The organism is Synergistaceae bacterium (genome assembly GCA_012521675.1).
Taxonomy (GTDB): Bacteria; Synergistota; Synergistia; order Synergistales; family Aminobacteriaceae; genus JAAYLU01.
Genome location: JAAYLU010000066.1, coordinates 1 through 57,468 on the forward strand (window position 1 = coordinate 1; position 57,468 = coordinate 57,468).

Genomic DNA, 57,468 nt, shown 5'->3' on the forward strand with positions numbered 1-57,468 from the left:
GTCGCGGGTTCGAATCCTGCCGGGCGCGCCAAAAGGAAAAATGTGGACTGTTAGCTCAGTTGGCAGAGCAGCTGACTCTTAATCAGCGGGTCGTGGGTTCGAATCCCTCACAGTCCACCATTTTCTTCTCATTACAAGTGCATTGCATCGCACGAAATGCATCAAAGGCTCGTCTTGAGGCGAGCCTTTTTTGTTTTCTCCATTTTCGGCTGAAATGGTACAATGCATTTGTACAGAGACACCGGAGACCATTTTTGGGAGGTAATCGCATGAAGAAGATTTTTTTCACGAGCATGGCTCTGCTTGCTCTGCTTGCCAGCCCTCTCTTCGCCGTGGACATCGATGGCAGCAGTGACTCGCCCTTGCTACGGAGGTTCGAAGGGTCCTTCATCGTTCAGCACTCGGCCCAGGAGTTCGACGAAACTGTAGTTCCGCTTGGGGAGACTGTCCGAAAGGACGACAACTATGTCTTCACTGATTATCAAAGGGTCGAGGGCAGGACGACACGAATAATGTATATCACCCCTCCCGGGACCAGCTCCCTCGCGGTGTTCAGAAACTACGAGGAGGAGCTGAAAGAGAGGGGGTACACTATTCTCTTCAAAGGAGCGAGGGAAGAGCTCGGCCCCCACGACTCCTTCGCCGAGCTGCTCTACGGAAGGGACAGGCATTACCCCGTCCCCGGTCAAGAGTCGACAAAGAAGCAACGCTTTCTCTCCGCGCGCCTAGGCAGGGACGAGGGCGACGTCTACGTGACAGTCTGTTCGTTCGAGAACCACTTCTGGGACATCGCCGGGACGAAGATGGAAAAGGGCAGGACCTACTGCAGGGTCGACGTGGTGGAGACAAAGCCGATGCAGGTCAAAATGGTCGTGGTCAAGGCGGAGGAGATCGCACGCGAGCTGGAGTCGTCCGGAAGGATTGCGCTCTACGGAATCTTCTTCGACACGGACAAGACGGATATAAAGCCCGAATCCAAGCCTGCTCTTGAGGAAATGGCCAAGATGCTGAAGAGCTCCCCCGGGCTTCGGGTGCTGATAGTGGGGCACACGGATAGCACGGGGGACATAGAGTACAACATGGGCCTCTCCAAGAGAAGGGCGGAGTCGGTGGTCAAATACCTCAAGGAGCACTACGGCTTCGCTGGCTCCAGGCTCATCCCCGCCGGTGTCGGCATGTTGGCGCCCGTCGCGACGAACAGGACCGAGGAGGGGCGGGCTAAAAACCGCAGGGTCGAGCTGGTGGAGCTGCAGTGACAGAGGGCGTGGGTGGACGGATTTTGAGGAAACTATATTACGCCTTGCTGCTGTCCCTTATGATGATGCCTGTTGCTCATGCCGCGTATGCGACAGCTGTCGAAGGGGGTCCTTCCCTGGCAATGGGGCCGGGCGTCGCCGAGAAGCTCGAGGCTCTGGGCGCTGAGTTCACACTTGACTGGGGACTTTACCAGGACACCTGAGCCGAGGAGGCCTCCGCTCTCGTCGAGAGCGGAAAGCCAAGCTCTGCCGACGGCTATCTTCTTCTTCTCGATGACAGCGGACGTATCAGAATCCATGTCTCGAGAAACATGACTTTCATCGACGACACAGTGCTGATAGAGCACACGGTTCACCGGGGGCGCGACATCTTCATCTGCCGGTCGGTCGAGCCTTACGAGTAAGACGGACTTCACAAAGAGGCTGCGAAGTGGTATCATTCCTCATCGTCCGGCGCGAGAGTGGTGGAACGGCAGACACGCTGGACTTAGGATCCAGTGCTTTCGGGCATGGGGGTTCGAGTCCCCCCTCTCGCACCATTTTTATCCCTCGCCGTACCGGGACACAGTGCCCTCTTTGCGCGGGTAGGGCTTTGGAATGAAGTCGACGGCCTTGTAGCCGATCGCGACGGCGTAGCAGGGTTTATATCCCTCCGGGATGCGTAGTGATGCGGTCTCCGCCTCGTCCTCGAAAAGATACCGGGCGAGTCCGATCCAGCATGTGCCAATGTCGAGCGACTCCGCCGCGAGGAGCATGTTCTGGATCGCTGCGGAACAGTCCACGACGGAGGAGAGAGGCCCGTCGGCGCGGTGTACGCCGGAGACTATAATCACGGTGGGAGCGCCGTGGAAGAGGTGGTAGCCCCTCTTCATCGACAGGTCTCTCACCCAGTCGATCGGCGACTTGGTCATCTTGTCCACGGCGAACTCGCTCATCCGGTCAATCTTCTCCCTGTCCTGGATGATGAGGAAGTGCCAGGGTTGAGTGTTGTGTCCGCTGGGCGCCCAGAGAGCGGCCTCGATTATCGCGTTCAGCTCGTCGTCCGCAATCTGCTCTTGCTTGAAGCGCCTCACGCTGCGTCGGTTTTTTATAGTCTGCAGAACCAAGTTTATTGGAATTACCCCCTTAATATAAATGTTCCTATTCGCGACTATATGATAAAATACCGCGAAACTAGGAAAAAGGCTACTGCACTTTTTTACTTTTTCACTCTCTGCGGCAGTTTCTTCTGCAGAAAGGAGCACGACACAATGAAAAACAGGACCATGAAAGTCATTTGCATTCTTATGTTGCTCGCACTTTTCTACCCGAACACCAACCAGGCCTCGGCGGCGCCCTTCGGCAACAGCCGCGAGTACCACGCAATGGAGAACTGTAGATCTGCTAAAGACCAGTTGAAAAGAACCCGGGCTATCGAGAGCTACCTCAAGAGAGTCAACCCCAAGATTTCCTCCGCTAACGCCTCCCTGTACGCAGGACTGATCGAAAAACACTCCCAGCATTACAAAGTGGATCCCTTCCTCGTCACATCCATCATGGCAAAAGAGTCGACCTTCAAGGCCAATGCCGTGAGCAAGGGCAATTATGGCCTAATGCAGATCAATTGGAAGGCCAACGGTCCGTGGATAAAAAAGACCTTCCCCGTAAAGGACACCAAACAGCTTTTGGTACCGGACAATAATGTACGCATCGGTGTATGCATCATCGCGTCGAAGATCAAGTCCTCCGGTGGGGACGTGGACAAGGGACTGGACAGGTACAGAGGAAGATCTCTCTCGTCATACAGAAACGGCGTGATGAAGCACTACTCGGCCCTGTACACTCTCTTCGCCCGACTCTAATACGATCCCATGCATTTCAAGCTGGCCGCTGTCGTACTTGCCGCCGGATACTCGAGCCGCATGGGCTTTTTCAAGCCTCTCTCCAGGCTGAAGGGAGTCACGGCCCTTCAGAGGGTGATCATGTCGCTGTTTGAAGCGGGCGTAGAGGATGTACTGGTCGTAACGGGGCACAGGGGCGAGGACGTGGGGCGACTCGCCGCGAGCTGCGGCGCCGAGACAGTGCACAACCCCCTATTCGACCGGGGCATGTTCACCTCGGTGCAGGCGGGCGTCGCGGCCATGCCGGAGGATGCCGGGGCATTCTTCCTCCTGCCGGCGGACATTCCGGCGGTGCGTCCGGCCACTCTTATAAGCATGGCGAACATTGCTTCGCCCGACAGGGTCGTTCACCCGGCCTTCAGGGGGAGACGCGGTCATCCCCCCTTGATCGGCACCTCGCTGATCCCCTTGATTCTGAATCACACCGGGGAGGGAGGGCTTCGCGCCGTCTGGGAGTCGCGGGCCATCACGAACGTGGAGCTGCCCGTGTCCGACCAGGGAGTGCTGATGGACATGGACACAAGGAAGGATTTCGAGCTGATCCTCGTTCGCCTGGAGACTAATTCAACAACCCCTTCGAGAGACGAAAGACTCGCCCTCTGGGAGATGGCGGAGACACCGGAACGGGTCCGTCGTCACTGCGATAGGGTGGCGTCCACCTGTCTCGCGATCGGCATGGCATTAAAGCGAAGAGGAGTCGAGGTGGACCTGCCTCTTCTGAGGGGAGCGGCTCTCTTTCACGATGTCTGCCGACACCGGGAGGACCATGTTCGCAGGGGAGAGGAGTTTCTGAGGACCAACGGTTTTCCGAAAATGGCGGCCGTGGCGGCGTGTCACAAGGACCTGCCATCACGGGCTCCTGTAGAGGCCGCTATCCTTCACCTATCGGACAAGCTCGTCAAGGACACGGGGATAGTCACTCTCGCCGAAAGGAAGAAGCAGATGCGAGCGGCATATGGCACCGACGCGGACGCTTGGGCTTCGATCGGCAGACGCTACGCCGCCGCAAGAAGGACGGCCCGGATGGTGGAAAAAAAGACTGGGTGTCCCCTCTCTGATATTCTTGATCATTTAACCTGAAACCCCTCTGGACAGTTTACATTGAATGTTATAAGGTTAACCGAGGAATTTCGTTCCCATGGAACGAATTACGAATGGGATCATACCGAAAAAGGGGGAGAAAAATGAGTACGGTTCAATGGTTTTTTCCGGATACTTTAGAGGAGGCCCTCGCGTATCTCGGAAGAGAGGGTGTGGCGCCTCACGGCGGAGGGACCAATCTGGTCAAAAGCGGCATTTCCTCCCTCAAAGGAGTGGTTGATCTCTCAAGGCTGGAGCTCGACTTCATGAAGATCGACAAGGGAGTTCTCGAAGCGGGCGCGACCCTGACCTTTTCCGGGGTCGCGGATAATCTGGCCAACCTCTATCCAGATTGCCTCCTGGGAAAGGCGCTTGGAACATCCGCCTCGACCCCGCTGAGAAACAGGATCACACTAGGCGGCTCTGCGGCTCTATTCCCCCTGTGGTCGGACCTGATAGGCCCCATGTCGGTTCTTCAAGGGAGCGTTTGCGTAGCCGGGGAGAACGAGGGCAAATACGCCTTCGACACGTGGCTCGCAAACGGCGCCCTCCTGCAGGGCAGCCTGATCACATCGCTTCTCTTTCCGGACCCGGTCGACTGGCTCTCGTACTTCTACAGGGAGATCAGGGTCGGGTTCGATTACCCCGCTTTCACCGTATCCATCCTGGCCAGGAAGAACGGCGACAGGGTGGACGAGGTGCGCATAGCTGTCTCAGGCGGACTTGATAGGGTGCGGCGTCTCTCCGAGCTCGAGGAGAAACTCTCAGGCGCGGATCTGTCGGAGCTGGACAGACTCGACGTCAGGAGGATGGCGACCGTAGAGTTCGGCAAGAAGCCGTCGGGTTCGCCGCAATACCTGTCCGATATGGCCGCGCTGCAGGTCGAACGGGGATTGAAGAGGATACTCGCCGAGGAGGTGAAGTCCAGATGAACGGATCTTTCGTTGTGAACGGCCGTAGGGTCGAATGGTCCTTCGAGCCGCAGGACACCCTGCTGGACGTGTTGCGTGCGAACGGGCATCCGGAGGTGCACAGGGGATGTGACGAGGGGTCCTGCGGGGCCTGCTCGGTGCTGCTCGACGGCAAGCTTGTGAACTCCTGCCAGGTGTTCGCCGCGTCGGCGATCGACAAGGAGGTTCTGACCGTCGCGGGCATAGGGACGATTCACGAGCCTCACCCGCTGCAGGCGGCCTTCGTCGAGACTACCGCCGTACAGTGCGGGTTCTGCACCCCTGGCATGATCCTGGCGTCCCTCGCGCTTCTCCGCAAGAACCCAAACCCGTCGGAGGAGGACATCCGCTCCGCGCTGGACGGGAACTATTGCAGGTGCACGGGGTACGTCAAGATCATCGAGGCGGTCAAACTCGCTTCAAGGAGGATGAGCGCTCATGACTGATCTGAACATAGTTGGAAAATCCGTAGAGAAGGTCGATTCACTATCACTCGCTTGCGGCACGGCTCGTTACGCCTCGGACTGCGAGCTTCGCGACCCCCTCTTCCTGGCCTTCGCCCTATCCGCCGTGCCCCATGCCGAGATTCTCTCCATAGATGATTCGCAGGCTCGGGCCGTGGACGGGGTAGTGGACGTCTTCCACTCCTTCAACACCGAGTCGCCCCTCTTCTCGACGGCCGGGCAGGGACATCCGGAACCCTCCCCCTACGACACTCGCCTCTTCAACAAGAGGGTGAGGTACAACGGTGAGATAGTCGCGGCGGTGCTGGCGGAAAGCCTCAGGGCGGCCCGAGCGGGAGCGAGGGCGATGAAGCTGGATTACTCGCCTCTTCCGACTCTGTTCGACCCGGAGAGGTCGATGGACGCCGATTCGCCGAAGCTCCACGATGGAGCGGATGCCTACGCCCCACTCCCCGTGCCCTACAGGCCGGAGGAGAACGTGGCGGGCGAGGTGCTCTTCTCCTACGGCGATCTTGAAAAAGGCTTCACCGAGGCCGACCTGACAGTGGAGGAGACCTTCAGGACGCAGCAGGCATCTCACTGTGCGCTGGAGTTGCACAACGCATCCGCATACTTCGATGAAAAGGGAAGGCTGGTGATAGTCGTATCCACCCAGGTACCCTTCCACTCCAGGCGAATTGTATCCAATGCGACGGGGATTCCTCTTCATATGATAAGGGTGATCAAGCCTCGGATCGGCGGTGGCTTCGGAGGCAAGCAGGAGGTCCTGGTAGAGCTCTACACGGCTCTCGCGGCCTGGAAGCACAAGAGGAGCGTCAGGGCGGAGATGACCCGCCCGCAGGTGTTCACCTCGGCCCGCACCCGCCACCCGATGAGGGTGAGGATAAAGACCGGTGTGAAAAAGGACGGGACCATCACGTCGATGGACATGAACGACCTGATGGACAGCGGCGCGTACGGCGCCCACGCCCTCACGGTGCTCTCCAACGCGGCCTCCAAGGTACTGCCCCTGTTCAACAAGATCGAGAACCTGAATTTCACCGGGAGGTCCGTCTACACGAACCTGCCTGTCGGGGGCGCGTACCGAGGATACGGTGCGACCCAGGGATATTTTCCCTTCAACCAGCACATCGACGAGCTGGCCCGCAGAATAGATATGGACTTCCTCGACTTCGCCAAGATGCATCACATAAGAGAGGGAGAGACCTCGGCGGTCTTCGAGGCGATAGGCGAGGGAACCGAGGGAGTGAAGCAGGTAGTTAGGTCGTGCAAGCTGAGCGAGTGCATAGACATAGGCGCCAAGGAGATCAAGTGGCACGAGCTCCGCGGCAAGAGGATCAAGGACGGCCCGCTGGTGAAGGGAATCGGGGCGGCGGTTGCCATGCAGGCCTCGGGGATCCCCCAGGTCGACATGGCCAGCGCATCCATGAAGATGAACGACGACGGCTCGTTCAACCTGATGGTCGGGGCTACGGACATAGGCACCGGGTCCGACACGATACTCTCCCAGATCGCGGCCGAGGCTCTGAACGTCCCGCTCGAGATGATCATAGTCCTGTCGTCCGATACGGACCTGACCCCCTTCGACGTCGGAGCGTACGCCTCGTCCACGACATACGTGTCGGGCCGTGCGGTTCTCTCGTGCGCGGAGAAGATCCGCGACCAGATCCTCTCGGTCGCGTCGGCGATGACGGGCGCGCCCATCGAGCAGCTCTCGCTGGGGGAGAGCAAGGTCGTGAACAGGACGACCGACGAGGAGACCTCCTTCTCGCAGATCGCCTGCTTCGCCCTCTACACCAAGGACCAGTTCCAGATACAGGCGTCCGCCTCCTTCACCGGAATCGAGTCGCCCCCTCCGTTCATGGCACAGTTCGCCGAGGTGGACGTGGACACGGAGACGGGCAGGGTGAAGGTGGTCAAGTTCGTCTCGGTGGGTGACTGCGGACAGGCGGTGAACCCGAAGCTCGCCGAGGGGCAGGTGGAGGGAGCGACGATCAACGGCATCAGCTTCGCCCTCGCCGAGCAGTACATCTTTAACCAGAAGGGCAAGATGACCAACGACTCCTTCTGGGACTACAAGATATACGGCACTCTCGACATGCCAGAGATGGTGACGGTGCTGGTGGACTCGGACGAGCCCACCGGACCCTACGGCGCGAAGTCCATATCGGAGATAGGCATCAACGGCCCCGCGCCTGCGATAGCCAACGCGATCTACGACGCTATAGGGGTGCGCCTGTACGACATGCCCTTCACCCCGGAGAAGGTGTTGAAGGCGATCCGCTCGCGTGCCTAGAGGCAGAGTGGAAGGACATCGATGGCCGCCGGAGACGAACGTCTCCGGCGGTTTTGAAGGAAAATGAGGAAACGGAGGTGCGGAGATGAGCGACATCATGAGGATGATTCCCTTCGGGAGCCTGATGGACTGGATGCTCGCGGAACACGAGCGGGAGGGGTCCATCCTTGGAATTAGGAAGGAGAAGTTCTATAAAAACGACTCCGGCAGGAGCATTGTCGTCTGCGGGGAGGAGATAGCGTCGCCGATAGGACCCGCCGCCGGGCCGAACTCGCAGCTGGCGCAGAACATCATAGCCGCCTACCTCGCGGGGGCACGCTTCATAGAGCTCAAGACGGTCCAGATCATGGACGGGGAGGAGCTCCGAAAAGCCGTCGCAAAGCCGTGCATCAACGCCTGCGACGAGGGGTACAACGTGGAGTGGTCAACAGAGCTGACCGTGCAGGAGGCCTTCGGGGAGTATGTCAAGGCCTGGTTCGCGATGCAGGTCCTCGCCGTTGAGCTGGGCATAAGCCCCAAGCGAGACTTCGCCTTCAACATGAGCGTCGGATACGACCTGAAGGGCATTCAGTCCCCGAAGATCGACTCGTTCATAGAGGGGTTGAAGGACGCCTCGTCCACGGACGCATGGAGGGAGTGCAAGGGTTGGCTGTCGGAGAACCTCGACAGATTCAAACGATTCAAGGCCGCCGAACTCGATGCGATAGAGAGCCGCCTGTGCGACTCGATCACCCTGTCCACCCTGCATGGCTGCCCGCCGGACGAGATCGAGCGCATCTCTCGCTACCTTATGAACGAGAAGGGGCTCAACGTGTTCGTCAAGTGCAACCCGACCCTGCTGGGGTATGAGACGGCGCGAGACCTGCTGGACAGGACGGGCTACGGATACATGGACTTCACCGACCACCACTTCAAGCACGACCTCCAGTACGGTGACGGGGTCGAGATGCTGAAGCGGCTGCAGGAGTACGCCGGGGAGCTGGGGCGCGAGTTCGGGGTGAAGCTGACCAACACCTTCCCCGTCAACATCAAGAACGACGAGCTGCCGGGCGAGGAGATGTACATGTCCGGGCGCTCGCTCTTTCCACTCACCGTCACCCTGGCTACCAGGCTTAGCAGGGAGTTCGACGGATCTTTGCAGATATCCTACTCCGGCGGCGCGGATTTCTTCAATATAGAGTCGCTGATCAGGACCGGTATCCAGCCGATAAGCATGGCGACGACAATACTTAAACCCGGCGGCTACGAGCGGCTGAAGCAGATAGCCGACAGGGTGGAGCCGCTGCTGGACGGGCCGTTCAGGGGAGTCAACGTGGATGCGCTTGACGAACTGGCGAAGAGCGCCCTCGAGAACCCGTTCCACAAGAAGGAGGCGCGCCCGGTCGGCTCTAGGAAGACCGACTCGCGTCTGCCCCTCTTCGACTGCGCCAAGGCCCCCTGCCAGGACGGAGGCTGCCCGATCAACCAGCAGGTGCCTGTCTACCTCAGGCTGGTCGACGAGGGAAGATACGACGAGGCCTTCGAGACAATAGCGATAGACAACAGCTCCCCGGCGGTAACGGGGACGATCTGCGACCACCAGTGCCAGCACGTCTGCGTCAGGCTGGACTACGAGCACCCGCTCGAGATACGCGAGATGAAGAAGGTTGCGGTGCTGAAAGCCCAGGACTCCTACACTTCGAAGATGAAGCCGGCGGAGCTTAAGACCAAGAAGAGGGCTGCGATCATCGGAGCGGGCCCGACTGGAGTCGGCACTGCGATATTCCTCCGGAGGAACGGGATGGAGGCGCACGTATTCGAGAAGCGAGCGGAGCCCTACGGCATCGTCAAGTACGCCATCCCCGACTTCCGCATCGGCTCGGAGATGATCTCGCGCGACTACGACATGGCCGTCAAGGCGGGGGTCGAGTTCGAGTTCGGCGAAGAGAGGTCGGCCGACGAGCTCAGGAAGGCTTACGACTATGTCGTGATAGCCACGGGCGCGTGGGGCCCCGGAGTCTGCCCGGTGAAGGAGGGTGGCGACAAGGTGCTCGACGCTCTCGCCTTCCTGCAGGAGCACAAGGAGAGAGGCGGAAAGGTCGACCTGGGCGAGACGGTCGCGATCATCGGAGGCGGAGACGTCGCGATGGACTGTGCCAGGGCGGCCCGCAGGACGCCGGGAGTGAAGCGCGCGATCATAGTCTACAGGCGGACCAGGGCATTCATGCCGGCCGAGCCGGAGGAGATAAGGCTGACCCTCGAGGACGGGGTAGAACTGATTGAGCTGCTCGCCCCCGTGAACTACGACGGCTCGGAGCTTGTATGCGAGAGGATGAGGCTCGGAGAGAAGGACGAATCCGGTCGCAGAGGAGTGGTCGGCATAGGTGAGATGGTCTCGGTCAAGGCCGACTCGGTGATAGGAGCGACAGGCGCCACGGTGGACCAGTCGCCCTTCAAGGCCGCGGGCATCGCCCTCGACCCGAAGGGCAGACCTGTGCTGAACGAGGAGAACGAGAGCTCCGTCGCCAATATCTACGTCGCGGGCGACTGCAAGGCGGGCCCCGCCACGGTGGTGAAGGGGATCGCCGACGCCAAGACGGTGGCGAAGAGCATCCTGGGCAAGGAGGGGATCTCCCCGGACTTCGCAGTGACTGAGCTTCTGAGGGACCTGCCCTCGATCTACAGAAAAAAGGGAGTGCTGAAGGAGGCCGTCAAGGAACACACGGACGGCTCTCGCTGCCTCGACTGCGGCGAGATCTGCGAGATCTGCTGCGACGTCTGTCCCAACAGGGCCAACGTGCTCATAGTGGTGGACGGCAAGCACCAGATACTACACCTGGACGGAATGTGCAACGAGTGTGGAAACTGCGGGATTTTCTGTCCGCACACGGGCGACCCGTACAGGGACAAGGTTACCCTCTTTTGGACGGAGGAGGACTTCGAAGACAGCGAAAACACAGGATTCTACAGGGTCGAGGGCGACCTCTACAAAGTGCGCAGGGAGGACGGATCGACCCTCTCCTGGCGGCGAGGCGATCCTGGAGTCTCTGGCGAGATGACGGGGATGCTGAACGAGATCCTCGACCGCTATCCCTATTACGTGTTGAACCTTTAGGAGGTGTGCATCATGCTTCTGATAGGAAACGGAAAGGTTATCACTCGGGACGACGAGAACAGGGTCATCGATAACGGGGCCGTCCTCGTGGACGGCGCCCATATCAAGGCAGTCGGAGAGACGGATGAGCTGAGGAAGGCCAACCCGGGCGCCGAGTTCAAGGACGCCGGGGGCAGGCTGGTGATGCCGGGCCTCATCAACGTCCACATGCACTACTACAGCACCTTCGCCAGGGGTATGGCACTCGACAGCCCACCCGCCAAGAACTTCGTCGACGTGCTGGAGGGGCTCTGGTGGAGGCTGGACAAGTGCCTGACGCTGGAGGACGTCTACTACAGCGTGATGGGACCGGGAATCGACCAGGTCAAGTGCGGAGTGACATCCGTCATAGACCACCACGCCAGTCCGTTCGCGGTGCGGGGAAGCCTTGCGAAGATCGCGGAGGCCTCAGCCGAGCTGGGACTGAGGAGCAACCTGTGCTACGAGGTCTCCGACCGGGACGGAGAGCAGAGCAGGGTGGACGGGATCACTGAGAACATAGAGTTCATCAAGTACTGCGCCGAGAAGAAGGACGACATGATCAAGGGGCTGTTCGGCTTCCACGCTTCGATGACAGTGTCCGACAAGACCCTGGAGGAGAGCGCAAAGCTCATGGAGGGGCTGGATTCGGGCTACCACGTGCACATCGCCGAAGGGATCGAGGACCTGGAGGACAGCAGGGGCAAGTACGGCATGGGGGTCGTGGAGCGCTGGCACAAGCACGGGATGTTGCATCCTAAGAGCTTGGGCATACACTGCATCCACATCTCGGAGAAGGAGATGGATCTGCTCAAGGAGTCCGGAGTCGCCGTGGTGCACAACCCGGAATCCAACATGGGCAACGCCGTCGGCCTGTCACCGGTGCTCAAGATGATGGAGAAGGGGGTCATGGTCGGACTGGGGACTGACGGCTACACGGCCGACATGTTCGAGTCGTACAAGGTCGCAAACTGCCTGCACAAGCACGGCGCGGGCATTCCGAGCGCCGCGTGGGTCGAGCCGCCGACGATGTTCTTCGAGAACAACAGGACGATAATGAACCGCCACATCGACGGAGAGGTGGGCGTGCTAAAACCGGGCGCATACGCGGACATCGTAATAGTCGACTACAACCCTCCCACTCCGTTGAACGGAGGGAACGTCAACGGACACCTGCTGTTCGGCGTCTGCGGAAGGCACGTGGACACGACGATAGTAAACGGCAAGGTGCTGATGGACGAGAGGAAGCTCCTCCACATCGACGAGGAGAGGATTATGGCCGAGAGCAGGGCCCTGGCCCGGAAGCTCTGGCAGAGGATCTAAGCAACGACCGACGCCAGGGGCCCGACGGCCCCCGGCGTCCCTTTCACCGTTCATTCTTTCTGTTTTTAAGGAGGCACATGCCAATGATCGAGAGGCTCAACGTGGTCGGCACCTGTGTTCCAAGACACGATGCCCTTGCCAAAGTAACCGGTGGTGCCCGTTACGTGGCCGATCTTCCCTGTGAAGGGGCGTGGGTGGGGGGTGCCCTCTGGAGCGAGACCCCGCGCGCGAAGCTTAAGGGCGTAGTCCGGCGGAGAGGCTTCGACTGGTCGAGAGTGACCGTCGTCACAGCCGCCGACCTGCCCGGCCCGAACGAAGTGCACATGGTGAAGGACGACTTTCCGGTGCTCGCGGACAGGGAGGTCGCCTACATCGGTCAGGCCATAGCCCTTGTCGCGGCGCCGGACGAAAAGACCCTGAAGGAGGCGCTTGCGTCACTGGAGCCGGAGTTGGAGGAACTCCCCCCCGTGCTGACGGTGGACGAGTCTCTCTCGCGCAAGGCCGTCATCTGGGGGGAGGACAATATCCAGGCCGAATACCTGGTGGAGCACGGCGATATCGAGGCAGCGTTCGCTGAATCGGACATGATCGTGGAGGAGACCTACAGCACGCACCACCAGGAACACCTATATCTTGAGACCAACGGAATGCTGGCCAGGCCGCGGGAGGGCGGGGGGGTGGAGGTCGAGGGTTCGCTGCAGTGCCCCTACTATGTCGCACGCGCCCTGGCTCATTCTCTCTCCCTCCCGCTGGACATGATCGTTATGAGGCAGACGGAGACTGGAGGGGCGTTCGGTGGCAAGGAGGACTATCCGTCTGTGATAGCGGTCCAAACGGCCCTGATGGCGCTGAAAAGCGGCAAGCCGGTCCGATTCGTCCTCGAGCGAGGGGAGGACATAGAGGTCACCACCAAGAGGCATCCGTCGATTATCCGCCACCGGACTGGGGTCGCAAAGGACGGGACGATCCTGGCCGCCGAAATGGACATAATCTTCGATGGTGGCGCCTTCTCGACGATGAGCCCGGTGGTGCTCTCAAGGGGGGTCCTGCACGCGTGGAGCGTTTACAAACTGCCGAACGCAAGGATAAGGGGCAGGGCCCTGGCCACGAACACAGCCCCCAACGGCGCGTTCAGGGGCTTCGGAGCACCGCAGACCATCTTCGCGATGGAGCGCCAGGTGGACCTGATCGCCCGCCGCCTTGGCATCTCACCGGTCGAGGTCAGGAGAAAAAACCTGGTCAAGGCCGGCGACACCCTGCCCTGCGGCCAAGTGCTGCGCTCCGCGCATGCCGAGCTCGTTCTGGACAGGGCGCTGGAGCTCTCGAGATATGAAAAGAAGCACGGCAAAAAGGAAAACGACGGGAGGGTCCTGCGCGGCGTGGGGCTCTCCCTGTTCATGCACGGAGGCGGCTTCACCGGCGCGGGTGAGGAGAACATAGCCGGAAAGGCCGCGGTCGAGGTCGCGGACGACGGACTGGTCGACATATTGGTGAGCAGCACGGAGATGGGCCAGGGCGCTGCAACGGTGCTGCCGCAGATCGCCGCGGAGGTCCTCGCCCTTCCCGTGGAGAGGGTGCGCCACCCGAACCCGGACACTTCGCGAGTTCCGGACAGCGGCCCGACCGTGGCGTCAAGAACGACGATGATGGTGGGGAAGATACTGCTTGACGCTGCGACGGACATGCGCGACAAACTCTCGGCCTTCGTCGGAGCAAACTCCGGAGTGAATCCAGAGTACATCGAGTGGAGTGGAGGCAGGCTGCGCTCCGGGGGCAGGGATCTCGGCTCGTTCGATGAACTCGCGGCTCGGTACAGGTTGGCGCACGGCAAGCCTCTCAGGGGAGAGGCCGCATACGATCCGCCTCCCGAGTGCCAGTGGAACGAGGAGGAGTACAGGGGCGACGCCTACAAGGACTACGCCTGGGCCTGCGACGTCGTCGAGGTCGAGATCGATGCGGACACGCTCGAACTCAGGGTGCCGCGCATGACGTCGGTCGTCGAGATCGGAAGGGCGATCCACCCGATGCTGGCGGAGGGACAGGTGGCGGGAGGCTCGCTGCAGGCCCTGGGATGGGGGGCAATGGAGGACGTCAAGATGCAGAAAGGCCGCTATCGCAACACCAGCCTCGCCAACTACATAATTCCGACCGCCGTGGACGCCCCGGACTTTGACATAGAGATAGCGGAGGCGCCATCGCCCTATGGACCGTGGGGGGCAAAGGGTCTCGGCGAGCTTCCGATGGACGGAGGCGCACCGGCTCTCGCGGCGGCCGTGGATGATGCACTCGGCGTGTTCGCGTCGGAGCTTCCCCTTACGAGCGACCGTCTGCACGAACTGTTGAGGCGAAAAGAGCGGGGAGGGGATCGTAGATGAAGTTCAAACTTATCGTAAACGGCGTGACCCGCGAGATCGACGCCCCTCCTACGAGGCGCTTGTTAGACATACTAAGGGAGGACCTCGGCCTGACCGGGGCCAAGGAGGGATGCGGGGAGGGTGGTTGCGGCGCGTGCGCCGTGCTGTTGGACGGGCGCCTGGTCAACTCGTGCATGGTGCCGGCACTGCAGCTTCCAGGCAGGAGCGTGGAGACGGTCGAATCTCTGGCGTTGGACGGAGAGCCCGACGTGCTTCAGCAGGCCTTCATTGACTCGGGAGCGGTTCAGTGCGGCTTCTGCACTCCCGGGATGCTCATGGCCGCCAGGGCGCTGCTTGCGTGCAACCCCCGGCCCTCCAGGGACGATATAAGAACGGCCATTTCCGGGAACCTCTGCCGCTGCACCGGTTACGAGTCCATAGTGGACGCGGTCGAGAAAGCTGCGGCCGGGGGCTACTCACCGAGCCTTCTCACGGGGACGGGCAATCACGAGTTCTCACTCGCCCCGGAGGAGAGGGGGAAGGTGTTTCTGCCCCGGGCACTTGACGAGGCGCTATCGATCCTGTCCGAGCACCCTGGCGGTGTCGTTCTCGTAGCGGGCGGGACAGACCTTATCGTCGAGATGGAGAAGGGCGGCCGTTCCGCTCCGGAGATGATGATGGACCTGGGCGGCATCGACGAGCTTCAGGAGATCCGCGTCTCAGGCGACTGGCTCGAGATCGGCGCTGGGGCGACGTTCACGGATATCGCAACGGACGAGAGGGCACTTGAAATCGCCCCCATGCTCGCGAGCTGCGCCGCGCAGATGGGTTCACCCGCCGTTCAGAACAGGGCGACCATAGGAGGCAACCTCGCGACCGCCTCGGCCGCGGGCGACTCGCCTCCCGTCCTGATGGCGCTCGACGCCATAATCGTGCTCGCGAGCAAGGCCGGCCTCCGCGAGGTGACGGCCGTCGAATTCTTCTCCAAGTACAGAAAGACGGAACTCCGGGACGACGAGTTGATCAAGTCGGTGCGCATCCCGCTGGCTGCGAGGGATCACGTGCAGATGTTCCGCAAGGTGGGGCCGAGGCGAGCAATGGTCATCTCGCGCATCACCCTTGCCTGCTCTGCGGAGGTCCGCGACGGAAAGACTCTCTCCTGTCGCCTGTACACGGGCAGCATGTCACCTGTTCCGCTGCTGCTGGAGAGGGCGAGCGAATTGGTCGTCGGAAAGATCCTGACGGTCGAACTGGCGGAGGAGGCCGGGAGACTGGCCGAAGAGGCGGTTTCGCCGCGCACGTCTCCCGAGTATCGCAAGGAGGCCACCGGCAAACTGGTGGCTCGCTTCTTCAAGGACATCCTGGAGGGCAAGGCAGGAGGTACTCTCGGATAACCGAGGAAAGACGATTCGGTGCGATTATGCTTGACACTCCATTCGTTTGCAAGTATCATCTTCCAGTCGACCGAGTCGGCAGAAAGCAATCAAGCTTAGGAGGAGCAGATTTGACAACTCAGGGTACGGTTAAGTGGTTCAACGCAACAAAGGGTTACGGCTTCGTAACTTGCGACGATGGGAACGACGTTTTCGTTCATTATAGCGCAATCCAGGGAGACGGTTTCAAGACCCTCGACGAGGGACAGAGGATCTCCTTCGACGTCACCCAAGGGGCCAAGGGCGACCAGGCAGCAAACGTCGTGAAGCTGTAGCATCTCAACGCGGGCGACTATTTCAGGGGCAGCGGTCAGACGCTGCCCTTTTTTCATTCGACGTACTACTTCCGTCATACCGATGCGCCCTCTCACCATGATTCCTGAAGTCGCTTTTGCTTTCTGCTGTAATTCCGTGTAAAATACCATCCGCATGTTTTCTCGTTATTCAATGAACGAGATTTGGAACGGACTATATGAAACAGGGTAGCCTTTGTCGAAAGGGGTTGCGATTAGTATGAGGTCAGAGATCGTCTCGCAGGAGGGAAACATCGTCTCCATCAAGCTGATCTTCGAGGCGGACGAGTTCGTCAAAGAGGTCGACAAGGCGGTTAAAACGCTCTCCTCCGAGGTGAACATAGCAGGCTTTCGCAAAGGACACGTTCCGCGCAAGGTCCTGGAGTTGCGGCTGGGCAAAAACGAGATCTACACGGAGGCTTTGGACGGGATGCTGTCGGAGGCGATCCGGCAGACCGTGAACGACTACGACCTGGACCTGATAGACGAGCCACAAGTTAAGATAGGCGACTTGGAGGAGGGCAGTCCTGTCGAAGTCGACGTTGTCTTCGAGGTCGTGCCCGAGGTCGTCCTGCCCGAGATATCCGAGATCACGGTGAAACGGCCCCCCGCCACAACGGACGAGGAGATGGTCTCCAATACCATAGAGGAACTCCGGATGCAGAACGCCGTCGCCCTCCCTCTAGAAGAGGGAGCCGTGGATGAGGAGAACGTGGTCGAGATCGAGTATGTAACCACGGTTTTAAAGGATGACGGGCCGGCGGAGCCTCACGGACCGGAATCTGCGACGCTGGACCTGACCCAGCCGTCTGTTAGAAGGGAAATAAAAGAAGCCCTTCTCGGCGCGGAGACGGGCGATACCAGGACGACAGAGATAAGGGTCGAGGACGACTACCCGGACCCGGTCGTGGCGGGGCATATCGTCAGGTACGAGATGAAGGTGAAACAGATCGGCGCAAAGGTGCTTCCCGAGATGAAGCCGCTTTTCTTCGAGAAGATGCTCGGAGGCGAGTGCGAGACGGAGGATGAGTTCCGCGAGGGGATCAAGAAGAGGATCCTCGAGAGGGTCTCGGCGGAGCTGAACGCCAAGGCCGAGCTGGACGCGTTGCAGAGCGTGTCCGACCTCTCCACCGTGAATGTGCCGGAGACTCTTGTATTGCGCCAGATTACCGCGATGATTAAAGATGACGTGGAGAACCTTAGGCAGAGCCGCGACATTTCCCTTGAAGTGATGCTTGAAGAGTCAGGCATAAGCATGGAGGATTATGAGAAGAAGATTCGAGAACAGGCCGAGGTCATAGTGAAGCGCTCCCTCGTACTTGACAAGATCGCGGAGGAGAGAGGCGTAAGCGTGGAAAAGGAGGACTTCGAGGCAGAGATGCAGACTCTCGCCTCGTCCTACAATATCGACGCAAAAAGGCTTGTCGAGGGGCTGTACCGGGACGAGAAGAGGCTTATGGAGCTGGCCAACAGGATAAAATACAAGAAGACCATTAAAGAGATCATGGACACAGTCCGGATAGACGAGACGGTGGACACAGCAGAGACGTCGCAAAACGAACAGTCGTAATCCGGCAGGAGGTGTGAGAATTGCTGGTACCCATGGTAGTTGAGCAAACCGGGCGAGGCGAGCGAGCCTACGATATCTACAGCCGCCTTCTGAAGGACAGGATCATATTCCTGGGGGATTCCATAAACGAGCACACGGGCAACCTGGTAGTCGCGCAGCTTCTCTTCCTGGAGAGCGAGGACCCGGACAAGGACATCAATCTATATATCAACAGCCCCGGGGGGTACGTATCGGCGGGGCTCGCGATATACGATACCATGCAGTACATAAAGAGCCCCGTGTGCACGATCTGCATCGGTCAAGCGGCCAGCATGGGTGCACTTCTTCTCGCGGGAGGCACGAAGGGAAAGAGGTTCATCCTCCCGAACGCGCGCGTCATGATACATCAGCCGCTTGGAGGGGTTCAAGGACAGGCCACGGAGCTGGAGATTCACGCACGTGAAATACTGAAGCTTCGAGAGAAGCTGAATGATATACTTGTGAAACACACGGGGCAGACGAGGAAGAAAGTACGAGCGGACACGGAGAGGGACTATTTTATGTCCTCCGAGGAGGCCGTAGAGTACGGGGTCGTCGATAAAATCATCCAATCAAGATAGTGCGTTTGCTCCAAACATGAGACACGAGTTTGTAAATAACGAAGAAACAGATCTGCGGGTATGTACGCTTCGGACATTCCCTTTGTTGTGTTATGAAGGAGAAAGTAGCAGGGAGGTATTTTAATGTCCAAGTTCGACAATGGCGGCAGGGGATCCAAGGGAGAGGGCAGGAAGAACTCCTACAATGGCCGCTGTTCATTCTGCGGCAAGAGCCAGGAGGAAGTGCACAAGCTCATCGCCGGCCCAGGGGTGAACATCTGCGACGAGTGCGTCCACCTGTGCAATATGATACTGGTGGAGGAGAGCGAAGACCCCTCCAAGTCCAAGGTGGCCGAGCCCTTCTCTCTTGCCGAGGCCCCCAAGCCGAAGGAGATAAAGGAGTACCTCGATCAGTACGTGATAGGACAGGAGCTGGCGAAGAAGGCCGTCTCGGTCGCGGTCTACAACCATTATAAAAGAGTAGGCAGCTTTGAGGCCAAGGATAACGACGTGGAGCTTCAGAAGAGCAACGTGCTGCTCATGGGGCCCACGGGATGCGGAAAGACCCTGATCGCTAGGACCTTGGCGAAAAAGCTCGACGTCCCGTTCGCGATGGCGGACGCGACGACCCTGACAGAGGCCGGCTACGTGGGAGAGGACGTGGAGAACATCCTCGTGAAGCTCCTGCAGGCCGCCGACTACGATGTCCAGGCCGCGCAGAGGGGCATAATCTATATTGACGAGATAGACAAGATCACCCGCAAGTCGGAGTCGGCCTCGATCACTAGGGACGTCTCCGGAGAGGGAGTTCAGCAGGCCCTGCTGAAGATCTTGGAGGGCACCCTGTCCAACGTCCCGCCGAAGGGAGGGAGGAAGCACCCCTACCAGGACTTCATCCAGATGGACACGACGAACATCCTGTTCATCTGCGGAGGTGCTTTCGACGGCATAGAGGAGATCATCGGCCGGAGGGTTAACAAGAAGATGATCGGCTTCGGAGGCGACATCCTTGGCAAGCATGATGTGCGCCGCTACGAGATCATGAAGCAGATACAGCCGGACGACCTGATGGCGTTCGGATTCATCCCGGAGCTCGCCGGGAGGCTTCCCGTGATGATCCCGCTGGAGGAGCTTGACACGGACGCCCTTGTGCGCATACTGGTGGAGCCGAAGAACTCCCTTGTACGCCAGTACAGGAAGACCTTCTCGATGGAGGGGGTGGACCTGGAGTTCACCCACGAGGCGCTTCTGAGCATCGCCTCGAAGGCCTCCAGCAAGAACACCGGCGCCAGGGGACTTAGGTCTATCCTGGAGAACCTTATGATGGACCTGATGTACGAGATACCATCGAGCAAGAAACCGGTGAGCAGGGTGATCATCACGAAAGAGGCCGTTGAAGACGGAATGCCGCCGGTCAAAGAGGAGAGCAAATCGGAGGAGGTCGCCTGAAGTCATGAAGGGGGAGAAAAAGAAGCAAGTGCACGACCCCGCGAACGACTCCGTCATGGAGGCGGAGCCAGTGGAGCCTCGCCGCTGCTACGTCCTTCCCGTAAGGGACATAGTGGTCTTCCCCGGCATAATCGCCCCGCTGTTCGTGGGGCGCCCTCGCTCGCTTAAAGCGATCGAGATGGCCATGCTGCAGGACAGGAACGTCCTAGTCGTGGCACAGAAGGAGATGCTGGACGACGACCCGCGGATCGAGGACCTGTACACGGTGGGAACAGTGTGCGGCATTCTGCAGATGGTCAGGATCCCGGACGGGACCACCAAGGTGTTGATAGAGGGCGTCGAGCGTGTCAAGGTCCTTTCCTACGGAAGGGGCAGAGAGACGCTCGAGGCGGAGGTGGTCTCGCTGCCCTGGGAGGACGAGTACTCGCCGAACCTGGAGGCACTGAAGCGCAGCGTCCTCGAGCAGTTCGAGAAGTACGTGACCCTGCATCCGCGCATACCGGCGGAGGTCCTGATCTCCGTCATGAACGTCGATGATCCCCGCCAGATATCCGACCTGGTCGGGTCTCATCTGTCCATGAAGGTGGACAGGAAGCAGAAGCTGCTGGAGACAGTCAACCTCGAGAGGGCACTGAAATACCTTCTGAGGATCCTCCTCGAGGAGGTCGACATCCTCAAGCTTGAACACGCCATACAGGACAAGGTCCGGCAGGAGGTCGAGAGGGGGCACAAGGAGTACTACCTGCGCGAGCAGCTTAAAGTCATACAGGACGAGCTGGGGCAGGGCGAGAAGCCCTCTGAGATCGACGAGTTCAGGGAGAAGATCGAGGAGGCGGACATGCCGGAGGCGGCCTACAACAAGTCGCTTCACGAGCTGGACCGACTCTCCAAGATGCCGCTGATGTCCGCCGAGGCGACGGTCGTCCGGACCTATATAGACTGGCTGGTCTCCCTCCCCTGGAACAAGGCCACCCCGGACAACCTGGACATCGACCGAGCTCGCAAGGTGCTCGACGACGACCACTACGGCCTCGAGAAGGTCAAGGAGCGCATCCTGGAGTATTTGGCCGTGCGCAAGCTGGCCAAGGACAGGATGAGGGGTCAGGTGCTGTGCTTCGTCGGACCCCCGGGAGTCGGCAAGACGTCGCTGGGCAAGTCGATAGCCAAGGCGCTTGAGCGCAAGTTCGTGAACATGTCGCTTGGGGGCATGCGCGACGAGGCGGAGATCAGGGGCCATAGAAGGACGTATGTCGGGGCGATGCCAGGCCGCATCCTTCAGAAGATCCGCCAAGCCGGAGCGATGAACCCGGTTCTTCTGATGGACGAGATCGACAAGCTCGGACAGGATTTCCGAGGAGATCCCGCCGCCGCCCTGCTCGAGGTGCTGGACCCGGAGCAGAACAGCGCTTTCACGGACCACTTCATGGAGGTCCCGTTCGATCTGCACAACGTGATCTTCATCACCACCGCGAACGTAGTTCACACCATCCCCAAGCCCCTTCTTGACAGGATGGAGGTCATCAAGATCCCCGGGTACGTCTGGCAGGAGAAGAAGATGATAGCAAAAAAGCACCTCTTCCCCAGGATCCTGAAGGAGCACGGACTGACCTCGAGGCAGCTGACCATAACTACGGGCGGCTTGGAGCGCATAATCAGCGACTACACGAGGGAGGCAGGAGTGAGGGGCCTGGAGAGGGAGCTGGCCAAGATATGCCGCAAGGTGGCCAGGCGAATAGTCGAGGACGGGAAAGTCATGGAAAAGAGGCTTTCGATCGGAGTGAGGCGCCTGAAGGACTATCTAGGGCCCCCTAAGCTGCACGATCCCAGGCTTCCCACGGACAAGGAGGTAGGCTCCGTCGTCGGGCTGGCCTGGACGGAGACGGGCGGGGACGTGCTCGTGATAGAGGCGGCGACGATGAAGGGCAAGGGAGAGGTCACCCTGACCGGGAACCTTGGGTCGATCATGCAGGAGTCCGCGCAGACGGCGATAGGATTCCTCCGCTCGAGCGCGGACAAGTTCGGCATCGGCGATGTTGACTGGAAGAACATCGACGTTCACCTGCACGTGCCAGAGGGCGCCATTCCGAAGGACGGTCCCTCGGCGGGGATAACCATGGCAGTGGCGATCCTGTCGGCGGTCAGGAACAGCCCCGTGCTGCCGGACATCGCCATGACGGGGGAGGTCTCCCTGCAGGGAAAGGTCCTCCCTGTGGGAGGCATAAGGGACAAGATACTGGCCGCAAAGAGACAGGGAGTCAGCAATATCATCATCCCGCTCGCCAACAAGCTCGACGTCGAGGAGATCCCGGACTGGTCGAGGGACGGGATCAGCTTCCACTACGTGGACAGGGTGGAGAATGTCTTCGACAGGGCGCTCGAGGGGACGTCGTAGGCCATGCCCGGATGGAGGGCATCCTACGAGTGCTCCTCGTTCAAGACCGATCAGCTCCCGGCAGGAGGAGTAAGCGAGATCGCGGTCGCCGGGCGCTCGAACGTCGGCAAGTCCTCTCTGATCAACAAACTTTTGGGTGCGCGCCTGGCTCACGTCGGCGCCACGCCGGGGAAGACCAGGAGCATAAACTTCTTCCTGGTCGAACGTGACGGGGCGCCCGCATTCAGACTGGTCGACCTTCCAGGCTTCGGCTACGCCTCCAGAAGCAAGAGCGAACGCGACCAGTGGGCGCGCCTGGTGGGGGCCTACACGGCCGGGCGTGAGAACCTCGTGCTCATCCTGCACCTCGTGGATTTCAGGCACGGCCTTTTGAAAAACGACATCGCCCTCAGGGAATGGCTGGACGGGGTCGGGATCCCCGGGCTCGTTGTCTTCACGAAAGGAGACAAGATCTCTAGAGGAAGGCATAAGTCCACGCGAAACGCATACATACGAAGCGGATTGAAATCCGTGGACATGCCCATAATAACCTCAAGCAAGGACGGCACCGGAGTGGGCGAGCTGAGGCTGTTCATCGAATCGTATCTCGCAATGCCGGATTGAACCGCCGGCCTGTTGCGCTTTTTTTGGTCTGTTATTCATCAACGGAGGTGGATCATTTTATGGCAGGCATTGTGGAGTCAATGGCGAAGTCGTACTCCCCGGAACCTATCGAGGATAAGTGGTACAAAGAATGGATGGACTCCGGGCTCTTCGACGCACCCGAGAGCGGGGACGGCGAGGCCTTTTCCATAGTCATTCCCCCGCCGAACGTCACTGGCTCCCTTCACATGGGGCACGCCTTCAACCACACCTTCCAGGACATCATCTGTCGCTTCAAGCGCATGAGGGGCTGCAACGTGCTCTGGCTGCCGGGCACCGATCACGCCGGAATAGCCACGCAGAACGTGGTGGAGCGCAGGCTTGCGGAGGAGGGGAAGTCGCGCCACGACCTAGGCCGAGAGGAGTTCATCCGAAGGGTGTGGGAGTGGAAGGAGGAGTTCGGAGGGCGCATAACAAGCCAGATGAAGAAGCTCGGCGACTCATGCGACTGGAGCAGGGAGCGCTTCACCCTGGACGAGGGGCTTTCAAGGGCCGTACGTTCGGTCTTTGTAAAACTCTACAAAAAAGATCTTATATATAAGGGGAAATACATAGTCAACTGGTGCTCCCGCTGCCACACGGCTCTGTCCGACATCGAGGTGGAGCACGAGGAGCAGGAGGGAAGGCTGTACCACGTCGCCTACCCGTTGGAGGACGGTACGGGCAGCGTGGTAGTGGCGACGACCCGCCCGGAGACAATCTGGGGGGACGTGGCGATCGCCGTGCATCCTAGGTCGGAGAAGAGCACCCTGGCCGGAAAGAGGGTCAGGGTCCCGCTGGGCGGCAGAATAGTTCCGGTCATAGAGGACGCGATGGTCGATCCGGAGTTCGGCACTGGATGCGTCAAGATAACCCCGGCGCACGACCCGAACGACTTTCTCGTGGGTCAGCGCCACAATCTGGAACAGGTCCAGGTGATAGACGAGCACGGCTTCATGAACTCGAACGCCCCCGGCTACGAGGGGCTGAACATCAACGAGGCGAGGAAGAGGGCCGTCGAGGAGCTGACGGCCTCCGGGGCTCTGGTCAAAACCGAGGAGATGCGGCACTCGATCGGCTGTTGCTATCGCTGCGCCACGACCGTGGAGCCCTACCTGTCAGAACAGTGGTTCGTCAGGGCGGGGCCGCTGGCCGAGGCGGGGATAAAGGCTGTCAAGGAGGGCAAGATCAGGTTCGTCCCCGACCAGTGGGAGAAGGTCTACTTCCAGTGGATGGAGAACATACGCGACTGGTGCATATCGCGCCAGCTCTGGTGGGGACACAGGATCCCGGCCTGGACCTGCGAGGAGTGCGGTCACGTGACTGTCTCCGAGGAGAACCCGACGTCCTGTGAGAAGTGCGGAAGCGACAGGATAGTCCAGGACGAGGACGTGCTGGACACTTGGTTCAGCAGTGCACTGTGGCCCTTTTCGACCCTCGGATGGCCGGAGGAGACGAAGGATCTGTCTCGCTTCTATCCCACCTCCCTGCTTGTCACGGCGTTCGACATCATCTTCTTCTGGGTGGCCAGGATGATAATGATGGGGCTGGAATTCATGGGAGAAATCCCCTTCCATGACGTCTACATCCACGCGCTCATACGGGACGAGAAGGGACGAAAAATGAGCAAGTCGAGCGGGAACGTCATAGACCCGCTGGACATGATAGAGAAGTACGGGGCGGACGCGCTGAGGATGACGCTGGCCGCCCTCACGGTGCAGGGGCGCGACATACTGCTGAGCACCGGCAAGATAGAGATTTACAGGCTCTTCATGAACAAGATCTGGAACGCCTCCCGCTTTGCACTGATGAACCTGGAGGACCTGCCGAAGGACACCGTACTGGCAAAGGCCACCGAGCTGAAGCTGCACGACAGGTGGATACTGACCAGGTCCGCCCAAGTCACGGAGGAGACCACCCGGCTCCTGGAGTCCTACAACATAGGCGAGGCGGCGAGGCTGCTGTACGACTTCGTCTGGGGGGACCTGTGCGACTGGTACCTGGAGCTGTCCAAGCCCGCGCTGAAAGGAGCGGAGGGGGAGGAACGGAGAAGGTCCACTCAGCTCGTGCTTCGATCCGTATTCAGAGACGCCCTGCTGCTTCTGCACCCGTTCATCCCGTTCCTGACCGAGGAGCTGTGGCTGATCTTCGACTATGACGGCGGGGTCCTCATGGAGCGTCACGAGTGGCCCGCGGGAGACCTGCCCCGTCACCCGGAGTCCGTCGGCAGGATGACCCTCTTCCAGGAGGTGGTCCGCTCGTTGCGGAACCTCAGGGCGGAGGCCGGGGTCAATCCACAGGGATATGTCGGCAGAGCCGTGGTCCAGTGCGACGAAGGGGAGGCCCTGTCGCTTCTCCTTGAAGAGACCAAACCCCTCATGCAGGAATTGACCAGGATCCGCGAGATCGCCCAGGCACAGCCATCGTCGGACAAGCCTGCCGGAGCACTCTCCTCCCAGGTCACCGGCGGAGAGATCAGCCTGATCGTCGGCGACGTGCTTGACATAGACGCGGAGATCGAACGGCTTTCGTCGGAGATCGCCTCGTTGAAAAAGAGCATTGACGCGAGCATGGGCAAGCTCAGGAACCAGGACTTCGTCGGAAGGGCCCCGGCCGAGATAGTGGAGAAGGAGCGAGAGAGACTTGAGGAGAGCGAGGCGAGGCTTCGCAGGGTGCACGAGAACATAGAGAGCTTGAAAAGAGCGTAGAGGATGAACGGCGGGATAACAAGCTTCGAGGAGCTTGAGGAGTTCTTTATGCGCCTGTCGAGCCAAGGAATCCGCCCGGGGCTCGACAGGATAGGACGTTTGCTAGGGCTCGTCGGGAATCCCGAGGCCCGGTTCCCCTCCGTGCATATAGTCGGGACCAACGGCAAGGGGTCCACCGCGGCCTTCCTCGAGAGCATCCTCAGGGCGTCCGGCCGAGCCACGGCGATGTACACGAGCCCGCACCTGGAATCCCCCTCGGAGCGACTTCTGCTGATGGGAGAGCCGGCCCCGCTGGACGATTGGACAATGGCTGCCAACGACCTGGCCGAGGCGATGAAGTCGGACCCGGTGCTGGCCGACGACCCTCCGTCCTTCTTCGAAGTCGTGACAGCGGCGGCCTTTTTGATCTGCGCCCGGATCGAAGTAGGCATAGCCGTCGTGGAGGCAGGGCTAGGAGGGCGGCTGGATGCAACCAACCTGCTGAAGGACGTCCGGCTGACGATTATCACGTCTATCTCCATGGATCACACTGAGTACCTTGGCGGCACGATCGAACAGGTGGCGGGGGAGAAGTTCGCCGTGATGCGCGAAGGCAAGCCTGCCCTTTTCTCCGGGGAACCTGACTCTCTCGTGCCCCTGTTCCTCGAGACGGCCGCCTCCCGCGACGCCGATCCGCTGCTGCTGAGGGAGCTCTGCTCCGTGGACGGCGTGGAGCGCTCCGCTGACTCCCTCTCATTTATATACAGCTCGCCCCGCCTCATCGGCTCGAACGAGATTCGCCTCGAGACGGGACTAATGGGCGCCTACCAGGTGGAGAACTGTGCAATGGCGGTCACAGGCGCGATGCTTCTGTCGAGGACATTTCCCTGTATATCGAACGCGACCGTGCGGGAGGGAGTTCGGACCGCTGCCTGGCCCGGCAGGTTCGAGAGGGTGCTCTCGAACCCGGACGTAATTCTCGACGGCGCTCACAACCCGGGGGGCATTAGGAGGCTGGTCGAGGACCTCTCCTCCCTTTACGCCGGGAAGAGGATCGGGATCGTCTACGGCAGCATGAGCGACAAACAGTACGCGGAATCCCTGGCCATGCTGCGGGAGGCCGCGAAAACTCTCTACTGCGTACCGGTGCCGGAAAACAGCAGGGGCGCCTCGCTGAGGATGCTGGCGGACGCGGCCAGGGCGGCTGGATGGAGGGATGGCGAGATCTTCATCTACGATGACCCGCTCGAGGCGATCCGAGAGGCTCGAAGCTCGAATGACCTGACGGTCTGCTGCGGAAGCCTCTACCTCGTCGGCTACGTCAGGCACCGGCTTTTAGAGATGTCGATGGGAGAGAGCCGGGGATGAAATCGGCCCCCGACTTTAACCTCCGGACCGCCGGACCCCACCCCTTCATAGAGTACACAGCCCCCTGCCCGGACTCACGCTTTTTCATCCGACTCTACCTGAGGGGGCCGGGGATGAGCAATGCCCGCGGCGATCCCGAGAGGTCGCGCGCGGCCCTGTCCCGCTCCGTCCCACTTCAAGGCCCCTTGATCGCCCCTCGCCAGGTCCATGGTGATCGCATTCTCGAAGGGCGTCCCGAGCACTCCCTCCCGAACAGGCCGGAGGCGGACGGCATCCTCTTAGAGAGGTGCGGCGTCGAAGGCTCGCTCCGCTTCGCCGACTGCTACCCCGTCATACTGGCATCGACTGTCCCGTCCCCCTGGATAGTCATCCTGCACTCCGGCTTCAAGGGAGTGCTGAACGACATCGCGGGGAGCGCCTGCAGGCTCCTCTTCTCGACGCACGGGAGAACGCCCGAATCGACATTCGCCTGGATCGGGCCCGGGATCGGCTGGAAACAGTACGAGAGAAGGCGGGACGACAGGTGGACTGAGATCGGGCTGCGGCTCTTCCGCCCCGAGCACGTCGACGATGGAGGAGGGGAGATCCTATTCGATCTCGGAGGGCAGATAGCAAGTCAGCTTGCTGACTCGGGCATTCCCAGGGCCAACATACGGCGTCTCCCCCTCTGCACTTTCGAAAGGAACGACCTGTTCTACTCGTATAGAAGGGGCGACGAGGAGAGTCGACTTTTTCTCCTGGCATTCCTGGGGCGATGAGATTACCACTTTTGCCGGGCCTCAAGGGAGAATGTTCTTAAGGCACAAGGGTCCTACCTCATCGAAGGAGTTGAAGGGTCCATGAACTTGAAGCGGGTGGGCGTGGTAGGAGTCGGACATCTGGGCCAGCATCACGCCAGGGTTTATACCGAGCTGCTCGGCACCAATCTCGTGGGCGTCGTCGATGTGAACGAGAGCAGGGCGGCCGCTATCGGAGAGAACCTGGGGGTGCCTTGGTTCACCGACTTCGATGACTTTATCAAGCGAACCTCTCCGGAGGCCGTCAGCGTAGTGGTGCCCACGAGCATGCACTTCGAGATAGCCCGAAAGGCGTTGCTGAACGGGATAAGCGTCCTGATCGAAAAGCCCGTGACCACGACGGTGCACGAGGCGGAGGAGCTGATAAGGTACGCGGCCGAGTCGGACCTCGTGCTGCAGGTAGGCCATATCGAGCGGTTCAACAGCGCCGTACAGTACATATCAAAGATCATCCACGAGCCACTCTTCCTGCAGTCCCGGCGTCTCGGCCCCTACTCGCCGAGGATAAGCGACGTCGGAGTGGTGCTGGACCTGATGATCCACGACATAGACATAATCCTGTCGCTGGTGCGTTCGGAGATAGCCGACATATCCGCGACCGGTAGGTGCATCCGGTCGGATCACGAGGACATAGCCTCGGCCCAGATATCGTTCGAAAACGGCGCAATGGCCCACATCCTGGTGAGCCGCGTGTCGGAGAGAAGGATGCGCCAGCTTGAGATAATGGAGCCGGAGCGATACGTCACCATAGACTACGAGACACAGGACGTATCCATAAACAGGTGCGTCCGCCAGAGCAACAACAGCCTGGTCGAGGTGATCGAGCACCCGGTCTTCCCGAAGAGCGAGCCGCTGAAGCTGGAACTTCAGCACTTCGTCACGTGCGTCCGCGAAGGCAGACAGCCTCTCGTCGGGATAAACGACGGCAAGAGAGCGCTGGAGGTGGCAGTCTCGATCCTGAGACAGATTCACCTGGAGGAGACAGGAGCTTTGGAAAAAGACGCGGCCTCCTGCTGAGGAACCCTGTAAAGGGCCCCGGACCTCTCGCTCCGGGGCCCTTTTTTTGCACAATCTCATTATTTATCTTTTTTTTCTTTCCAACTCAGGAGAAAAATCCACATTACGAAGTGGCGCATTGGTTTTTTATGGAGTATCCTTACTTCGATCGCCATGAAAATTTTAATTTTTTAAAAGCCGAGGAGCCAAATGCCTGTCGTAAATATTCAAGCTCTTATAGCACTGGCACTCTTTATCGCATCGCTGCTTCTTGCCAGGATGATAGTGCGAATTCAAACGGGAACGATGCCGGGAGGACGTCTGTGGGTTCTGTACCTTAGGATGCTCCTCGGGTTTCTCTTCGCCGGTTCGATAATCCTGGCCTTCTACTCGTTCGCGGGCGTGGATGTTATTTCGAAGCATCTCTAGCGCTAATGCCGACGCTTAAACTATAATGGTCAAAGCTTTCATCAGTGAGAGGGGTGTTGTAACGCGCATGAAGCTTGTACTTCGGAGTATTCTGATCCTCGTGATACTCGTCTCCCCTTCTTCCGCCGACCTTCTCCCCGCCGCCGACAGGGAGGGATCGGAGCGCTTCTTCTCCGTGGCCTACGAGCATTTCACGGCCAGGGAGTACGCCTCGGCCCTTAAGAATCTGGACAGGTCACTGGCGTTGAACACCTATTTCGTCGACTACTACCTCATGAGAGCCCTTCTCCTGAATCGCCTGGGAATGGGGGAGGAAGCCGTAAAATCAATTAAGTACTATCTCGAGGTGCGCCCGAAGGACAGCGCCGCACCGAGGATTCTCGAAAGATTTTTGAACGAGGACCTGCTGATCAGGGGATTTCTCTCGGGGGAACCTTTCGGCTCCAGAATCGTCTCGTCCAGAAAGGACATAAAGAGGATTTTATCGATAGGGCCGATGCGCACCCTAGGGGTGCTCGGCCTGGGGAAGGTCTCCTCTATATCCGACGGCATCTTCATCGCCGACACCCTGGGAGGAAAGATAGAGTACCGGCTCCCGGGAGAAGAGGTCTTCCGGACGCTCAAGATAGAAGCTCCCGTGACCGCCCTCCCGGTAGGAGACAAGAGCTTTTACGCTGTGACGGAGAAGGGCGAGTTTTTCATGCTTCAGGACGACGAGGCAGAACCAGAACTTTTAGGCACAATCCGGTCGAAACCCTCGGACGCGGCTCTGCTGTCCAACAGGCAGATCGCAGTGGTGAGCGCAGTCGACAGGACAGTCTATATATATTCGCTGCCGGAGCTCGAGCCCCTCAAAAGACTCGAGCCGGCGGAGGGCAAGCGCCTGTTCGAACCAGTGGGCCTCGCCGCTTACGGAGGGTGGCTGGCGGTGGCGGACAGGGGGAACGACGAGGTCGAGGTCCGCTCCCTCTTCGATGATGACATTCGCTTTACAATCGGTGTAGCGGAGCCACGGGACTTGGCGTGGTCCTCCTTTGGGGACCTTTTCATTCTATCCGAGACGGGGGAGGTCTCAAGGGCCAGGATCTCATTTTCAAAGAGGACTGCGACGGACATGGAGGTGGTCCTGTCGGACGCGCAAAACGCCTGGAGCCTGTTCACCTGGCAGGACCGGGTATTCTGCCTCGACATCTCAGCCTCCCGCGTGTGGGAGATGTTTCCATCGCCCGTGGACGACGGGCTTGCGTTTCTGTCTCTTTCCTCGCCGACCATATCAAGAGAAGAGAACAACGAGTGCTTCATCCTTGACGGGTACCTGTGCGGGCCATTTATGACATATCTCTCGAACAACTCCTCGACTCTGTCATCGGTCTGGAACGAGCGCCTCCTAGGAGGTGTTTACTCTCCCTCGGCGGGTGACCACCCGGGGGCCACTCTTTTTTTTAAAACGGCCGACGAGGAGGACCAGGAGTATCAAGGAAGAAGAGGCGCCGCGACGGGCAGCGATCTACTGAACACCCTGGCGGACGAATGGGACGCAAGGAGCGGACAGGTCGCGAATATAGTCCTGTCGGCAAGCACTCCTTTCACATACGAAGAGGCCTGTCGGCTTGCGGGCTTCGGTCTGCGAAACAGGGTGCGCATCTTCATATATGCCGATGCAATCCCTTCCGTGGAGCTCCTCAGAGTCTCAGCCCTGACCAACGGAAGCGTCCTTTTCACCACGAGAGGCGTATGGGGCCCGTTTCCTCCCTACTCCTCGGGAAAGGTCAGGATAGTATTGCCGACGGACGAATCATCCTCCGGCTTTCCCAGCAAGTCCACCCTGTCGGTGTACCTTGACGTCGGGATCATTCCGGCAAAGGACTGGATCCCTCTCTGGCCCGACCTATTGTGATAACGGGCTGTTACAGGCCAACATATGGAAGTATTTTCCAAAGAAGGAGAGATTGGAATGAAAAAGGAGTACGAGGAAGCGAAAGCCCGCTTTGAGGCCGGGGTCTCGAAGACTCTTGAGAGACGCAAGGAGCGGAAGGAAGCCTTTTTCACGGTGGGAGGCATTCCGGTGGAGAGGCTGTATGCCCTGGAGTCGTCAAAAGACACCGACTATTTAAAGGAAATCGGCTTCCCCGGTGAATACCCCTTCACCCGCGGCGTGCAGCCCACGATGTACCGGGGCAGGTTCTGGACGATGCGCCAGTACGCCGGCTTCGCCTCGGCGGAGGAGTCCAACGAGAGATACCGCTACCTCCTGGAGTCCGGCACGACGGGGCTCTCCGTGGCATTCGACCTTCCGACCCAGATAGGCTACGACTCCGACGACCCGATGGCGCAGGGGGAGTGCGGGAAAGTAGGAGTCGCCATCGACAGCCTCAAGGACATGGAGATACTGTTCGACCGGATCCCGTTGGACAAGGTGTCCACCTCGATGACGATAAACGCGCCCGCGATCGTGCTTCTTGCCATGTACATCTGCGTCGGCGAGAAGCAGGGGGTCGCCATGAGCGACCTTTCCGGGACCATTCAGAACGACATCCTGAAGGAGTACATAGCGAGGGGCACCTACATCTTCCCGCCAAAGCCGTCGATGAGGCTCATAACCGATATCTTCGAGTTCTGCAGTCAGAACGTGCCGAAGTGGAACACGATCTCGATCTCCGGCTACCATATAAGAGAGGCCGGCAGCACGGCGGCCCAAGAGGTGGCCTTCACTCTCGCTGACGGAATCGCCTACGTCGAGGCCGCGCGCAACAAGGGGCTGGATCCCAATGTCTTCGGAGGGAGGCTCTCATTCTTCTTCAACGCGCATAACGACTTCCTGGAGGAGGTCGCCAAGTTCCGCGCGGCCAGGAGGATGTGGGCGAAGATCATGAAGGAGAGGTTCGGCGTGACCAACCCGAAGGCGCAGATGCTCCGCTTCCACACCCAGACCGGAGGATGCACCCTGACTGCGCAGCAGCCGGAGAACAACATAGTCAGGGTGACGCTGCAGGCGCTGGCCTCCGTGCTGGGGGGCACTCAGTCCCTGCACACGAACAGCATGGACGAGGCCCTTGCCCTTCCGTCGGAGAAGAGCGTCATGATAGCCCTCCGCACCCAGCAGATAATCGCGAACGAGTCAGGCGTGACCAACACGGTGGATCCGCTGGCCGGCAGCTACGCCATCGAATCGCTCACGGACGACATAGAGAAGAAGGCATTCGAATATATCGAGCAGATCGACGAGATGGGCGGAATGCTCGTGGCCATCGAGAAGGGCTATGTGCAGAAGCACATCCAGGACTCGGCTTATGAATACCAGAGGGCAATAGAGTCGAAACAGGCGATAGTGGTCGGAGTGAACCAGTACCAGATCGAGGAATCCAACAAGGACATGAAGCTCCTCTCGGTGGACGCCTCCGTGGGCGAGAGGCAGATCAAAAAACTGGCCGAGCTGAAGCAGTCGCGCGACAACATTGCCGTGAACAACGCGCTGGACTCCATCCGCACGGCGGCGGAGGATGAATCGAGGAGCCTGATGCCGCTCGTCATCGATGCAGTGCGCGCCTACGCCACGGAAGGAGAGATCTGCGGGGTGCTCAGGGGAGTCTTCGGCGAGTACACCGAGAATATAGTTCTTTAGCCTTCAGCGGAGAGGACAAAACAACGGAGGGATCTTTCATGAGCGAGAGGAAAATCAGAGTGGTCATTGCCAAACCCGGATTGGACGGACATGACAGGGGCGCCAAGGTGATAGCGCGAGCCCTTAGGGATGCGGGATCGGAGGTCATCTACACAGGCCTCAGGCAGACCCCGGAGCAGATCGTGAACACGGTGATCCAGGAGGACGCGGACGCGGTGGGGATAAGCATCCTCTCCGGGGCTCACACATTTTACTTCACCAAGATAATCGAGATGCTCAAAGAGCGTGACGCGGACGACGTCATCGTATTCGGAGGAGGGGTAATCCCCGATAATGACATTCCTGGCCTTCTGGAGGCAGGCGCGGGCGCCGTCTTTGGCCCCGGGACCTCGACTTCGACATGCGTTAAGTGGCTCGAAGAGGCGGTCGCTGAAAAACGAGCGAAAGAGTAGTCTCGCGCCGTGGAGGATCTGCTGAAGAGGGCGTTGAACGGTGATATACGTTCAATCGCGAGGATCATCAGCCTTATAGAGAACGACACGCCCTCGAAGGACGAGCTGCTGAAGCGCATCTACCCGCTGAGCGGGAACGCCATGGTCCTGGGGATAACCGGAAGTCCGGGAGCGGGGAAGAGCACGCTCACCGACAAGGTGATCGAGAACTTCAGACGGCGGGAGAAGAAGGTGGCCGTGATAGCGATCGACCCATCAAGCCCGTTCTCCGGAGGTGCCATACTGGCGGACAGGATTCGTATGCAACGGCACACCGGGGATCCGGGCGTCTACATAAGGAGCATGGGTACGCGCGGGTCCCTCGGCGGTCTGAGCAGGGGAGCGAAGGAGTCTCTGATTCTGCTCGACGCCTGCGGCTACGACGTGATAATCATAGAGACTGTAGGGGTCGGTCAGTCCGAGGTGGACATAATCAAGATAGCGGACACGGTATGTGTCGTGCTGGTGCCGGGCATGGGGGACGATATCCAGATAATGAAGGCGGGTATAATGGAGATAGCGAACGTCTTCGCCGTAAACAAGGCCGATAAGCCTGGCGTCGATCGGGTGGCGGCAGAGGTGAGGCTCATGCTGGATCTCGTCAAGAATAAGGAATGGACCCCTCCGGTTCACCTCACGGTGGCGGAGGACGGATCAGGAATAGAGGAGCTTGTGGACAGCTTCATCGCACATTCCTCCTTTCTGAAGGACAACCCGGACGGCAGGCGCAGGGAGTGGAGACGACTGGCCTTCGAGGTGGAGGGCATACTGCTGCAAAAACTGACCAGGCTTGCCGAGAAAAGGTGGGACTCGTTCAGGACAGACGAGATCATGGATCTCTTGCTTTCAAGAAAGACAAATCCTTACGCTGTTGCCGAGGATGTTTTGAAAAATATCATGCCCTGAGACCGTGCGGGTCCAAGGGTGACAGAGGAGGAAGATTCATCAGATGTCGCAGCGAACGATGGATGAGCTTTGCGAAGAACTATTGGCAAAGCGGGAGAGTGCGCGTCAAGGCGGCGGAGAGAAGGCGGTGGCCAGGCAGAAGGAGAAGGGCAAGCTGACTGCGCGCGAGCGTATCGAGCTTTTGCTGGATCCAGGCACATTCAACGAGGTGGACGAGTTCGTCCACCACAGGTGCGTCCACTTCGGCTTGGAAAAGAGAGTATTCGAGGGAGACGGAGTAGTCACAGGCTGGGGATTGGTAGAGGGGCGCAAGGTCTATGTATTCAGTCAGGACTTCTCCGTTCTCGGAGGATCGTTGGGAGAGATGCACGCGGAGAAGATCTGCAAGATACTTGACATGGCGCTGAGCACCGGCAGCCCGGTGGTGGGCATCAACGACAGCGGCGGCGCTCGTATCCAGGAGGCGGTGGACTCGCTGAACGGCTACGGCAAGATCTTCTTCCAAAACACCCTGGCGAGCGGAGTGATCCCGCAGCTTTCGGTGATAGTGGGACCCAGTGCGGGCGGCGCGGTCTACAGCCCGGCCCTCATGGACTACACCTTCATGGTGGAGGGCATTGGGATCATGCATATCACCGGCCCGGCGGTCATCAAGGCCGTAACCGGGGAAGAGGTCACCAGCGAGCAGATAGGCGGATCTCTCGCCAACAACAGCAAGAGCGGCAACGCACACTTCAACGCAAAGAGCGAGGAGGAGTGCTTCGCGCAGGTCAGGAAGCTTCTTAGCTACCTTCCGCAGAACAACCTCGAAGACGCCCCGGAGAAGGATGCGGTGGACGACCCGATGAGGGAGGACATGGAGCTTCGCAATATAGTCCCGGTGAACCCGAACAAGGGTTACGACGTGCGCGAGGTCATCCGCCGCGTTGTGGACGACGCTGACTTCTTCGAGGTGCAACCCCTCTGGGCGAAGAATATCGTGATAGGCTACGCCCGAATCGGCGGCAAGGTCATAGGCATAATCGCCAACCAGGCCGCTCATCTAGCCGGGTGCCTGGACATAGACGCCTCCGACAAGGCGAGCCGCTTCATCAGACACTGCGACGCTTTCAACATTCCCATAGTCACGTTCGTGGACGTGCCGGGCTACCTGCCGGGCACCGCCCAGGAGTTCGGAGGGATCATCCGGCATGGTGCCAAGATGCTTTACTCCTACAGCGAGGCTACCGTTCCCATGGTCACCCTGGTGCTAAGGAAAGCCTACGGGGGCGCCTACCTCGGAATGTGCAGCAAGGCCCTCGGGGCGGACATGGTGCTCGCGTGGCCGCAGGCCGAGATCGCCGTCATGGGCGCAGAAGGGGCCGCCAACATAGTCTTCCGCCGCGAGATCGAGGGGGCCGAAGACGCAGTGGCCATGCGCACGAAGAAGATAGAGGAGTACAGGGAGGCCTTCGCCAACCCCTACGTCGCGGCGGAGCGGGGCTTCGTCGACAGGGTGATACTCCCGGAGACCACGCGCGGGGAGATTTGGCGTGCGATCATAGCTTCGGAGAACCGACGCGACTTTAGACCGCACCGTAAACACGGCGTCATGCCTCACTAATCACATGAGGAGAGTGAGCGAACAATGGAAACCACGGCAGTAAACGGGGCTGTAGAGGCAGTTGAAACTGCGGGCCGCGCGGCGGAAAGCCTGTCGGGAGTGAGCGGCGCGCTTATCATGTGCATCATCGCGTTCAGCGTCGTCTTCCTGGTGTTGGTAGGCCTCACTGGCGTGATATTCGCCATCAAGTACATGGCCCAGGGGCTTGAACGCAAGAAGGGGGGGCCAACGTCGGGCGCAACTTCGACGCCCTCTGCGGCCGGATCGCCGGCGCAGTCGCCTGCCTCCGACGGACGTCTTCTCGCCGTAATAACCGCGGCAGTGGCAGCAACCGGTATAAACGGAAGGATTACAAGCATCCAGCCGGGCGGAGGCACATGTCTGAGGCACATAAGATCCTCGGGATGGAGAAACGCAACCCTCTCGGAGGGGATTCAGACTCTTAGAAGAGGCTGGAAGTAGCGGAATATACATGCATAACGCATCATCGCTTAAATTTTTCATTAAAATTAAAAAACAAGGAGGCTCATCGCACTATGAGCAGGAAGTTTAGAGTTACAGTTGACGGAACGGCTTACACGGTGGAAGTAGAGGATCTTGGCGCAGGCTCGCCCGCCGCAGCGCCCGCACAGGCTCCGGCTCCGGCGGCAATCCCCGCGGCTGCTCCTGCAGCAACAGCGGCACCTGCACCAGCACCAGCGCCCGCTCCGGCTCCGGCCCCCGTTCCGGCGGGCGATGGCGCCCCGGTGACAGCACCGATGCCCGGGAAGATCCTGAAGGTAGCGGTGTCCGTCGGTGCCCAGGTCAAAAACGGCGACATGGTGCTCATCCTCGAGGCGATGAAGATGGAAAACGAGATTTTCTCCCCTGCGGATGGAGTTGTGAAGGAGATCAGGAGCCGGGAGGGCGATACCGTCAATACCGGCGATGTGATGATGGTGATCGGCTAACCGTTTCTTAATGGACGCTAAGGAGGAGAGTTATTCGCAATGGATAGCTATGTATTGGCGATAAGGGAGATTTTCGAGGCCTCCGGCTTCGCCGGACTCACTGGAGGACACATCACGATGCTCCTGGTGGCGCTGGTTATGCTCTACCTCGCCATCGGCAAGGACTTCGAGCCTCTATTGCTGGTCCCCATCGGATTCGGATGCCTTCTGGTAAACCTGCCTCTATCCGGGATAATGGAGGAGGGCGGATTTCTTCGCTACGTGTTTTTCGGCACGGAACACGAGATATACCCGGTCATCATCTTCATGGGGATCGGTGCTCTGACGGACTTCGCCCCGCTGATAGCCAACCCGATTACATTCCTGCTCGGGGCGGCTGCTCAGCTCGGGGTGTTCATAGCGCTCTTCGGCGCGATGGTGATGGGCTTCTCGATCAAGGAGGCGGCGTCCATAGCAATCATAGGGGGCGCAGACGGGCCGACCAGCATCTACCTGACTATGAAATTGGCGCCTCAAGTGCTGGGCGCGGTCGCGGTGGCCGCCTACAGCTACATGTCCCTCGTTCCGCTGATCCAGCCTCCTGTGATCAGGATGCTCACCAGCAAAGCGGACCGAGGGATAAGGATGGAGACGCTGCGCCCGGTAAGCAAGCTGGAGAGGATACTCTTTCCCATCGTCACTACGATAGCCTCCGGCCTACTGCTTCCCGCCTCCGTCCCCCTGGTGGGGGTGCTGATGTTCGGCAACCTGCTGAGGGAGTGCGGGGCGACTGAGAGGCTCAGCCTGGCCGCACAGAACGAGATATTGAACATAACCACCATCTTCCTCGGCCTTTCGGTGGGCGGGACGATGAGCGCAGAGCAGTTCCTCACACCGGCCACGCTGAAGATCATCCTGCTTGGGCTGATCGCCTTCGTGTTCAGCACCGCCGGAGGAGTACTTTTCGGACAGGTGCTCAAGAAGTGGAGCGGCGGCAAGATCAACCCGATGATAGGCTCGGCGGGCGTGTCTGCCGTGCCGATGGCCGCGCGAGTGGTTCAGCGCGTCGTCCAGAAGGAGTACCCCGGCAACTTCCTGCTGATGCACGCGATGGGGCCGAACGTCGCGGGCGTCATAGGCACGGCGGTGGCCGCAGGAGTAATGTTGACGCTCCTGACATAACAGAACAAAGTTTGCAAACCAGCCCAAGAGGCTCTCCCAGTTCGAGAGCCTCTTTTTTTAAGGAGTTCTACGGGCTTGTGCGTCTCTTTTGCCCAGTGTTATTATACCGGGGGATGTAGAGGTTTTTTTCGATCAATCGATATCTTTTAGGGGGGGTCTGTCCATGAGAATCGCCGTGGGTTCCGATCATGCTGCTTTCTCTTTGAAAACCCGTCTGTTGGAGCATCTCAGACAAAAACCGGGAGTCGTTCCAATGGACATGGGCACTGACACGGACGCCCGGTCCTGCGACTACCCGGATATCGCCTTCCGCGTGGGTGAAGCCATCAGTATGGGAAACGCGGACAAAGGGCTACTGCTCTGCGGGACCGGGATTGGGATGAGCATAGCGGCGAACAAGATCCCCGGCATATACGCGGCCCACTGCCACGAGATCGAGACAGCCCGACTTAGTCGTCTCCACAACGACTCGAACGTCCTTGCGATGGGCGCGAGGATAATCTCTCCGGAACTGGCGACGGACATCCTTGATGCGTGGCTGTCAACGGATTTCGAGGGGGACAGGCATATCCGAAGGCTAGAAAAAATCCTGGATTACGAACGGAAGGCGTGTCCCGGCCGGGCCTTGTCCGAGAGGGGCAAGACGGTCCTGTTCGAGCACCCGCTCGTTCTTCACAAGGTCAGTATGATCCGCGACAAAAACACCTCGGTAAAGGAGTTCCGCGAGCTCGTACAGGAGATCGCCGGACTGATGGTCTACGAGATGACGCGCAGTCTTCCGCTCGTCAGGAAGGAGGTCGAGACCCCCCTTGAGAAGACGGATGCCTACGCTCTGGCCGGTAAGGACCTCGCGATAATACCAGTGCTGAGGGCCGGCCTCGGGATGGTCGACGGCATCCTTCAGCTCATCCCGAACGCAAAGGTCGGTCACATAGGGCTGTACAGGGACCCCGATACGCTGCTGCCGGTGGAGTACTACTGCAAGCTGCCCTCGGACATTGATCAGCGGGACGTGCTCGTCCTCGACCCGATGCTGGCGACGGGTGGCTCGGCGGCGGCGGCGATAAGCCTGATAAAGAGACAGGGCGGAAAGAAAATCTCCCTGGTGTGCATAATCGCGGCCCCAGAGGGAGTCGCAAAAGTGCACTCGGAGCATCCCGATATAGATATCTACTCCGCCGCCCTGGACAGCCACTTGAACGGTCAAGGCTATATAGTGCCGGGGCTCGGAGACGCGGGCGACCGGCTATACGGAACGAAATAAGAGGGCTTCGTGAATCCCGCGCTTTACACTCTCCCCATAACGGTTGCGCTTCTCTTCCTCTGGAGCCTGTTCATAACGCCGCTTTCTATAAACCTTTCGAACAGGTACAGAATCGTCGACAGGCCCGGAGAGCGGAAGATACACACCATCATCACACCGAGGGGTGCCGGCATCGTCATCTGGCTGGGCTTTCTCCTGTGGGGGCTTTACTCCGTCGAGGCGATCCCGGCGTTTCGCCCCCTGGCCCTGGGAGGCACAATGGTCTTCCTGAGCGGTTACTGGGATGACATGAGGACGCTCAGGCCATCGATACGCCTTGCTTTTCACGTGGCCGCCGCCGTGATTTTCCTTGTCTACGTCGAGATTCCCATCCGCCATTTCCCGACGGGGATCCTGTGGATCGCCGGCATGAGCAATGCGTTCAACCTCGTAGACGGCGCCAACGGGCTTTGCCTCTCGATGTGCATTGCCGCCTCGGCGGCCCTCGGCCTCGCAGGCTTTCCCGAAGTCTACTTTCCTCTTGCCGGACTGGCGGCGGGAGTACTCCCTTGGAATTTCCCAAAGGCCAGGACATTCATAGGGGATGGAGGCACGACACTGCTCGGCTATCTCTACTCTTCGCTCTTCATCCTCTCGATAATGCCGTTCATAGAGAGTTACAGCACGATTCACCTGCCGCTGTCGCTTTTTTTAATTGGGGGGATCCCTGCGGCCGACACCCTCTTTGCTATAATGAGAAGGTTGGCTAGTGGAAAGTCTCCCTTTTCTCCGGACAGAGGGCACATACATCACCGACTGATCGATGCGGGATGGGGGGCTATATGGACAGTGGCTTTTTTAAATGTCGTTCACCTGTTTTTAATTGCTGGCGGAATGCTTGTATCCGGCTTTTTCTTTGTGTAGCACCTAGTGGAAGGACTCCATAACGATGAGTACAGATACTAAACGAATCGCTTGCGTCGTCGGGACTCGCCCGGAGGGAATAAAAATGGCACCCCTGATACAGGCCCTTCGCAGGGAGGGCTTCAGGGTCGCTGTTATCTCAACCGGGCAGCACCTTCACATGCTGAATCAATCTCTGAGCTTTTTCGGAATATGCGCGGACGTGAATCTATCGATAATGGAGGAGCGGCAGTCGCTGGACGCCATTACGTCAAAGGTCCTGAACGGGGTTGGGTCGTTCCTGGACGAGAACCCGCAGGACCTGGTGCTCGTCCATGGGGACACCTCAACTACCTTCGCGTCGGCGCTAGCGGGTTTTTACAGGGGAATTCCCGTCGGACACGTCGAGGCCGGCCTGAGAAGCGGCGATATGCGCAGCCCCTTCCCCGAGGAGGCCAACAGGGTGCTCACGGACCGATTGGCCTCCCTCTGGTTCGCACCTACGCCGAGGGCGGCGGAAAACCTTCGCGAAGAAGGACTGCCCGTATCTGAAGAGACCCTGATCGTCACCGGCAACACCGTGATCGATGCGCTAAAACAGACCTTGAAGATAGATCGCGCCCCAAGCCGGGAGCTGCATCCCCTGGAGGATTTCTCGGGACGTCTTATTCTAATGACAGCGCACAGGAGGGAGTCGTGGGGGGCCCCCTTGGAGTCCATCTGCAAGGCGATTCTCGACATACTGGAACAGGATAAAGAGGCGAGGGTGTTGATCCCGCTCCACAAGAACCCGTCGGTGCGGGAGGTTATCCGTCGTTTCCTGGGCGGGGCGGAGAGGGTGATCCTGACGGAACCTTTGGATTATCCGGATTTCGTCCGGGTCATGAAGAGGAGCTCGTTGATCCTGAGCGACAGCGGCGGGGTACAGGAGGAGACCGCCGAGCTGAAAATCCCTCTTCTTGTAATGAGGGACACCTCCGAGAGGCCTGAGGCGCTTGAGGAGGGCACGGCGTTGCTCGTCGGCACCGATAGGGGCAGAATAGCAAGCACCGCCCTGCGAATACTTTCGGACGACTCCTTCAGGGAGAGCTTGGTCAACAGGGGCAAATACCCTTTCGGACGCGGGAATGCCTCCGAAAAGATCGTGGATGCGATAAAACGATTCTTCGCATGTCGGACAGGATGAGCAATGCATCCTACCGGTATTTCCTATTTTTTTCTCAGGGGGAATATGAACGTGGAATCTAAAATGAAAATTATCGGCGGCAACCCGCTGAAAGGCAGGATCTTCGCACAGGGAGCGAAAAACGCGGCTCTTCCCGTCATGGCGGCCGCAATACTGCTCAAGGGGGAAAAACTTACGCTGAACAGGGTCCCCAACCTTCTGGACGTGGTAACAATGGCGGATCTCCTCCGAAGCCTGGGCGCGTCGGTGGTCTTCAACGACCAGGTGATGGAGATCTCAACTCCCACGGAGATCTCGTGGGAGACACCTCCGGACCTGGTGAGGAAGATGCGCGCTTCCTCGCTTGTCCTCGGGCCGCTGCTCGCTCGATGCGGCAGGGCCGTGATGCCACTCCCCGGGGGCTGCTCGATAGGGAGCCGTCCGATCGATCTGCACCTGAAGGGACTGACTAGGATGGGCGCCACTATCGAGCTCGTGCACGGGGCCGTGCACGCCCGGGCAAACGGCCTGAAGGGTTGCCGGATCTACCTCGACTTCCCCTCGGTGGGCGCCACGGAGAACCTGATGATGGCGGCAGTGTTCGCCAAGGGGGAGACAGTGTTGGAGAACACGGCCCGCGAGCCCGAGATATTCAACCTGGTGGAGGCTCTTCGCTCCATGGGCGCGGTGATCGAGGCGGACGGCACCGGCGTAGTCAGGGTCCATGGCGTCGATTCCCTGAGCAGCGCCGGAGTGACGATCATCCCCGACAGGATAGAGGCATCCACGTACATACTTGCGGGGGCGGCCACGAACGGAGAGGTCACTGTGTCGAACATAATTCCCAACCATATAGACTCCCTCCTGGCGAAGCTGGAGGAGGCGGGCGCCTCCCTCACGATCAATGATACCGAGGTAACGATTCACCCCTCGCAGAGGCTCAAGGCGGTATCCCTGAAGACCCTGCCCTATCCCGGGTTCCCCACCGACCTGCAGCCGCAGGTCATGGTGGCTCTCTGCCTAGCGGAGGGGACGAGCATAGTCCAGGAGAGCGTCTTCCAATCCCGCTTCCTTCATGTCAGCGAGCTGAACAAGATGGGAGCGAAGATCGACATCCAGAGCAACTCGGCGATCATCAACGGGGTGGAGGCCCTGGCCGGCGCCGACGTGGTCGCGACCGACCTGCGCGCAGGAGCGGCGCTGATCATCGCAGGTCTGTCCGCGCACGACGCGACCTGCGTTCGAAACCTGGGTCACGTCTTCAGAGGGTACGAGAAGATCGAGGAGAAGCTCAAGGCCATCGGCGCAGACATCACGATTCTACCCTCCACCGAGGAGCTCAAGGGCGGTTCCGTGACTGCATCACCATGATTGTAAACCGGCAACGAAAGTGATAAAAAGCGGGCGATGTCCTTGAACGGTACTCTTCCCATAAGGGTGATTGCATTCGTAGGCCCGGCGGGCACGGGCAAGAGTCAGCGGGCGCAGATGGTCGCCTTGGAGAACGAAGTGGAGTACATAATTGACGACGGGCTGCTGATCGCCAGAGGAAGAATAATGGCGGGGAAGAGCGCCAAGGCGGAGAAAAACCTCGTCCGGGCGATAAGAAGGGCCCTTTTCCAGTTCCCCGACCACAGGAAGGCGGTCCATGCCTTTCTCGAGAAGAAAAGGCCGAAAAAACTCATGGTAATCGCCACCTCCATCTCCATGGCGGAGAAGATCACAAAGGCCCTGAGGCTCCCGCCACCGGAGCTGATAATCGATATAACGGAGGTCGCCTCCCCGGAGGAGATAATAAACGCCAGACGAGAGAGGCACGAGAAGAGACAGCATGTGATACCGGCGTCGAGAACCCAGATACGGAGGAACTTCGCAGGCAAGCTGGTCGGGCACCTGAGAGGGCTCTTCAGAAGCGTGGACAGGGAGGAGGGGGAGCGCACAATAGTAAGACCTCCCTTCAGTTTCATCGGCGATCTCACCATAGAATCGTCCGCAGTGCTCGACCTTGTAAAGAGGGTTCTGTTTTCAAATCCGCAGGTGACGGCCATCAAGGACATACGGGTGAGATACAAGGGAGACTCCGTGCTTATAGAAGTTTCCCTTCAGGTTGTACCCGGCAGGATGGATTTTCACATGCTGGGGCTCGTCAACCAGAAGAAGGTGGCATCGGCGGTCGGCTATTTCACCGGGATGGACGTCGCCGGAGTGGATATACGTATCGTGGAGGTAAAGCTGCAATGAGCAACCTATCGGGTGGCATCAGCCGGCAGAGTGCGTGGGAGGAACTCGAAGGACGAGTGAGGTCCTGTACCGCCTGCGATCTGTGTCGAGGCAGGAAGAACACGGTCTTCGGACAGGGAAATCGCTCGTCCTCCCTCGTATTCGTGGGCGAAGGCCCCGGAGCGGACGAGGACGAACAGGGAACGGCCTTCGTCGGTCGGGCCGGGAAACTGCTCACCGCCATCCTTCAGGCGGCGGATATAGAGAGAGAGGACGTCTTCATAACCAACATAGTGAAATGCAGGCCTCCAAACAACAGGATCCCGTTGGCCAAGGAGATGATGGCCTGCAACCCCTTCCTGGAGGCGCAGCTTGCCCTTTTGAGGCCTAAGATCGTAGTTTGCCTCGGGAACACTGCACTTAAATGGCTGATGAAGACGTCCGAGGGCATCTCCTCCCTCAGGGGCCGCTGGTTTCCATGGCGGGGAATACTCCTGTTTCCGATGTTTCACCCGAGCTATCTTCTGCGAAACGACTCCAGGAAGAAGGGCAGTCCGAAGGAGCTGACTTGGCAGGATATAATCGCCGTGAAGGAAAAGCTTGATGCCTTGACGGCGGAAGAGGGGGTGTTCTAGCTGACGCAAAGCGATTCCTTGCCCGTTCACGTTGCGGTGATAATGGATGGAAACGGGAGGTGGGCGAAAAAGAGGCGTCTGCCCCGCCTCCTGGGGCACAGGGCCGGAGTCAAGGCGCTCGAGAGGACCGTGGACGCCGCCGGTGCCATCGGGATAAAGTTCATCTCGTTCTACGCTTTTTCAACGGAGAACTGGAAGAGGCCCGAAAAGGAGATCATGGGGCTCATGAGCATCTTCAAGTTCGCCCTGACCCGGAAGATCGAGGAGTTTCACGGCAGAAACGGCAGGCTCCGGTTCGCCGGCTTCAGAGAGGGACTCCCCGGGGAGATAACGGAGCTTATGGCATGGGCGGAGGAGAAGACGAAGGACAACACCGGGCTGACAATGATACCCTGTTTCAACTACGGAGGAAGGCAGGAGATCCTCCATGCAGTTGAAAAAATGATCCGGTCCGAGGTGCGACCACCCCTGACGGAGGAGGTTTTTCGTAACTTTCTATACCTTCCGGACGTCCCTGACCCTGATCTGGTGATCCGCACCAGTGGAGAGACGAGGATAAGCAACTTCTGGCTCTGGCAGAGCTCCTACAGCGAGCTCTATTTCACCGACGTGCTCTGGCCCGACTTCGACGGCGAAGAACTGGGGAAGGCGTTGGAATTCTATAGGAACAAAGAGAGACGATATGGCGCTCTCAGATGATCAGTTCAAAGAGCTGGCCGTCCGAGGGGGCAGCTCGCTGGTAATAGTCGCCGGGACGATGAGCTCGCTGTACGCGGGGGGAATGATCTGGGTCTTCTTCTCATCCGCCGTGGCGCTGCTCTCGCTCGCTGAATACTACGGAATGCTTTCGAGGAAGTTCAAGGTATCGAAGGGGATAGGGTTTATCACCTCGGGCCTGATATTCTTCTCCGCCTCCGAGGGGATACATCCCGTATCGCTGGTGCTCGTGCTCAGCGTATCCTCCTTCGCAGTGCTCTTCATCGAGATAATAAGGAGGCAGGTCAGAGGAGAGAGCTTCGCAATATGGAACATGGGAGGTACGATCTCCGGCATAGTCTACATCACCATTCCCTGGGCCTTCATAATCCTGCTGCGCCGTCTGCCGGGAGGAGGATTGCTGCTTTTCGCCATGTTCATCTCGACGTGGGGCTGCGATGTGGCCGCCTATCTCATCGGATCGAAATGGGGACATACGCCTCTTTGCGAAAACATCAGCCCGAACAAGACCTGGGAGGGCTTCATCGGGGGCTTCTCCGCCGCCATCCTGGCGAGCGTGCTCTTGGCCTTCGTGTTGGAGATCCCCCCGGTTCCCTTCCTCTTCGTGGGGTTGATCTGCGGCTTTGCGGGACAGCTGGGAGACCTCGCCGAGTCTGTGATCAAAAGGGAGAGTTGGGTGAAGGACAGTGGAAACATAATCCCCGGGCACGGAGGAGTGCTGGACAGGTTCGACAGCGTCCTGATCAACGGGCTGCTGATCTACACCCTCTTCGGGGTGATCCTGAGATGAGAAGAAAGAGTCTTTACATAATAGGATGCACCGGCAGCGTGGGCGCCTCGGTTCTGTCCGTGTGTCGAATGTTCCCGGAGCGCTTCGAGGTAGCCGCCCTTGCGGCCCGCTCTTCGGTGGATGAGATCGTCCGACTGGCCGCGGAATTCTCATGTCCGACCCTGGTCCTGTCGGACGGAACGGCTGCGGAGAGATGCGTCGATCGCCTGTCGAGCGCCTGGACGAATGCCCCGATGCCGAGGGTGCTGTCGGGCGAGGGGGGTCTTTCGCTCCCCGCGTCCGCCCCCGACATCGACCACGTGGTCGTCGCCTCGTCGGGCACCGGGGCGATAGGCGCCCTCGTCGAGGCCCTGAAAAGCGGCAAGGAGATCTCCCTCGCGAACAAGGAGAGCATAGTCGCCGCCGGCCCGTGGATAATGCCTATGGTCGCCGGGAAGGACCAACTGCGCCCGCTCGACAGCGAACACAATGCCATCTGGCAGTGCCTCCAGGGCGAGGATCCGGCCCATGTCGAGGAGATAGTGCTTACCGCGTCCGGCGGCCCGTTTCTCGGATACTCGCATGAACAGCTCCATGCCGTGACACCCTCGATGGCCGTGGCTCACCCCGTATGGAACATGGGAGCGAAGATCAGCGTGGACAGCGCTACTCTCATGAACAAGGGGATAGAGCTGCTGGAGGCCATGTACCTCTTCTCCCTCCCCCCGGACAGGGTCAATGCGGTGGTCTCGCCGAACCCCTTCATACACGGCATCGTTCGATTCTCCGACGGGACGTTTCACATGTGCGCATCTGCGCCCGACATGGGCATCCCCGCCCTGTCCGCTCTCTTCCACCCTGAACGAAGCCCTGGTGACAGGGGAAACACACCCTCGCTCGAAGGGATGACACTGTCATTCGAATCTCCGGACGAGGCGCGTTTCCCATGCATCCGGCTGGCCCGGGAGACCGCCCGAAAAGGCGGCGCTTATCCGGCTCTGTTGGTAGGAGCGGACGAGGTCGCGGTAGGCAGGTTTCTATCAGGGGAGATAGGATTCATGGACATACCCGCAGTTGTCAAGATCGTGCTGGAAAAATACGCAGGCCCTGCTCCTTCAAGCCTTGAGCACGCCCTGGCCATAATTGAAGAGGGCAGGCTCATGGCTTCGGAAGTGTTTACATAGGTTTCTGCAGTGCTGAGGAGACGTAAATAATGGCTAGTCTAATATCATTTCTATTTGTAATAGGAGTCTGCGTCATAGTGCACGAGACGGGGCACTTCATCACGGCCCGCATGCTGGATGTACAGGTTCACGAGTTCTCCTTCGGCATGGGCCCCTTGTTGGCGCAGCGAGCCGGCCGGAACACGACGTGGTCCCTGCGCGCCCTTCCCGTCGGGGGATTCGTACGACTGGCCGGCATGGGGGAGGAGAGGGACGGCGAGGAGGTCGCGGAGGGGAAGGGGTTCTACGACAAGGCCCCCTGGAAGCGCTTTCTCGTGCTTTTTAACGGCTCCCTCTTCAACATACTCCTCGCAATGCTGCTGACCGCGACCTTCCTGTACGGGCACGGAGTCCTGGACCTGACCACCACGACGGTGGGGGAGATCATCGAGGGTTATCCGGCTCAATCCGCCGGGGTCCTGCCCGGGGACAGGTTGCTGGCGATCGCGGGACAGGATGTCTCGTCGTGGAGGGAGATGTCCGAGGGAATTCGCGCCGCCGCCGCCAAGGGGCCAGTGGACATAGCACTTGAGCGGGACGGCGAGAGGATCGCCATGTCCGTGACAATACCCCCGGACGAGCAGGGAATCACCCTCCTGGGGATAAGGCCGGCCCTGAAACGCTACCCGGCGGGCGAGGCTCTTACCTCGGCGCTTTCCTACACGGTCGAAATGACGGTGGAGATGCTTCGAAGCATAATTCGCTTCATCATCGGCGCAGAGAAAGTGGACGTGGCGGGACCGGTCGGCATCGCCTCGATGGCCGGAGAGGCCGCGAGGAAAGGCCTATGGACCTTCGTCACCTTCCTGGCCCTCATCAACCTGAACCTGGGGCTTCTGAACCTCTTTCCCTTCCCGGCACTGGACGGAGGGCGTCTGGTGTTTACCGTGGGCGAGATGATACTGAGACGACGAGTGCCCGAGAAGCTGGAGAACTTCATCCACATGTCGGGATTCGTCCTGCTGATAATGCTGATCATATACGTAACCTGGCAGGACATTGTCAATGTGTTCGGATGGAGGTAGGGCGGTGAGCAAAAGAAAAGTTGTTATTCAAGGGCTTCAGATAGGTGGAGGAGCGCCTGTCCGCGTGGAGAGCATGCTCAAGATCCCCCTGTCGCGCAGAGAGGAGTGTTTGGAGCAGTGCGTCTCCTTGAAAAAAGTCGGCTGCGAGCTTGCGAGGGCCGCTTTCCCCTCGATGGAGCTACTTGACGATCTCGAATGGCTTGGAGAGAACTCGCCGATCCCCTTGATGGCCGACATTCACTTCGACGGCGCACTAGCCCTGGCGGCGCTCGAGGCGGGGATCCCGTCGGTCAGGATAAACCCCGGGAACATGTCCATCTCATGCCTGAGGGACATAGTCGCATCGGCGAGGGAGAAGAGAACCCCCATCCGCATAGGCGCGAACGGAGGCTCCCTGTCGAACTCCCAGATCAGGGAGGCCGGCGGAGTGCGCTCCGACGCCCTGGCATCGGCGGTGGAGGAGCAGCTTCAAATACTGCTTTCAGAGGGCTTTTACGATATAATACTGTCTGCAAAGTCGACCTCCGTGATGGAGACGGTAAGGGCGAACACGCTGCTGGCGTCGAAATACCCGGACTTCCCCATGCACATAGGCATCACCGAGTCGGGATACGGAAGGGACGGACTTGTTAAGAGCGCGGCAGGACTCTCTCTCATGCTCGCGCAGGGCATAGGAGACACGTTGAGGATCAGTCTTACAGAGAGTCCCGAGGAGGAGGTAAGGGCGGGGTACTCACTCCTTAGGGCGCTTGAGTTGCGCTCTCGCGGCGTGAACATCATCTCCTGCCCCACCTGCGGGAGAAAAAGACTGGACGTAAAAACCATTCTGAACATACTTGAACCGGCATTCGCAAATCTCCCCGACGGCCTTTCCGTCGCTGTCATGGGCTGCGAGGTGAACGGCCCCCGCGAGGCGATGGACGCCGACTTCGGCGTGGCGGGATCGGCGTCGGGCGCCGTGATATTCCAGAAAGGCCAGGTTTTGAAAGAGGTGACATTGGACGAGCTCCCGAGAGTGTTTGAAGAGTTCGTCCGTTTCAGCAGAGTCTAGAGTTGCAACTATCACGTAAAACCCGAAAGGAGAATATGATTCATGGCTTTCAATCTCAAAGGACGCAGTTTTTTAACCCTTATGGACTTCACCCCGGAGGAGATCTACTACCTCCTCGACCTCTCGGCCGACCTCAAGGCGAAAAAGCGCTCCGGCGTGCGCGGGAGGGCGCTGCAGGGAAAGAACATAGCTCTCATCTTCGAGAAGTCCTCCACCAGGACCAGGTGCGCCTTCACCGTCGCTTGCATCGACGAGGGAGGACACCCGGAGTTCCTCGGCAAGAACGACATCCACCTCGGCGGCAAGGAGGACGTCAGGGACACGGCGAGAGTCCTCGGCAGGATGTTCGACGGCATCCAGTATCGCGGCTTCGCTCAGTCGCTGGTGGAAGATCTGGCGAAGTACGCAGGAATCCCGGTCTGGAACGGACTGACCGATGATGACCACCCGACCCAGATCCTCGCCGACTTCCTCACGATCCAGGAGAACTTCGGCAAGCAGCTCAAGGGCATACGGCTCGTCTACTGCGGCGACGGAAGGAACAACATGTCCAACGCCCTGATGATCGGGTGCGCCAAGCTCGGAATGCACTACGTCGTGGCCTCCCCGAAGTCCCTCTTTCCCGAGAAGGGGCTCCTCGACACGTGCACCGAGATGGCCGAGCGCAACGGAGGCTCGGTCACAGTCTTCGAGGACCCGCTCCAGGCCATGAAGGGCGCGGACGTCATCTACACCGACGTCTGGGTGTCGATGGGGGAGGAGGCGAAGGCCGAGGAGCGCCTGCGGCTGCTGACCCCCTACCAGGTCAACATGAATCTCGTGAAGGCGTCCGGCAAGGACTCGACCATATTCCTTCACTGCCTGCCCGCCAACAAGGGACAGGAGGTCACGGAGGAGGTCTTCGAGTCGCCCAACTCCAAGGTCTTCGATGAGGCGGAGAATCGCATGCACTCAATAAAGGCGATAATGGTCGCCACTATCGGCAATCAGTAGACGGTGAAAAGTATTTCCGTCCGGGAGGCGAATGTCGATGACAGATGAAAACTACCGAATCTTCAAATGCGCCTCGTGCGGGACGGAGTTCCGCGCCGAGGCCAGGGAAAGGGCCCCTCGCTGCCCCGAGTGCGGAGGCAAGGTCCTGATACTGCTCGAAGGGGAGAGCCTGTCCAAGGGGAAGTGCGCCGGGTGCGCCGCATCCTCCTGCTCGACCTGAGGCGTGTGACATACGGGGCGGCGGTTCGCCGCCCTCTCTTTTTTCAAAGCCCGGATCCTCAAAGCACTATCGAGATGGACGGCTCGATGCTCTTCAGTCCCCTGAGAGTGCGCAGCGCGGCTACAAAGCTCCTGACCCTTCCCGCGTCGCCCTTCACCACGATGCACTCCAGGCAGTGATGGTGATCCACGTGCACGTGGGTCGTGCAGACGATGCTCTCCCCGAAGTCGTGCTGCAGCGTCGTCAGGTCGGACATGGTATCCTTTCCGTGATGGTCGTACATTATCGTGACAGTCCCATAGACGACGCCTGCACCGCTGGTCCACATCTCTCTCGACAGCCTCTCTCGGATCAGCTGTCGCAAGGCCTCGGACCTGTTGGGCATTCCGTTGTCCTCTACAAACGCGTCGAACTCCTCCAGCATCGCCCTTGGAACTGCGACCCCGAACCGGACCAATGAGCTCATATGCATCACTCCCATGCCATTTGAGTTGGAGTATAATACAATGACCACAGATTAAGGGGGCGCATTTATTGTACCCGATCTCGGCCACATTCCTGCTGAAGTCCGAAGGGAACTCTTCAAGCTACGCCCGCCTGTTTGTTCGTCGTCTTTCCCGTCGAGAGGAACTGCAAAGGACGGCCCGATCTAAGGTAGCCTACTCGGTCGCTCTCAAGGACGAGGCAACGAGCGAGGTCGTGATATTCGACGACGGCGGCAACGAGATCGAACCGACTGCCCCGGCCTTCCAAGTCGACAGCCCCCTTCCATTCAGCCTGTTCCACGCGGGCGGCATACCTTGCGCGGCCTCTGGCGAGAAGGGGCTTCTTTCGTCCGAGGCCGGACGTCTCCTCGCCCTTGCAGGGGTGAGGGTTCTCTGCTGCTTCCCGTCGGAAAGTGCCACCGCCGATTATCCCATGGCTGATTTCGCCAGGGTCAGGTCGCTTGAAAACGGTCACTACACGATCATCGCACTTCCGGGAGAACAGGGGGTGGCCTGCTTTGGAAAGGGAGATGCCCCGCTTTCGACATGTGAAATTGTTCTCCGAAGAGTGCGATGAACACGTCGATTATGCTAAAATACGGTTGATAACTGCTATCTACGAAGGTGGGTGTGCGTATGTCGTACCAGCGCAGGGACACGGCGAAAGTCTGTGATTCCATCGTAAAATGGCTGAAGGAGCAGGTTTCCAACGCGGGTGCAGCAGGGGGAATAGTCGGGCTCAGCGGCGGGATAGACTCCGCCGTCGTCGCGGCTCTCCTCCGGAGGGCATTCGGGGATGACATGCTCGCAGTCTCGCTCCCCTGCGGCAGCTCGAAAGAGGACCTGGACGACGCTAGGCTCGTCGCTGCCGCCCTGGACCTGCCCTTCGCCGAGATCGACCTTACACCCGTCTTCACATCCATCCTAAGGGCGTTGAACGCCGGCCTGTCCCCGATCGCCACCGCGAATATCAAACCCAGGCTCCGCATGACGGCGCTTTACGCGCTTGGCCAGGACAGAAGGCTTCTCGTCTGCGGCACGGACAACAGATCGGAGAGGATGATCGGCTACTTCACGAAGCATGGTGACGGCGCGTGCGATCTCCTCCCCATCGCTGACCTCCTGAAGTCCGAGGTGCGGCTTTTGGCGGAACACTTGGGCGTCCCGGGAAGGGTGATAACCAAGGCTCCGTCCGCGGGACTGTGGGAGGGACAGACCGATGAGCAGGAGATGGGACTGACCTACGACCAGATCGATTCATACTTCTCGTCGACGAAAGTGGACGAGGAGGCCGCCGCCAGGATTTCCCGTATGGCGAGCGCATCGGAGCACAAGAGAGAGCTCCCCCCGATATGTTATCCATAGGACAGATCATTTTTAAGGAGTGATTGTTTTGGCGGGCCATTCTAAATGGGCGAATATAAAGCGCAGGAAAGGGGCTCAGGACGCTAAGAGGGGCAACCTCTTCCAGAAACTTGTCAAGGCCATAATAGTCGCGGCGAGGGAGGGCGGCCCGGATCCGGCCATGAACATGCGTCTCAAGGCGGCGATAGACCGGGCCAAGGCAGCCAGCGTCCCCAACGACAATATCATAAGAGGAATAAAGAGAGGCACCGGGGAGCTGGAGGGCGGGCAGCTCGAGGAGATCGTCTACGAGGCGTACGGTCCCAACGGCGTCGCCATACTGCTCGAGGTCCTCACGGACAACAGAAACAGGACCGCCTCCGAGATGAGGGCCCTGTTGACGAGGAACGGCGGCAACCTGGGCGAGTCAGGGAGCGTGGCGTGGATGTTCGAGCGCAAGGGCGTAGTGGAGGTCACGGGCAAGGATATAGACGAGGAAGAGCTGATGACCGTGGCTCTCTACTCGGGCGCCGAAGATATGCAGGAGGAGGGCGACGGCTTTATCATCCACTCCGAGCCGGGTGCCTTCGGCGGGATCAAGGAGGCCCTGGAAACGGCGGGGTACGTGGTGGAGAGAGCCGAGACGGAGATGATCTCCAGCAATACGGTCCTGGTCGACGATGCCGAGAAGGCCGGGAGAGTGCTGCGCCTGATGGACCTCCTGGAGGAGCACGACGACGTCCAGAACGCCTACAGCAACTTCGACATACCGGACGAGATAATGGAAAGCCTGGACGATTGACAAGTTGTTGAGATGCATTGGAATCGACCCGGGCCTGGGAAGAATGGGAGTGGCGGCGGTAGCCATGGATGGACGGGTATTTCGCCTGATCTCCTGCGGCTGCATAGAGACTCCTCCCGGCATGCCTTTGCCGGCGCGCCTGAACATGATCTTCAAGGAGCTGGGGGATCATATCGAGGAGTGCACACCTGATTTCATGTCGATAGAGAAGCTCTTCTTCGGAAAGAACATCACGACGGCGGAGTCGGTCTGGCAGGCCCGAGGCGTGGCGCTCTTACAGGCCGATCGATACAACCTTCCTGTCTTCGAACCAAAACCTTCGCAGATCAAGCTGGCCGTGTGCGGATACGGCACCGCTCCCAAGGAGCAGGTTCAGAGGATGTCGCAGAGGCTTCTCGGGCTCTCCTATCTTCCAAAACCGGACGACGCCGCCGATGCGATAGGTGCGGCCATCACCGGTTTTTCGCTTCTTGCGGAGGAGCGCCGGATATCGGGCGCCAGGAGAGATCATGCTTAGGTCTCTGACGGGCAAGATCAGATCCGTATGCGACAATGTGGTTGTCCTCGACGTCGGCGGCATCGGGTTCGAGCTGCTGTGCACGGGACGGGCCACTTCCCTCTGCACGGAGGGAGAGGACGCGGACCTCATCACGCACGTGCAGTTCTCCGACGCTGGCCCCACACTGTTCGGGTTCGCGGACGAGAGGGAGAGGCATCTATTTCTCAAACTGATCACTGTGAAGGGCGTGGGCGGAAAGATGGCGATGAACATCCTGAAGTTCGCCTCCTCGGAGCACATAGTCTCGTGGATAGTGTCCTCGGATATAAAAGCCATGATGAGAGTTCCCGGCGTGGGCCGCAAGACGGCCGAGCGGCTATGCTTCGAGATGCGTCCACATTTGACGGATGCGGAAGGGGAACTGTTGACGGGGCCTGTCTCTCCGCGTGACGAAAAATTCGCCACGGCCATCGAGGCCCTACGCACGCTTGGATTCGCCCAAAACGAAGTGAGAGAGATGATATCCAAGCTGAAAAAGTCAGGCCTTCTCGAGGACGAGGAGCTCACGGAGGAAAAGATCATCCGGCTCGCCCTCAAGGAACTGAAGCGACACTGAGGTGACAGGTATGACGGCAGCCATAAATCGCTTCCTGGACCCGAACGACGGGCCGGGAGAGGACGAAAGCACCCTTCGCCCTCAGTCGCTCGGCGAGTTTTTGGGCCAGGAGAAACTGAAGGAGAAACTGTCGATCTTCATAAAGGCGGCCAGGCAGAGGAGAGAGGCGCTGGACCACACCCTCCTTTACGGGCCTCCCGGGCTGGGAAAGACGACCCTCGCGGGGATCATAGCCCGCGAGATGGGAGGACAGCTGCGCGTCACGACAGGCCCCTCCCTGGAGAGGACCGGGGATCTCGCGGCCATTCTCTCGAACCTGGAGCCGAACGACGTGCTCTTCATAGACGAGATACACAGGCTACCCACGAACGTCGAGGAGATACTATACCCGGCTATGGAGGACTACGCGCTCCATATCATCGTGGGGAAGGGGCCGCTGGCGAACAACATCTGCCTGCCGCTCCCCGGCTTCACCCTCGTGGGCGCCACCACGAGACTGGGTCTGCTCACCTCGCCGCTGCGCGCCCGTTTTGGTATAGTGGAGCAGCTGTCACCCTACACGGACGACGAGCTGCGGAGGATCGTGACAAGGGGGGCCAGGGTTCTGGGCACCGAGATACAGGATGACGCATCGAAGGAGATCGCACGCCGCTCCAGGGGCACTCCGCGAATCGCCCTTCGCCTCCTCCGAAGAGTTCGGGACGTGGCCGAGGTCAGATCCACCGGGGCCATCGACGTGGCCCTTGCGGGAGCGGCGATGGATATGCTCGGGCTGGACGACATGGGGCTGGACGAGGGCGACAGGAGGATATTGAGGGTGATCGTCGAGCTCTTCGACGGAGGTCCCGTCGGGCTCTCAACTCTGGGAGCGGCCCTCAACGAGGAGGTGCAGACCATAGAGGATATATACGAGCCCTTTCTGATTCAGCGAGGCTTCATCGAGAGGACCCCCAGGGGCAGAAGGGCCACCAGGAACAGCTGGGCCTACCTGGGCAAGGAGCCTCCATCGGAAGACCAGGAGCAGTGGCGTCTGCCCCTTCCCTCGGAAGAGGAGGAGGCCGAATCGTGAACTCCATCGGGAGGGCCCTGATCGCAGCGGGCTGCATCCTGGTGCTGTCGGGCGTTCTTCTCCTGCTTCTCGGCAGGTATACCGGCTTCTTCGGCAAACTGCCAGGCGACATCTCCTTCAGCCGAAAGGGGCTCACCGTCTTTGCCCCCTTCACGAGCATGATAATCCTCAGCGTTTTGCTGACGGTCGTGATAAATATCATCTTCAGGTTTCTGAAATAGCCTTTATTCGGAGGAGTGCTTATGTTGAAGGACAAGAACAAGGGAGCTCCGGCTTCGACTCTTTCTCTGCTTTTCGCCGTTTTTCTGCTTATTCTCATGCTCCAGTCTCCGGCTCTTGCCAGGAACGTGTCCGTGGGGCTCGCGATAGGGCAGGCATCCGTATCGGTAAAGAGCGAATCGGCCATCACCGTGGTCGACTCAGGCGGGAAAAAACATTCGGTCGGCAAGTCGGTCGATTTCAAAGCATCGGCGAAGGGCTGCGTATCCGCGGGGAAGCTTCTGCTGAAGCTGCCTGTGAGCCTCTCTTCGGGGCACCCCCTGTCGTTCAACGGAAGGCGTTACCGGGGGTCCCTTCGCCTGGTCGCGTCCGGTTCGGGCGTGACGCTTCTCAACGTAATCGATCTCGAGGAGTACCTCAGGGGCGTGCTGAAGATGGAGGTGAACCCCGCCTGGTCGATGGAGGCGTTGAAGGCTCAGGCGATCATATCAAGGACATACGCCCTTAGAAGCGTGCTCAACAACAAGGGCAAGGGGGGGTTCGACCTTCGAGACGGCATAACGTCTCAGGTGTACCGGGGGATCAACGCTGAGGACAAGAAGACCGACGAGGCCATCAAGTCCACCAGGGGAATGATCCTGAAGTACGGAGGCGGCATCGCGTTTACTCCTTTTCACTCTTTCAGCGGAGGGGCCACCGCCGATGTCTCCACTGTCTGGGGGGGCGACATGCCCTACCTCAAGGGGGTAAAGGAGGACTTCAGGACAGACTCGCCAAACAATCACTGGGAGACGCGCCTTACCCCCGCCCAGGTGGAGGGGGCCCTGCGCTCCGCCGGCGTCAACGTAGGACGGCTGCAGGAGCTGCGCGTCGAGAAGACCGACCCGCACGGCAGGGCGACAGTGCTTCGCGCTATCGGAACCAATGGAACCAAGACGCTCAAGAGCCATAACTTCCGCATGGCGGCCGGCAGCAACGTCATCAAGAGCACCGTGATGACAATCACCCCTCCCGGTGGAAGAATACCGCAATCGCAGCCCGATCGGCAGCCGCCCGCGGAGATCCCGACCGCCGCTCCGCCTGCAGGCGAGCCGCTCCCGGACATACCTACATCTCTCACGCCCATGAGCGCGTCCGAGGAGCTGAAACTGACCCAGCTGACGGAACAGGGCGCTTTCAACTCGGAGGAGTTGATGGACATGCTGATGAACCCTGACAAGCGCAAAGGATACCTGGTCAAGGCGCTGCGAAGCGTCAAACCGGAGACGCCGGCTGTCAGCCCCCTGCCGAAGCCTCAGCCGAGCCCGCCCCCTTCGTACTCGACGGATTGTTTTGTCTTCACCGGCAGAGGCTGGGGACACGGAGTGGGCCTGTCTCAGTGGGGGGCGAAGGCCTTGGCTGACAAGGGGTGGAGCCACAAACAGATACTCGACTTCTACTACCCGGGCACCAAGCTTGACAAGATGCAGTGACGAACTACCCCGATGTCCGGTCTTTTCGACATAGAGTCATATGACTACTCTCTCCCCGAGGAGTTGATCGCCCAGAACCCGGCGACCCCGAGGGATTCTTCGAGGCTGATGATCTTGGATCGTGCCTCCGGCGCAATCACGCACAGGCAGTTTTATGACCTCGGGAAGTGTCTTCGTCCAGGCGACCTGCTGGTGCTGAACGATACCAGGGTGATGCGTGCCCGCCTTCACGGCGTGAAACTCCACGGAGGCGCCAGGGTGGAGATCCTGCTGTTGAAGGCCTTGGACGGCGGGCGGAAGGAATGGGAGGCACTTGTGAAACCGGGCAGAAGGCTCCGCCGTGGAACACTCATAAGCCTGAGCGACGGGACGGAGTTAACGGTAGGGGAGCGCACTGCCGCAGGCGATGGAGTACGTTCCGTGCTCTTCCCCGACGGTGTTGATGTCGACGAGCTGCTGGACAGGATCGGTGAGACGCCTCTGCCACCCTATATCACTCGCTCCGACGCTCCGGCCTCGGCATACCAGACCGTCTTCGCCGCCCACGACGGATCTTCCGCCGCGCCTACGGCAAGCCTTCACTTCACCGAGGCGCTGCTGGAGAGGGTAAAAGACGAGACCGGCGTTTCGATAACGTGGGTAACCCTGCACGTCGGACTTGGGACCTTTCGCCCGGTCAAGTGCTCCGATATCCGCGACCATGTAATTCACCACGAGAGCTGCATGGTTCCACGAGA

Annotated in this window: 54 protein-coding genes and 2 tRNA genes; 53 read left to right on the plus strand and 3 right to left on the minus strand. The window is 59.5% G+C overall.

The genetic code is table 11. The features are described 5' to 3' along the window. Positions 1 to 44: 44 nt before the first annotated feature. Both GX181_06605 and GX181_06610 read left to right on the plus strand, forming a co-directional pair. Positions 45 to 120 (plus strand) — tRNA-Lys (locus GX181_06605). Between the two features lie 149 nt (positions 121 to 269). Beyond that, positions 270 to 1,256 carry a DUF4892 domain-containing protein gene (locus GX181_06610; GenBank protein ID NLM71612.1) on the plus strand — a complete coding sequence of 329 codons (987 nt, stop codon included), beginning with the start codon at positions 270 to 272 and terminating at the stop codon, positions 1,254 to 1,256. Positions 1,257 to 1,288: 32 nt separating this feature from the next. Here the strand turns inward: GX181_06610 and GX181_06615 are convergent, their stop codons facing one another. Continuing rightward, a complete protein-coding gene (locus GX181_06615) occupies positions 1,289 to 1,555 on the minus strand; it encodes a hypothetical protein (protein ID NLM71613.1) in 267 nt (88 codons plus the stop codon). 156 nt (positions 1,556 to 1,711) lie between these two features. Here GX181_06615 and GX181_06620 point away from each other — a divergent pair. Then, positions 1,712 to 1,795, plus strand: a tRNA-Leu gene (locus tag GX181_06620). 3 nt (positions 1,796 to 1,798) lie between these two features. Here the strand turns inward: GX181_06620 and GX181_06625 are convergent. Beyond that, on the minus strand, positions 1,799 to 2,368 hold the full coding sequence (locus tag GX181_06625; GenBank protein NLM71614.1) for a nitroreductase family protein: 570 nt from the start codon (positions 2,366 to 2,368) through the stop codon (positions 1,799 to 1,801). Between the two features lie 174 nt (positions 2,369 to 2,542). On the opposite strand from GX181_06625, the gene GX181_06630 reads away from it, so the two are divergent. The 41 genes from GX181_06630 to GX181_06830 all read left to right on the plus strand — a co-directional run bounded on the left by GX181_06630 (position 2,543) and on the right by GX181_06830 (position 50,225). Further along, positions 2,543 to 3,097: a lytic transglycosylase domain-containing protein gene (locus tag GX181_06630; protein NLM71615.1), complete on the plus strand. Its 555-nt coding sequence runs from the start codon at positions 2,543 to 2,545 to the stop codon at positions 3,095 to 3,097. Positions 3,098 to 3,106: 9 nt separating this feature from the next. Further along, complete coding sequence (locus GX181_06635) at positions 3,107 to 4,216, plus strand: NTP transferase domain-containing protein (GenBank protein NLM71616.1); 1,110 nt, start codon at positions 3,107 to 3,109, stop codon at positions 4,214 to 4,216. Between the two features lie 104 nt (positions 4,217 to 4,320). Continuing rightward, a complete protein-coding gene (locus tag GX181_06640; GenBank protein NLM71617.1) occupies positions 4,321 to 5,148 on the plus strand; it encodes a hypothetical protein in 828 nt (275 codons plus the stop codon). Further along, positions 5,145 to 5,612, plus strand: coding sequence for a (2Fe-2S)-binding protein (locus tag GX181_06645; GenBank protein NLM71618.1), 468 nt, complete (start codon positions 5,145 to 5,147; stop codon positions 5,610 to 5,612). Before GX181_06640 ends, GX181_06645 begins: the two co-directional genes overlap by 4 nt. Further along, entirely contained in the window at positions 5,605 to 7,926 is a 2,322-nt protein-coding gene (locus GX181_06650; protein ID NLM71619.1) for a molybdopterin-dependent oxidoreductase, read from the plus strand. The genes GX181_06645 and GX181_06650 overlap by 8 nt, the downstream gene beginning before the upstream one ends. 85 nt (positions 7,927 to 8,011) lie before the next feature. Beyond that, positions 8,012 to 11,020 (plus strand): putative selenate reductase subunit YgfK, encoded by a 3,009-nt coding sequence (gene ygfK / locus GX181_06655; GenBank protein NLM71620.1) that lies wholly within the window; start codon positions 8,012 to 8,014, stop codon positions 11,018 to 11,020. 12 nt (positions 11,021 to 11,032) lie between these two features. Then, positions 11,033 to 12,361: a putative aminohydrolase SsnA gene (gene ssnA, locus GX181_06660; GenBank protein ID NLM71621.1), complete on the plus strand. Its 1,329-nt coding sequence runs from the start codon at positions 11,033 to 11,035 to the stop codon at positions 12,359 to 12,361. A gap of 77 nt (positions 12,362 to 12,438) precedes the next feature. After that, positions 12,439 to 14,736 carry a xanthine dehydrogenase family protein gene (locus GX181_06665; GenBank protein ID NLM71622.1) on the plus strand — a complete coding sequence of 766 codons (2,298 nt, stop codon included), beginning with the start codon at positions 12,439 to 12,441 and terminating at the stop codon, positions 14,734 to 14,736. Further along, on the plus strand, positions 14,733 to 16,109 hold the full coding sequence (locus GX181_06670) for a 2Fe-2S iron-sulfur cluster binding domain-containing protein (GenBank protein NLM71623.1): 1,377 nt from the start codon (positions 14,733 to 14,735) through the stop codon (positions 16,107 to 16,109). The genes GX181_06665 and GX181_06670 overlap by 4 nt, the downstream gene beginning before the upstream one ends. A 26-nt stretch (positions 16,110 to 16,135) precedes the next feature. Next, entirely contained in the window at positions 16,136 to 16,423 is a 288-nt protein-coding gene (locus tag GX181_06675; GenBank protein NLM71624.1) for a cold shock domain-containing protein, read from the plus strand. 238 nt (positions 16,424 to 16,661) lie between these two features. After that, positions 16,662 to 18,011, plus strand: a complete 1,350-nt coding sequence (gene tig, locus GX181_06680) for a trigger factor (GenBank protein ID NLM71625.1) — start codon at positions 16,662 to 16,664, stop codon at positions 18,009 to 18,011. Between the two features lie 20 nt (positions 18,012 to 18,031). Continuing rightward, positions 18,032 to 18,610 (plus strand): ATP-dependent Clp endopeptidase proteolytic subunit ClpP, encoded by a 579-nt coding sequence (gene clpP / locus GX181_06685; GenBank protein NLM71626.1) that lies wholly within the window; start codon positions 18,032 to 18,034, stop codon positions 18,608 to 18,610. A 123-nt stretch (positions 18,611 to 18,733) separates the two neighbouring features. Then, positions 18,734 to 20,038, plus strand: coding sequence for an ATP-dependent Clp protease ATP-binding subunit ClpX (gene clpX, locus GX181_06690; protein ID NLM71627.1), 1,305 nt, complete (start codon positions 18,734 to 18,736; stop codon positions 20,036 to 20,038). Positions 20,039 to 20,093: 55 nt separating this feature from the next. Beyond that, complete coding sequence (gene lon, locus GX181_06695) at positions 20,094 to 22,430, plus strand: endopeptidase La (GenBank protein ID NLM71628.1); 2,337 nt, start codon at positions 20,094 to 20,096, stop codon at positions 22,428 to 22,430. Between the two features lie 3 nt (positions 22,431 to 22,433). Further along, entirely contained in the window at positions 22,434 to 23,033 is a 600-nt protein-coding gene (gene ysxC, locus GX181_06700) for a ribosome biogenesis GTP-binding protein YsxC (GenBank protein ID NLM71629.1), read from the plus strand. Between the two features lie 59 nt (positions 23,034 to 23,092). After that, entirely contained in the window at positions 23,093 to 25,759 is a 2,667-nt protein-coding gene (locus GX181_06705; GenBank protein ID NLM71630.1) for a valine--tRNA ligase, read from the plus strand. A 3-nt stretch (positions 25,760 to 25,762) separates the two neighbouring features. After that, positions 25,763 to 27,106, plus strand: a complete 1,344-nt coding sequence (locus GX181_06710) for a bifunctional folylpolyglutamate synthase/dihydrofolate synthase (protein NLM71631.1) — start codon at positions 25,763 to 25,765, stop codon at positions 27,104 to 27,106. Further along, on the plus strand, positions 27,103 to 27,864 hold the full coding sequence (locus tag GX181_06715; GenBank protein ID NLM71632.1) for a polyphenol oxidase family protein: 762 nt from the start codon (positions 27,103 to 27,105) through the stop codon (positions 27,862 to 27,864). Before GX181_06710 ends, GX181_06715 begins: the two co-directional genes overlap by 4 nt. A gap of 81 nt (positions 27,865 to 27,945) precedes the next feature. Beyond that, positions 27,946 to 28,920: a Gfo/Idh/MocA family oxidoreductase gene (locus GX181_06720; GenBank protein ID NLM71633.1), complete on the plus strand. Its 975-nt coding sequence runs from the start codon at positions 27,946 to 27,948 to the stop codon at positions 28,918 to 28,920. Positions 28,921 to 29,109: 189 nt separating this feature from the next. Next, on the plus strand, positions 29,110 to 29,328 hold the full coding sequence (locus GX181_06725; GenBank protein ID NLM71634.1) for a flagellar biosynthesis protein FliR: 219 nt from the start codon (positions 29,110 to 29,112) through the stop codon (positions 29,326 to 29,328). A 67-nt stretch (positions 29,329 to 29,395) separates the two neighbouring features. Next, positions 29,396 to 31,225: a hypothetical protein gene (locus tag GX181_06730; GenBank protein NLM71635.1), complete on the plus strand. Its 1,830-nt coding sequence runs from the start codon at positions 29,396 to 29,398 to the stop codon at positions 31,223 to 31,225. A 57-nt stretch (positions 31,226 to 31,282) separates the two neighbouring features. Further along, positions 31,283 to 32,950 carry a methylmalonyl-CoA mutase family protein gene (locus tag GX181_06735; protein ID NLM71636.1) on the plus strand — a complete coding sequence of 556 codons (1,668 nt, stop codon included), beginning with the start codon at positions 31,283 to 31,285 and terminating at the stop codon, positions 32,948 to 32,950. A gap of 38 nt (positions 32,951 to 32,988) precedes the next feature. Beyond that, the gene (locus GX181_06740) at positions 32,989 to 33,402 is read left to right on the plus strand and encodes a cobalamin B12-binding domain-containing protein (protein NLM71637.1); all 414 of its coding nucleotides are present in this window, start codon (positions 32,989 to 32,991) and stop codon (positions 33,400 to 33,402) included. Between the two features lie 9 nt (positions 33,403 to 33,411). Then, a complete protein-coding gene (gene meaB, locus GX181_06745; protein ID NLM71638.1) occupies positions 33,412 to 34,347 on the plus strand; it encodes a methylmalonyl Co-A mutase-associated GTPase MeaB in 936 nt (311 codons plus the stop codon). 43 nt (positions 34,348 to 34,390) lie between these two features. Further along, complete coding sequence (locus GX181_06750; protein NLM71639.1) at positions 34,391 to 35,950, plus strand: methylmalonyl-CoA carboxyltransferase; 1,560 nt, start codon at positions 34,391 to 34,393, stop codon at positions 35,948 to 35,950. A 24-nt stretch (positions 35,951 to 35,974) separates the two neighbouring features. Further along, a complete protein-coding gene (locus GX181_06755; protein ID NLM71640.1) occupies positions 35,975 to 36,412 on the plus strand; it encodes an OadG family protein in 438 nt (145 codons plus the stop codon). Positions 36,413 to 36,486: 74 nt separating this feature from the next. Beyond that, positions 36,487 to 36,900 carry an acetyl-CoA carboxylase biotin carboxyl carrier protein subunit gene (locus GX181_06760; protein ID NLM71641.1) on the plus strand — a complete coding sequence of 138 codons (414 nt, stop codon included), beginning with the start codon at positions 36,487 to 36,489 and terminating at the stop codon, positions 36,898 to 36,900. Positions 36,901 to 36,939: 39 nt separating this feature from the next. Beyond that, the gene (locus GX181_06765; protein ID NLM71642.1) at positions 36,940 to 38,061 is read left to right on the plus strand and encodes a sodium ion-translocating decarboxylase subunit beta; all 1,122 of its coding nucleotides are present in this window, start codon (positions 36,940 to 36,942) and stop codon (positions 38,059 to 38,061) included. A gap of 163 nt (positions 38,062 to 38,224) precedes the next feature. Then, the gene (gene upp / locus GX181_06770) at positions 38,225 to 39,325 is read left to right on the plus strand and encodes a uracil phosphoribosyltransferase (GenBank protein ID NLM71643.1); all 1,101 of its coding nucleotides are present in this window, start codon (positions 38,225 to 38,227) and stop codon (positions 39,323 to 39,325) included. Between the two features lie 9 nt (positions 39,326 to 39,334). Beyond that, positions 39,335 to 40,228 (plus strand): undecaprenyl/decaprenyl-phosphate alpha-N-acetylglucosaminyl 1-phosphate transferase, encoded by an 894-nt coding sequence (locus tag GX181_06775; protein NLM71644.1) that lies wholly within the window; start codon positions 39,335 to 39,337, stop codon positions 40,226 to 40,228. 25 nt (positions 40,229 to 40,253) lie between these two features. Continuing rightward, the gene (wecB, locus tag GX181_06780; GenBank protein NLM71645.1) at positions 40,254 to 41,393 is read left to right on the plus strand and encodes a UDP-N-acetylglucosamine 2-epimerase (non-hydrolyzing); all 1,140 of its coding nucleotides are present in this window, start codon (positions 40,254 to 40,256) and stop codon (positions 41,391 to 41,393) included. Positions 41,394 to 41,438: 45 nt separating this feature from the next. Beyond that, entirely contained in the window at positions 41,439 to 42,743 is a 1,305-nt protein-coding gene (murA, locus tag GX181_06785) for a UDP-N-acetylglucosamine 1-carboxyvinyltransferase (protein ID NLM71646.1), read from the plus strand. Between the two features lie 36 nt (positions 42,744 to 42,779). After that, positions 42,780 to 43,613 (plus strand): hypothetical protein, encoded by an 834-nt coding sequence (locus GX181_06790; protein NLM71647.1) that lies wholly within the window; start codon positions 42,780 to 42,782, stop codon positions 43,611 to 43,613. Further along, positions 43,610 to 44,227, plus strand: coding sequence for a uracil-DNA glycosylase (locus GX181_06795; GenBank protein NLM71648.1), 618 nt, complete (start codon positions 43,610 to 43,612; stop codon positions 44,225 to 44,227). The genes GX181_06790 and GX181_06795 overlap by 4 nt, the downstream gene beginning before the upstream one ends. A gap of 42 nt (positions 44,228 to 44,269) precedes the next feature. Continuing rightward, on the plus strand, positions 44,270 to 44,926 hold the full coding sequence (uppS, locus tag GX181_06800; GenBank protein NLM71649.1) for a di-trans,poly-cis-decaprenylcistransferase: 657 nt from the start codon (positions 44,270 to 44,272) through the stop codon (positions 44,924 to 44,926). Next, positions 44,910 to 45,734 (plus strand): phosphatidate cytidylyltransferase, encoded by an 825-nt coding sequence (locus tag GX181_06805; GenBank protein ID NLM71650.1) that lies wholly within the window; start codon positions 44,910 to 44,912, stop codon positions 45,732 to 45,734. The genes uppS and GX181_06805 overlap by 17 nt, the downstream gene beginning before the upstream one ends. Next, complete coding sequence (locus tag GX181_06810) at positions 45,731 to 46,897, plus strand: 1-deoxy-D-xylulose-5-phosphate reductoisomerase (protein ID NLM71651.1); 1,167 nt, start codon at positions 45,731 to 45,733, stop codon at positions 46,895 to 46,897. Before GX181_06805 ends, GX181_06810 begins: the two co-directional genes overlap by 4 nt. A 26-nt stretch (positions 46,898 to 46,923) precedes the next feature. Continuing rightward, the gene (gene rseP, locus GX181_06815) at positions 46,924 to 47,961 is read left to right on the plus strand and encodes an RIP metalloprotease RseP (GenBank protein NLM71652.1); all 1,038 of its coding nucleotides are present in this window, start codon (positions 46,924 to 46,926) and stop codon (positions 47,959 to 47,961) included. Next, positions 47,942 to 49,012, plus strand: coding sequence for a (E)-4-hydroxy-3-methylbut-2-enyl-diphosphate synthase (gene ispG, locus GX181_06820; protein NLM71653.1), 1,071 nt, complete (start codon positions 47,942 to 47,944; stop codon positions 49,010 to 49,012). Before rseP ends, ispG begins: the two co-directional genes overlap by 20 nt. 42 nt (positions 49,013 to 49,054) lie before the next feature. Continuing rightward, positions 49,055 to 50,005, plus strand: coding sequence for an ornithine carbamoyltransferase (gene argF, locus GX181_06825; protein ID NLM71654.1), 951 nt, complete (start codon positions 49,055 to 49,057; stop codon positions 50,003 to 50,005). Positions 50,006 to 50,042: 37 nt separating this feature from the next. Beyond that, complete coding sequence (locus GX181_06830) at positions 50,043 to 50,225, plus strand: hypothetical protein (protein ID NLM71655.1); 183 nt, start codon at positions 50,043 to 50,045, stop codon at positions 50,223 to 50,225. Between the two features lie 58 nt (positions 50,226 to 50,283). Here GX181_06830 and nikR read toward each other — a convergent pair whose 3' ends face one another. Then, positions 50,284 to 50,691 (minus strand): nickel-responsive transcriptional regulator NikR, encoded by a 408-nt coding sequence (gene nikR, locus GX181_06835; protein NLM71656.1) that lies wholly within the window; start codon positions 50,689 to 50,691, stop codon positions 50,284 to 50,286. 68 nt (positions 50,692 to 50,759) lie between these two features. Between nikR and GX181_06840 the strand changes: the two genes are divergently transcribed. The 9 genes from GX181_06840 to GX181_06880 all read left to right on the plus strand — a co-directional run. Further along, positions 50,760 to 51,287: a hypothetical protein gene (locus tag GX181_06840; protein NLM71657.1), complete on the plus strand. Its 528-nt coding sequence runs from the start codon at positions 50,760 to 50,762 to the stop codon at positions 51,285 to 51,287. Positions 51,288 to 51,346: 59 nt separating this feature from the next. Then, positions 51,347 to 52,075 (plus strand): NAD(+) synthase, encoded by a 729-nt coding sequence (gene nadE / locus GX181_06845; protein NLM71658.1) that lies wholly within the window; start codon positions 51,347 to 51,349, stop codon positions 52,073 to 52,075. 28 nt (positions 52,076 to 52,103) lie between these two features. Then, positions 52,104 to 52,856, plus strand: coding sequence for a YebC/PmpR family DNA-binding transcriptional regulator (locus GX181_06850; GenBank protein NLM71659.1), 753 nt, complete (start codon positions 52,104 to 52,106; stop codon positions 52,854 to 52,856). 7 nt (positions 52,857 to 52,863) lie between these two features. Then, positions 52,864 to 53,373: a crossover junction endodeoxyribonuclease RuvC gene (gene ruvC, locus GX181_06855; protein NLM71660.1), complete on the plus strand. Its 510-nt coding sequence runs from the start codon at positions 52,864 to 52,866 to the stop codon at positions 53,371 to 53,373. After that, positions 53,366 to 53,971, plus strand: coding sequence for a Holliday junction branch migration protein RuvA (ruvA, locus tag GX181_06860; protein ID NLM71661.1), 606 nt, complete (start codon positions 53,366 to 53,368; stop codon positions 53,969 to 53,971). Before ruvC ends, ruvA begins: the two co-directional genes overlap by 8 nt. A gap of 10 nt (positions 53,972 to 53,981) precedes the next feature. Beyond that, on the plus strand, positions 53,982 to 55,040 hold the full coding sequence (ruvB, locus tag GX181_06865) for a Holliday junction branch migration DNA helicase RuvB (GenBank protein NLM71662.1): 1,059 nt from the start codon (positions 53,982 to 53,984) through the stop codon (positions 55,038 to 55,040). Next, the gene (locus tag GX181_06870; GenBank protein ID NLM71663.1) at positions 55,037 to 55,261 is read left to right on the plus strand and encodes a DUF2905 domain-containing protein; all 225 of its coding nucleotides are present in this window, start codon (positions 55,037 to 55,039) and stop codon (positions 55,259 to 55,261) included. The genes ruvB and GX181_06870 overlap by 4 nt, the downstream gene beginning before the upstream one ends. A 21-nt stretch (positions 55,262 to 55,282) precedes the next feature. Then, the gene (locus GX181_06875) at positions 55,283 to 56,731 is read left to right on the plus strand and encodes a SpoIID/LytB domain-containing protein (GenBank protein ID NLM71664.1); all 1,449 of its coding nucleotides are present in this window, start codon (positions 55,283 to 55,285) and stop codon (positions 56,729 to 56,731) included. A gap of 12 nt (positions 56,732 to 56,743) precedes the next feature. Further along, positions 56,744 to 57,468: S-adenosylmethionine:tRNA ribosyltransferase-isomerase (locus GX181_06880; GenBank protein ID NLM71665.1), on the plus strand; the 725-nt coding region annotated here is incomplete at its 3' end.

What these genes read in the sequence shown, in the direction of transcription:
- GX181_06665 (NLM71622.1), top strand. Translation starts at nt 12,439, where the DNA reads ATGCCAATGATCGAGAGGCTCAACGTGGTCGGCACCTGTGTTCCAAGA.
- GX181_06640 (NLM71617.1), top strand. Translation starts at nt 4,321, where the DNA reads ATGAGTACGGTTCAATGGTTTTTTCCGGATACTTTAGAGGAGGCCCTC.
- GX181_06810 (NLM71651.1), top strand. Translation starts at nt 45,731, where the DNA reads ATGAGAAGAAAGAGTCTTTACATAATAGGATGCACCGGCAGCGTGGGC.
- lon (NLM71628.1), top strand. Translation starts at nt 20,094, where the DNA reads ATGGAGGCGGAGCCAGTGGAGCCTCGCCGCTGCTACGTCCTTCCCGTA.
- GX181_06635 (NLM71616.1), top strand. Translation starts at nt 3,107, where the DNA reads ATGCATTTCAAGCTGGCCGCTGTCGTACTTGCCGCCGGATACTCGAGC.
- murA (NLM71646.1), top strand. Translation starts at nt 41,439, where the DNA reads ATGAACGTGGAATCTAAAATGAAAATTATCGGCGGCAACCCGCTGAAA.
- wecB (NLM71645.1), top strand. Translation starts at nt 40,254, where the DNA reads ATGAGTACAGATACTAAACGAATCGCTTGCGTCGTCGGGACTCGCCCG.
- nadE (NLM71658.1), top strand. Translation starts at nt 51,347, where the DNA reads ATGTCGTACCAGCGCAGGGACACGGCGAAAGTCTGTGATTCCATCGTA.
- GX181_06750 (NLM71639.1), top strand. Translation starts at nt 34,391, where the DNA reads ATGTCGCAGCGAACGATGGATGAGCTTTGCGAAGAACTATTGGCAAAG.
- GX181_06645 (NLM71618.1), top strand. Translation starts at nt 5,145, where the DNA reads ATGAACGGATCTTTCGTTGTGAACGGCCGTAGGGTCGAATGGTCCTTC.
- GX181_06730 (NLM71635.1), top strand. Translation starts at nt 29,396, where the DNA reads ATGAAGCTTGTACTTCGGAGTATTCTGATCCTCGTGATACTCGTCTCC.
- ruvA (NLM71661.1), top strand. Translation starts at nt 53,366, where the DNA reads ATGCTTAGGTCTCTGACGGGCAAGATCAGATCCGTATGCGACAATGTG.
- GX181_06710 (NLM71631.1), top strand. Translation starts at nt 25,763, where the DNA reads ATGAACGGCGGGATAACAAGCTTCGAGGAGCTTGAGGAGTTCTTTATG.
- GX181_06675 (NLM71624.1), top strand. Translation starts at nt 16,136, where the DNA reads ATGCTTGACACTCCATTCGTTTGCAAGTATCATCTTCCAGTCGACCGA.
- GX181_06670 (NLM71623.1), top strand. Translation starts at nt 14,733, where the DNA reads ATGAAGTTCAAACTTATCGTAAACGGCGTGACCCGCGAGATCGACGCC.
- GX181_06755 (NLM71640.1), top strand. Translation starts at nt 35,975, where the DNA reads ATGGAAACCACGGCAGTAAACGGGGCTGTAGAGGCAGTTGAAACTGCG.
- GX181_06615 (NLM71613.1), bottom strand. Translation starts at nt 1,555, where the DNA reads ATGGATTCTGATACGTCCGCTGTCATCGAGAAGAAGAAGATAGCCGTC.
- GX181_06735 (NLM71636.1), top strand. Translation starts at nt 31,283, where the DNA reads ATGAAAAAGGAGTACGAGGAAGCGAAAGCCCGCTTTGAGGCCGGGGTC.
- ygfK (NLM71620.1), top strand. Translation starts at nt 8,012, where the DNA reads ATGAGCGACATCATGAGGATGATTCCCTTCGGGAGCCTGATGGACTGG.
- GX181_06830 (NLM71655.1), top strand. Translation starts at nt 50,043, where the DNA reads ATGACAGATGAAAACTACCGAATCTTCAAATGCGCCTCGTGCGGGACG.
- GX181_06765 (NLM71642.1), top strand. Translation starts at nt 36,940, where the DNA reads ATGGATAGCTATGTATTGGCGATAAGGGAGATTTTCGAGGCCTCCGGC.
- GX181_06725 (NLM71634.1), top strand. Translation starts at nt 29,110, where the DNA reads ATGCCTGTCGTAAATATTCAAGCTCTTATAGCACTGGCACTCTTTATC.
- GX181_06610 (NLM71612.1), top strand. Translation starts at nt 270, where the DNA reads ATGAAGAAGATTTTTTTCACGAGCATGGCTCTGCTTGCTCTGCTTGCC.
- tig (NLM71625.1), top strand. Translation starts at nt 16,662, where the DNA reads ATGAGGTCAGAGATCGTCTCGCAGGAGGGAAACATCGTCTCCATCAAG.
- ruvB (NLM71662.1), top strand. Translation starts at nt 53,982, where the DNA reads ATGACGGCAGCCATAAATCGCTTCCTGGACCCGAACGACGGGCCGGGA.
- GX181_06805 (NLM71650.1), top strand. Translation starts at nt 44,910, where the DNA reads ATGGCGCTCTCAGATGATCAGTTCAAAGAGCTGGCCGTCCGAGGGGGC.
- upp (NLM71643.1), top strand. Translation starts at nt 38,225, where the DNA reads ATGAGAATCGCCGTGGGTTCCGATCATGCTGCTTTCTCTTTGAAAACC.
- ysxC (NLM71629.1), top strand. Translation starts at nt 22,434, where the DNA reads ATGCCCGGATGGAGGGCATCCTACGAGTGCTCCTCGTTCAAGACCGAT.
- GX181_06715 (NLM71632.1), top strand. Translation starts at nt 27,103, where the DNA reads ATGAAATCGGCCCCCGACTTTAACCTCCGGACCGCCGGACCCCACCCC.
- GX181_06795 (NLM71648.1), top strand. Translation starts at nt 43,610, where the DNA reads ATGAGCAACCTATCGGGTGGCATCAGCCGGCAGAGTGCGTGGGAGGAA.
- GX181_06650 (NLM71619.1), top strand. Translation starts at nt 5,605, where the DNA reads ATGACTGATCTGAACATAGTTGGAAAATCCGTAGAGAAGGTCGATTCA.
- nikR (NLM71656.1), bottom strand. Translation starts at nt 50,691, where the DNA reads ATGAGCTCATTGGTCCGGTTCGGGGTCGCAGTTCCAAGGGCGATGCTG.
- GX181_06790 (NLM71647.1), top strand. Translation starts at nt 42,780, where the DNA reads ATGTCCTTGAACGGTACTCTTCCCATAAGGGTGATTGCATTCGTAGGC.
- ispG (NLM71653.1), top strand. Translation starts at nt 47,942, where the DNA reads ATGTGTTCGGATGGAGGTAGGGCGGTGAGCAAAAGAAAAGTTGTTATT.
- GX181_06630 (NLM71615.1), top strand. Translation starts at nt 2,543, where the DNA reads ATGTTGCTCGCACTTTTCTACCCGAACACCAACCAGGCCTCGGCGGCG.
- argF (NLM71654.1), top strand. Translation starts at nt 49,055, where the DNA reads ATGGCTTTCAATCTCAAAGGACGCAGTTTTTTAACCCTTATGGACTTC.
- GX181_06740 (NLM71637.1), top strand. Translation starts at nt 32,989, where the DNA reads ATGAGCGAGAGGAAAATCAGAGTGGTCATTGCCAAACCCGGATTGGAC.
- clpX (NLM71627.1), top strand. Translation starts at nt 18,734, where the DNA reads ATGTCCAAGTTCGACAATGGCGGCAGGGGATCCAAGGGAGAGGGCAGG.
- GX181_06720 (NLM71633.1), top strand. Translation starts at nt 27,946, where the DNA reads ATGAACTTGAAGCGGGTGGGCGTGGTAGGAGTCGGACATCTGGGCCAG.
- ssnA (NLM71621.1), top strand. Translation starts at nt 11,033, where the DNA reads ATGCTTCTGATAGGAAACGGAAAGGTTATCACTCGGGACGACGAGAAC.
- GX181_06875 (NLM71664.1), top strand. Translation starts at nt 55,283, where the DNA reads ATGTTGAAGGACAAGAACAAGGGAGCTCCGGCTTCGACTCTTTCTCTG.
- GX181_06705 (NLM71630.1), top strand. Translation starts at nt 23,093, where the DNA reads ATGGCAGGCATTGTGGAGTCAATGGCGAAGTCGTACTCCCCGGAACCT.
- GX181_06760 (NLM71641.1), top strand. Translation starts at nt 36,487, where the DNA reads ATGAGCAGGAAGTTTAGAGTTACAGTTGACGGAACGGCTTACACGGTG.
- uppS (NLM71649.1), top strand. Translation starts at nt 44,270, where the DNA reads ATGGATGGAAACGGGAGGTGGGCGAAAAAGAGGCGTCTGCCCCGCCTC.